This is a genomic window from Amycolatopsis echigonensis (assembly GCF_014174495.1).
Classification (GTDB): Bacteria; Actinomycetota; Actinomycetes; order Mycobacteriales; family Pseudonocardiaceae; genus Amycolatopsis; species Amycolatopsis echigonensis.
On sequence record NZ_JACJHR010000071.1, the window covers coordinates 1 to 48,303 of the forward strand.

General features: G+C 69.6%; 39 protein-coding genes. 21 read left to right on the forward strand and 18 right to left on the reverse strand.

The features are described 5' to 3' along the window. Positions 1-133: 133 nt before the first annotated feature. From H5411_RS35070 to H5411_RS35115, 10 genes are all read right to left on the reverse strand, one after another. Complete coding sequence (locus H5411_RS35070) at positions 134-685, reverse strand: GrpB family protein (RefSeq protein ID WP_101438748.1); 552 nt, start codon at positions 683-685, stop codon at positions 134-136. Between the two features lie 125 nt (positions 686-810). Beyond that, the gene (locus tag H5411_RS35075; RefSeq protein WP_101438749.1) at positions 811-1,905 is read right to left on the reverse strand and encodes an acyl-CoA dehydrogenase family protein; all 1,095 of its coding nucleotides are present in this window, start codon (positions 1,903-1,905) and stop codon (positions 811-813) included. Continuing rightward, complete coding sequence (locus H5411_RS35080) at positions 1,902-3,080, reverse strand: acyl-CoA dehydrogenase family protein (RefSeq protein WP_101438750.1); 1,179 nt, start codon at positions 3,078-3,080, stop codon at positions 1,902-1,904. Before H5411_RS35080 ends, H5411_RS35075 begins: the two co-directional genes overlap by 4 nt. After that, positions 3,077-4,300 (reverse strand): acyl-CoA dehydrogenase family protein, encoded by a 1,224-nt coding sequence (locus H5411_RS35085; protein WP_101438751.1) that lies wholly within the window; start codon positions 4,298-4,300, stop codon positions 3,077-3,079. Before H5411_RS35085 ends, H5411_RS35080 begins: the two co-directional genes overlap by 4 nt. After that, positions 4,300-5,325: a phosphotransferase family protein gene (locus tag H5411_RS35090; protein WP_101438752.1), complete on the reverse strand. Its 1,026-nt coding sequence runs from the start codon at positions 5,323-5,325 to the stop codon at positions 4,300-4,302. The genes H5411_RS35085 and H5411_RS35090 overlap by 1 nt, the downstream gene beginning before the upstream one ends. 34 nt (positions 5,326-5,359) lie before the next feature. Then, on the reverse strand, positions 5,360-5,812 hold the full coding sequence (locus H5411_RS35095; protein WP_101438753.1) for a MaoC family dehydratase: 453 nt from the start codon (positions 5,810-5,812) through the stop codon (positions 5,360-5,362). Between the two features lie 5 nt (positions 5,813-5,817). Next, a complete protein-coding gene (fabG, locus tag H5411_RS35100) occupies positions 5,818-6,588 on the reverse strand; it encodes a 3-oxoacyl-ACP reductase FabG (RefSeq protein WP_101438754.1) in 771 nt (256 codons plus the stop codon). A gap of 155 nt (positions 6,589-6,743) precedes the next feature. Next, on the reverse strand, positions 6,744-7,391 hold the full coding sequence (locus tag H5411_RS35105) for a DUF998 domain-containing protein (RefSeq protein WP_101438755.1): 648 nt from the start codon (positions 7,389-7,391) through the stop codon (positions 6,744-6,746). A 39-nt stretch (positions 7,392-7,430) separates the two neighbouring features. After that, positions 7,431-8,510, reverse strand: coding sequence for a J domain-containing protein (locus tag H5411_RS35110; protein WP_101438756.1), 1,080 nt, complete (start codon positions 8,508-8,510; stop codon positions 7,431-7,433). A 101-nt stretch (positions 8,511-8,611) separates the two neighbouring features. Then, complete coding sequence (locus tag H5411_RS35115; protein ID WP_101438757.1) at positions 8,612-9,151, reverse strand: GNAT family N-acetyltransferase; 540 nt, start codon at positions 9,149-9,151, stop codon at positions 8,612-8,614. A 271-nt stretch (positions 9,152-9,422) separates the two neighbouring features. Between H5411_RS35115 and H5411_RS35120 the strand changes: the two genes are divergently transcribed. From H5411_RS35120 to H5411_RS35135, 4 genes are all read left to right on the forward strand, one after another. Continuing rightward, complete coding sequence (locus tag H5411_RS35120) at positions 9,423-10,859, forward strand: APC family permease (RefSeq protein ID WP_101438758.1); 1,437 nt, start codon at positions 9,423-9,425, stop codon at positions 10,857-10,859. Further along, positions 10,856-13,726 carry a glycoside hydrolase family 2 protein gene (locus H5411_RS35125; protein WP_101438759.1) on the forward strand — a complete coding sequence of 957 codons (2,871 nt, stop codon included), beginning with the start codon at positions 10,856-10,858 and terminating at the stop codon, positions 13,724-13,726. Before H5411_RS35120 ends, H5411_RS35125 begins: the two co-directional genes overlap by 4 nt. Next, a complete protein-coding gene (locus H5411_RS35130; RefSeq protein WP_101438760.1) occupies positions 13,723-14,610 on the forward strand; it encodes an ROK family protein in 888 nt (295 codons plus the stop codon). The genes H5411_RS35125 and H5411_RS35130 overlap by 4 nt, the downstream gene beginning before the upstream one ends. 712 nt (positions 14,611-15,322) lie before the next feature. After that, the gene (locus H5411_RS35135; protein ID WP_167442043.1) at positions 15,323-16,600 is read left to right on the forward strand and encodes a cytochrome P450; all 1,278 of its coding nucleotides are present in this window, start codon (positions 15,323-15,325) and stop codon (positions 16,598-16,600) included. 624 nt (positions 16,601-17,224) lie between these two features. Here H5411_RS35135 and H5411_RS35140 read toward each other — a convergent pair. Next, positions 17,225-17,851 carry an alpha-ketoglutarate-dependent dioxygenase AlkB gene (locus H5411_RS35140; protein WP_101438761.1) on the reverse strand — a complete coding sequence of 209 codons (627 nt, stop codon included), beginning with the start codon at positions 17,849-17,851 and terminating at the stop codon, positions 17,225-17,227. 41 nt (positions 17,852-17,892) lie between these two features. After that, on the reverse strand, positions 17,893-18,471 hold the full coding sequence (locus H5411_RS35145; RefSeq protein WP_101438762.1) for an ArsR/SmtB family transcription factor: 579 nt from the start codon (positions 18,469-18,471) through the stop codon (positions 17,893-17,895). 136 nt (positions 18,472-18,607) lie between these two features. On the opposite strand from H5411_RS35145, the gene H5411_RS35150 reads away from it, so the two are divergent. Continuing rightward, the gene (locus H5411_RS35150) at positions 18,608-19,213 is read left to right on the forward strand and encodes a polysaccharide lyase family 7 protein (RefSeq protein ID WP_167442044.1); all 606 of its coding nucleotides are present in this window, start codon (positions 18,608-18,610) and stop codon (positions 19,211-19,213) included. A 420-nt stretch (positions 19,214-19,633) separates the two neighbouring features. Here H5411_RS35150 and H5411_RS35155 read toward each other — a convergent pair whose 3' ends face one another. After that, positions 19,634-20,563 carry an RluA family pseudouridine synthase gene (locus tag H5411_RS35155; protein WP_101438763.1) on the reverse strand — a complete coding sequence of 310 codons (930 nt, stop codon included), beginning with the start codon at positions 20,561-20,563 and terminating at the stop codon, positions 19,634-19,636. Between the two features lie 12 nt (positions 20,564-20,575). Then, complete coding sequence (locus H5411_RS35160; protein ID WP_037353431.1) at positions 20,576-20,971, reverse strand: DUF5313 domain-containing protein; 396 nt, start codon at positions 20,969-20,971, stop codon at positions 20,576-20,578. A gap of 104 nt (positions 20,972-21,075) precedes the next feature. Here H5411_RS35160 and H5411_RS35165 point away from each other — a divergent pair, with 104 nt between their 5' ends. Together H5411_RS35165 and H5411_RS35170 are read left to right on the forward strand one after the other, a co-directional pair. Further along, complete coding sequence (locus tag H5411_RS35165; protein ID WP_101438764.1) at positions 21,076-21,519, forward strand: MarR family winged helix-turn-helix transcriptional regulator; 444 nt, start codon at positions 21,076-21,078, stop codon at positions 21,517-21,519. A 64-nt stretch (positions 21,520-21,583) separates the two neighbouring features. Continuing rightward, positions 21,584-22,468: a TIGR03854 family LLM class F420-dependent oxidoreductase gene (locus H5411_RS35170; RefSeq protein ID WP_183126298.1), complete on the forward strand. Its 885-nt coding sequence runs from the start codon at positions 21,584-21,586 to the stop codon at positions 22,466-22,468. Here the strand turns inward: H5411_RS35170 and H5411_RS35175 are convergent. Beyond that, positions 22,465-23,991 (reverse strand): MDR family MFS transporter, encoded by a 1,527-nt coding sequence (locus H5411_RS35175; RefSeq protein WP_183126299.1) that lies wholly within the window; start codon positions 23,989-23,991, stop codon positions 22,465-22,467. The two genes, H5411_RS35170 and H5411_RS35175, sit on opposite strands and share 4 nt — an antisense overlap. A gap of 87 nt (positions 23,992-24,078) precedes the next feature. Between H5411_RS35175 and H5411_RS35180 the strand changes: the two genes are divergently transcribed. From H5411_RS35180 to ligD, 3 genes are read left to right on the forward strand one after another with little or no spacing between them, the layout of a single operon-like run. After that, on the forward strand, positions 24,079-25,215 hold the full coding sequence (locus H5411_RS35180) for a DUF1015 family protein (protein ID WP_183126300.1): 1,137 nt from the start codon (positions 24,079-24,081) through the stop codon (positions 25,213-25,215). 41 nt (positions 25,216-25,256) lie between these two features. Beyond that, on the forward strand, positions 25,257-26,333 hold the full coding sequence (locus H5411_RS35185) for an ATP-dependent DNA ligase (protein ID WP_183126301.1): 1,077 nt from the start codon (positions 25,257-25,259) through the stop codon (positions 26,331-26,333). Next, positions 26,330-27,343: a non-homologous end-joining DNA ligase gene (gene ligD / locus H5411_RS35190; RefSeq protein ID WP_183126302.1), complete on the forward strand. Its 1,014-nt coding sequence runs from the start codon at positions 26,330-26,332 to the stop codon at positions 27,341-27,343. The genes H5411_RS35185 and ligD overlap by 4 nt, the downstream gene beginning before the upstream one ends. Before the next feature lie 560 nt (positions 27,344-27,903). Here the strand turns inward: ligD and H5411_RS35195 are convergent. Beyond that, entirely contained in the window at positions 27,904-28,944 is a 1,041-nt protein-coding gene (locus H5411_RS35195; protein WP_101441201.1) for a CobW family GTP-binding protein, read from the reverse strand. A 141-nt stretch (positions 28,945-29,085) separates the two neighbouring features. Here H5411_RS35195 and H5411_RS35200 point away from each other — a divergent pair, with 141 nt between their 5' ends. From H5411_RS35200 to H5411_RS35215, 4 genes are all read left to right on the forward strand, one after another. Continuing rightward, complete coding sequence (locus H5411_RS35200) at positions 29,086-30,063, forward strand: nucleoside-diphosphate kinase (protein ID WP_158242539.1); 978 nt, start codon at positions 29,086-29,088, stop codon at positions 30,061-30,063. A gap of 82 nt (positions 30,064-30,145) precedes the next feature. Further along, positions 30,146-30,385 (forward strand): hypothetical protein, encoded by a 240-nt coding sequence (locus H5411_RS35205; RefSeq protein ID WP_183126303.1) that lies wholly within the window; start codon positions 30,146-30,148, stop codon positions 30,383-30,385. A 488-nt stretch (positions 30,386-30,873) separates the two neighbouring features. After that, on the forward strand, positions 30,874-32,073 hold the full coding sequence (locus H5411_RS35210; RefSeq protein ID WP_101438771.1) for a CynX/NimT family MFS transporter: 1,200 nt from the start codon (positions 30,874-30,876) through the stop codon (positions 32,071-32,073). A gap of 265 nt (positions 32,074-32,338) precedes the next feature. Next, positions 32,339-32,845, forward strand: coding sequence for a flavodoxin domain-containing protein (locus H5411_RS35215; RefSeq protein WP_101438772.1), 507 nt, complete (start codon positions 32,339-32,341; stop codon positions 32,843-32,845). A 78-nt stretch (positions 32,846-32,923) separates the two neighbouring features. On the opposite strand, the gene H5411_RS35220 is transcribed toward H5411_RS35215, so the two are convergent. Beyond that, on the reverse strand, positions 32,924-33,493 hold the full coding sequence (locus H5411_RS35220) for a TetR/AcrR family transcriptional regulator (RefSeq protein ID WP_101438773.1): 570 nt from the start codon (positions 33,491-33,493) through the stop codon (positions 32,924-32,926). 70 nt (positions 33,494-33,563) lie between these two features. Between H5411_RS35220 and H5411_RS35225 the strand changes: the two genes are divergently transcribed. The 3 genes from H5411_RS35225 to H5411_RS47990 all read left to right on the forward strand — a co-directional run bounded on the left by H5411_RS35225 (position 33,564) and on the right by H5411_RS47990 (position 36,716). Further along, on the forward strand, positions 33,564-33,956 hold the full coding sequence (locus H5411_RS35225) for a nuclear transport factor 2 family protein (protein ID WP_101438774.1): 393 nt from the start codon (positions 33,564-33,566) through the stop codon (positions 33,954-33,956). A 182-nt stretch (positions 33,957-34,138) separates the two neighbouring features. Continuing rightward, on the forward strand, positions 34,139-35,344 hold the full coding sequence (locus H5411_RS35230; RefSeq protein ID WP_220817909.1) for an MFS transporter: 1,206 nt from the start codon (positions 34,139-34,141) through the stop codon (positions 35,342-35,344). 97 nt (positions 35,345-35,441) lie between these two features. Then, positions 35,442-36,716 (forward strand): PadR family transcriptional regulator, encoded by a 1,275-nt coding sequence (locus H5411_RS47990; RefSeq protein ID WP_246369641.1) that lies wholly within the window; start codon positions 35,442-35,444, stop codon positions 36,714-36,716. A 379-nt stretch (positions 36,717-37,095) separates the two neighbouring features. On the opposite strand, the gene H5411_RS35240 is transcribed toward H5411_RS47990, so the two are convergent. Continuing rightward, positions 37,096-42,558 carry an ATP-binding protein gene (locus tag H5411_RS35240; protein ID WP_101438776.1) on the reverse strand — a complete coding sequence of 1,821 codons (5,463 nt, stop codon included), beginning with the start codon at positions 42,556-42,558 and terminating at the stop codon, positions 37,096-37,098. A 442-nt stretch (positions 42,559-43,000) separates the two neighbouring features. Between H5411_RS35240 and H5411_RS35245 the strand changes: the two genes are divergently transcribed. From H5411_RS35245 to H5411_RS35260, 4 genes are read left to right on the forward strand one after another with little or no spacing between them, the layout of a single operon-like run. Continuing rightward, complete coding sequence (locus tag H5411_RS35245; protein ID WP_101438777.1) at positions 43,001-44,527, forward strand: sugar ABC transporter ATP-binding protein; 1,527 nt, start codon at positions 43,001-43,003, stop codon at positions 44,525-44,527. Continuing rightward, positions 44,524-45,513 carry an ABC transporter permease gene (locus H5411_RS35250; RefSeq protein ID WP_101438778.1) on the forward strand — a complete coding sequence of 330 codons (990 nt, stop codon included), beginning with the start codon at positions 44,524-44,526 and terminating at the stop codon, positions 45,511-45,513. Before H5411_RS35245 ends, H5411_RS35250 begins: the two co-directional genes overlap by 4 nt. Before the next feature lie 22 nt (positions 45,514-45,535). Further along, positions 45,536-46,546, forward strand: coding sequence for a substrate-binding domain-containing protein (locus H5411_RS35255; protein ID WP_101438779.1), 1,011 nt, complete (start codon positions 45,536-45,538; stop codon positions 46,544-46,546). Positions 46,547-46,549: 3 nt separating this feature from the next. Continuing rightward, complete coding sequence (locus tag H5411_RS35260) at positions 46,550-47,956, forward strand: L-fucose/L-arabinose isomerase family protein (protein ID WP_101438780.1); 1,407 nt, start codon at positions 46,550-46,552, stop codon at positions 47,954-47,956. Positions 47,957-48,303 lie beyond the last annotated feature (347 nt).

Sequence of the window (48,303 nt, forward strand, 5' to 3'; positions counted from 1 at the left end):
AAATCCGTCCTGGCGATGGCGGACAGCCCCTCAACCGACAGCCCCTCAACCGACAGCCCCTCAACGGCCAGCCCCGACCGCCCAGCCCCTCAACGGCCAGCCCCTCAGCCGACAGCCCTGACCGCCCTGCCCCTCAGCCGCCCAGGACCCGCCGTACGAACTCCGTTTTTCCCGCCGTGTACTCCTCCCGATCCGTGACCTCCCCAGCCAGCCGCCGCTTCACCTCGGCGTACTCCTCAGCCAACCCAGGATCCGCCCGCAGTGCGTTCCGGAATTTCAGCTGTGCCCGCCACCTCGGATGTCCCTCCGGCAGCAGATGCAGATGCGCCACCCGCCGCCGACCCGCCGCGTCTGGGAGCACGAAGAACCGTCGCCACGGCGCCGCAACGTCCAGTACCGGCGGCACGAAACACCACCCCTCAGCGGAAAGCACCGGTACCACCGCCGAAACCGTCTCCGCCGACAGATCCCGCATCGGGGCCATCACGTCGAGCACCGGTTTGGCCGCCAACCCGGGGACCGCTGTCGAGCCGACATGCTCGACCCGCCCAGGCGCGAGCCACAGTGCGAGCAGCCGCGAGAGTTTCGCGCACAATGCGGAACCCCGCGACGCCCACGCCGGATCCGGGGGATGGATTTCCGGTGGCTCATAAGCCCAAGCCGGAGCGTCGGGCAGATCAGCCATAGCGCAGCCTCCGAAACAACGGCCGCGCGTGCCGGAAAATCGGTGAAGCCGGGGTCTCGTCCATGCCAACCACGCTAACCCCGGCCACCGACAAAAACCTCAGCCAAAAACCTCAGGCAAAAACCTCAGGCAGGCAGATCCACCAGATCAGCCAGCCGTGCCCGATGCCGCCCCGGCGTGCCGAAGGCGAGCTGATCGCTCTTGGCCCGCTTCAGGTAAAGATGCGCCGGATGTTCCCACGTCATCCCGATCCCGCCGTGCAGCTGAATCGCCTCCTCAGCCGCGTGCACCGCGATCGGCGACACTCGGGCCTGCGCGACCGCCACCGCGATCGGCACGTCGTTCCCGGTCGCCAGCGCATCGGCCGCGTACCGAGCCGTCGCCCGCGCGTTGACCAATTCCGTGTACAGGTTCGCCAACCGGTGCTTCAGAGACTGAAAACCCCCGACCGGACGGCCGAATTGGTACCGCCCCTTCAGGTACGTCACGGTCTCCGTCAGCGCCCACTCGGTGATCCCAGTCTGCTCCGAAGCCAGCAGCCCCGCCGCAGTCGTCAGGGCGCTGTCCAACGCCTCCGCCGCTGCGGTACCCGTGCAAATCACTTGCGCGGCAGCGGAATCCAGGGTCACGTCGGCGATCCGCCGGGTGTGGTCCAGCGACACGGCCTCGGTCACCGTCGCCGCGGAAGCGTCCACGGCGTAAAGGCCAGGCCCGTCCGGACCGACCGCCGGAACGACCAGCAGATCCGCGACCGAAGCATCGACCACTGTGGACACTCGCCCGGTCAAGGTTCCGTCCAGAAACGAAACCGCAGAAGGGAAAGGCGAACCCGGAGCGGTCGACAAAGGCACCGCCAGAGCGCCGATCACCGAACCGGAAGCGAGCTGGGGGAGCAGATCCGAGCCCGCCGCCAGCAGCGCGGCCGTCGCGAGCACCGCGCTGCCGAGATACGGCACCGGCGCGACGCTTCGGCCCAGTTCCTCCATGACGACCGCGACCTCGCGCGTCGAAGCCCCGTGTCCGCCCAGGGATTCCGGCACCATCAGGCCCGCCGTGCCGAGGTCGGCGGCCAGCGTCTTCCACAGGGAGAGGTCGTACGGCGTGTCCGTTTCGACCCGCGCCAGCAGCGCGGCCGGCCCGGCGCGGTCGGCGAGCAGCGCCCGCACCGACGACCGCAGATCCTCTTCCACCTCCGAGTACAGCAGGTCCGGGGTGCTCATCGCGGCAGGTCCTTCCAGGCGACGTCCTTGTCCACCCGCGGCTCGGACGGCAGCCCCAGCACGCGTTCGGAAATGATGTTCCGCAGCACCTCCGAGGTGCCGCCCTCGATCGAATTCCCCTTGGCGCGCAAGTACCGGTACCCGGCGTCGCGGCCGAAGAAGTCGACCTGTTCCGGACGGCGCATCGTCCAGTCCTCGTAGCGGAGGCCCTCTTCGCCGAGCAGCTCCAGCTCCAGGCCGGACAGCTGCTGGTTGAGCTCGGCGAACGCCACCTTCATCGCCGAACCCTCCGGGCCGGGCGCGCCCACGGCGAGCTGCTGCCGCTGCCTTTCTCCGGCCAGCCGCAGCGATTCGGCTTCGACCCAGTGCTGCACGAGCCGGTCGCGCAGTTCCGGCGTGCGCAGCTCCGGACGGTCCCGCCACGTCTTCGCGACGAGCCCGATCATGCCGCCCTCGCGCGGCATCGCGGTGCCGCCGATCGCGACGCGTTCGTTCATCAACGTGGTCTGCGCGACCTTCCAGCCCTCGCCGACCGCGCCGAGCCGCTGGGAATCCGGAATCCGCACGTCGGTCAGGAAGACCTCGTTGAACTCCGCCTCGCCGGTGATCTGCCGCAGCGGCCGGACCTCGACGCCGGGCGCGGTCATGTCGCACAGGAAGTACGTCATGCCCTGGTGCTTCGGCACGTCCGGATCGGTGCGGGTGACGAGGATGGCCCACTGCGCGAGATGCGCGCTGGACGTCCACACCTTCTGCCCGGTCACGACCCAGTCGTCGCCGTCGCGGACCGCGCGCGTCGCCAGCGCGGCGAGGTCGGAGCCGGCGCCCGGTTCGCTGAACAGCTGGCACCACACTTCCTCGCCAGTCCACAGTGGACGGAGGTAGCGCTTCTTCTGCTCCTCGGTGCCGAACGCGAGGATGGTCGGCGCGGCCATGCCGAGCCCGATCAGGATCCGGCGCGGGTTGTTGTCCGGCGCGCCGGCCGCGGCGAAAGCGGCCTCGACCTCGCCCTGCAGCGCGCGCGGAGCACCCTGTCCGCCGAGCCCCTCGGGGAAGTGCACCCAGGCGAGCCCGGCGTCGAAGCGGGCCCGCAGGAAGTCCACAGTGGACATCGTCGCGGGATCGTGCGCCGCCAGGAACTCCGCGACCTGCGCGCGCAGCTCTTCGGCGGTCATTTGCCCGCCTCCGTCCGGTACTTCTTCAGCTCGCGCCGCGCCAGCGAACGCTTGTGCACCTCGTCCGGACCGTCGGCGAGCCGCAGCGTGCGCACCCCGGCCCAGATCTCCGCGAGCGGGAAGTCCTGCGAAACACCGCCCGCGCCGTGCGCCTGGATCGCCTTGTCCAGGATCCATTCGACGGTCAGCGGGGTGGAGATCTTGATCGCCTGGATCTCGGTGTGCGCGCCCTGGTTGCCGACGGTGTCCATCAGCCACGCGGTCTTGAGGACCAGCAGCCGCTGCTGTTCGATCCGCACGCGAGCCTCGGCGATCCAGTCCTGCACCACGCCGGAATCGGCGATCGGACGGCCGAACGTCTCGCGCGACAGCGTCCGGCGGCACATCGCCTCCAGCGCCCGCTCCGCCATGCCGATCGCGCGCATGCAGTGGTGGATGCGGCCCGGCCCGAGGCGGGCCTGCGCGATGGCGAACCCGGAACCCTCGTCGGCGATCAGGTTTTCCGCGGGCACCCGGACGTCCTCGAAAAGCACCTCGGCGTGCCCGCCGTGGTCGCTGTCGGTGTAGCCGAACACCTGCATGCCGCGCACGACGGTCAGCCCCGGCGTGTCGCGCGGGACGAGGATCATGCTCTGCTGCTTGTGCGCGGGCGCGTCCGGATCGGTCTTGCCCATCACGATGAAGATCTTGCAGTTCGGGTTCATCGCGCCGGTGATGTACCACTTGCGCCCGTTGACGACGTACTCGTCGCCCTCGCGGCGGATGCTCGTCGCGATGTTGCGCGCGTCCGAAGAAGCCACGTCGGGTTCGGTCATCGCGAACGCCGAGCGGATCTCCCCGGCCAGCAACGGTTCCAGCCACTGCTTTTTCTGCTGCTCGCTGCCGAACATGGTCAGCACTTCCATGTTCCCGGTGTCCGGCGCGGCGCAGTTCACCGCGGCGGGCGCGAGATGCGGGCTGCGCCCGGTGATCTCGGCCAGCGGCGCGTACTGCAGGTTGGTCAGGCCCGCGCCGTGGTCGCCGGGCAGGAAGAAGTTCCACAGCCCGCGTTTGCGCGCCTCGGCCTTCAGCTCGTCGACGACCGGCGGCGGCGACCACGGGTCGGTGCGCGCGGCCAGCTGCTCGTGGAAAACAGCCTCGGCCGGGTAGACGTGCGAATCCATGAATTCGAGCAGCTGCCCGCGCAGTTCCTCGGTGCGGGCGTCGAACGCGAAGTCCATCAGTTCTCCTTGGTGAGCGTCTTGCTGCCCTGCTCGATCAGGGGGGCGACGGCGGCACCGATCTGGTCGAAGCCCTCGCCGACGGTTTTTCCTTGCTGGAAACGGAAGTAGATGCCCTCGAGGATCACCGCGAGCTTGAAGAACGCGAAGCTCACGTACCAGTCCAGCGCGGACAGATCGCGGCCGGACCGCTGCGCGTAGCGGGCGATCGTCTCGTCGGTGTCCGGATAGCCGGGCGCGCTGCTGGCGTTGGACACCATCGGCAGCGAGAGCTGGTCGCGCTGCGCGTAGGTGACCATCAAGCCGAGATCGGTGAGCGGGTCGCCGAGCGTGGACATCTCCCAGTCCAGCACCGCGGTGATCCGGTCGTCCCCGTCGACGAGCACGTTGTCCAGCCGGTAGTCGCCGTGCACGATGGCGGGCGGGCCGGACGCCGGGATCGCCGCGGCGAGCTGGTCGTGCAGCCGGTCCGCGCCCGGCAGGTCGCGGCTGCGCGAACCGTCGAGCTGCTTCTTCCACCGGCGCAGCTGGCGTTCCAGAAAGCCCTCCGGACGGCCGAAATCGCCCAGCCCGACCGCTTCCGGATCGACCGAGTGCAGGTCGACGAGCGTGTCCACCAGCGAATCGGCGATCGCCCTCGTCCGCTGCGGGCCGAGCCGCTCCAGCTCCTCGGCTGTCCGGTACGGCGTGCCCTCGACGTACTGCATCACGTAGAACTGCGCGCCGAGCACGTCCGCGTCCTCGCACAGCAGCACGGTTTCCGGCACCGGGACCGGGGTTCCGGCGAGGCCGCTCATCACGCGGAACTCGCGGCGCATGTCGTGCGCGGTCGGCAGCACGTGGCCGAGCGGCGGACGGCGCACGACCCAGCGCTGCTCTCCGTCGGAGACGAGATAGGTGAGGTTGGACCGCCCGCCCTGCACCACTTCCGCGGTGAGAGCGCCGGAGACGAGCCCGGGCCGCTCGCGGTCGAGATGGGCGCGCAGCCTCGCCAGATCGAGGCCGGGCGGGTCGGTTTCGGTCATCGGAGGGACTCCAGTTTCGTGCGAGGTCAAGGGTTCAGAGGATGAGCCGGGAAACCATCTCGGCGACGCAGGCGGGTTTGTCCTCGCCGTCGATCTCGACGGTCCAGCGCACCACGGCCTGCTTGCCGCCGGGCACGTCGGTCAGCTCGACCAGCTCAGCGGTCCCGCGCACCCGCGAGCCCACCTTCACCGGCTGCGGGAACCGCACCTTGTTGAGGCCGTAGTTGATGCCCATCTTCAGGCCCTCGACCCGGTAGATCTCCGGGAGGAACGCCGGGATCAGCGACAGCGTCAGGAACCCGTGCGCGATCGTCGTGCCGAACGGGCCGGCCGCGGCCTTTTCGGTGTCGAGGTGGATCCACTGGTGGTCGCCGGTGGCGTCGGCGAACAGCTGCACCTGCTCCTGGGTGACGGTGTGCCATTCGCTCGTGCCCAAGGGCCCGCCCACTGCTTCGGCGAGTTCGGCGACATCGGAGAACACGCGCATCGCGATCAGTCCTTCGGTCCGCCGGCGACGTAGATGACCTGGCCGGACACGAATCCCGCGCCCTCGCTGACCAGGAACGACGCGACGTTCGCGATGTCCTCGGGCGTGCCGACGCGCTGCACCGGGATCTGCGCCGCGGCCGCGGCCTTGAAGTCCTCGAAGCTCATGCCGACGCGCTCGGCGGTCGCCGCGGTCATGTCGGTGGCGATGAAGCCGGGCGCGATCGCGTTGGCGGTGACGCCGAACTTGCCCAGTTCGATCGCCAGCGTCTTGGTGAAGCCCTGCATGCCCGCCTTGGCCGCGGAGTAGTTGACCTGGCCGCGGTTGCCCAGCGCCGACGTGCTGGACAGGTTGACGATCCGGCCCCACTTCTCCTGCGTCTGGTACTTCTGCACGGCCCGGGTCATCAGGAACGAACCGCGCAGGTGCACGTTCAGCACCGAGTCCCAGTCCTGTTCGGTCATCTTGAACAGCAGGTTGTCGCGGGTGATGCCGGCGTTGTTGATCAGCACGGTCGGCGCGCCCAGTTCCTCGGCCACGCGGGTCACCGCGGCCTCGACCTGCTCGGCGTCGCTGACGTCCAGCGCGACGCCGATCGCCCGGCCGCCGTCGGCGACGATCTCCTCGGCGCCTTTGTTCACCCCGGCCTCGTCGAGGTCCAGCAGGCCGACGGCGAACCCGTCGGAGGCGAGGCGGCGGGCTACGGCGGCGCCGATGCCACGGCCGGCGCCGGTCACGATGGCCACACGGGAAGCGGTCACGGGGGATCTCCTCATCGTCGGGGAAAGCCTGCTCGGGCGGCACGTCCGGACGGGCCTGCGCCTGCTCGGACTGCCTTGCGCAGGATGCCACGGCGCGGCACCCGTCGCTGGCGGCTAAGCGTACGCTTATTACGCGTGCACCGCGAGCCCCTCGTCCGATCGGGGCGGGCTCAGCGGCGGGTGCGCAGCGGTGCGGCCAAGGCGGCCAGTGCGACGAGTTCGGTGAGCGCCATCCCGCGTTCGACGAGACCCAAGGGGATGAGCAGCCACCAGTGCTGGTCGGTCAGCGCGGCGACCGCGACCGCGCCGAGGATGACCGCGAACCAGGCGAGCGACGCCACGGCGAGCGTGCGGGCGAGAATCCGGCGGCGCGGCGAATCCGGAAAGGCTGTGCGCGCCGAGATCAGCACAGCGAGCGGAAGACAGACAAAGGCGATGACGCTGGCGATCCGGTGCAGCGTGCCGCCCGCGCCCGTCGCCGCCGCGTTGGTCCAATCGGTCTTCGGGAACGCGACGATCACCAGCAACCCGGCTGTCCAGAACGCTCCGAGCACGGCCGCGACGACCGGCAGCCGTCCCTGCAGCCGCAGCACGGCGAGTGCCACCGCCGAACCGGCCGCGACCAGCACGACTGCCAGGTCGAAGACCCATTTGTGGTCCGACAGCCCGTATTCGCTGATAGTCCGCCGGGTCGCGCTGATCTCGTCGGTGGGCGGCACCACCTGCAACAGCAGCACCAGAACGGCGCCGAGAGCGAGCGCGGCGATCCCGGCCAGTGCGAACAGGGCGGGACGGCGGTCCGCGGAAACCGTTGTCATGCACAAAGCGTGACAGGTGCCGGATATGTCCCCGGTGAGTCAGGCCGCCCGGCCGGTTCCGGTCACCTGCGCGCGCACCGTGCGGAGCGCGTTGTGGTCCACAGTGGACGGTTCGGCGGACAGCCAGCCGCCGATCTCGTGCAGGAACTGCTCCGGCGTCATCGGCGGCCCGGGTTCGCCGTCCGGTTCGGCGGTGGTGACCTCGCCGTCGCGGCTGGGGTACACGATCATCGCGCCGCGCAGCGCGACCCCGGGCAGCAGTTCGCGGTAGCGCTGCAGGCTTTCTCCCAGCTGGCTGCCGCCGCCGCGGAACGGGCGGCCGTTGCGCAGCAGGCGTCCGTCCTCGGCGGTTTCGTAATGCCCGGGCAGCCACAGCTTCGACTCGATCAGGACCAGGCGTTTTCCGCACAGCACCGCGTGGTCGACGTCGGCGAACACCGAACCGGGCCACGCGAGACCGTGGAAGATGCGCGCGCCGGGCAGCCGGGTCAGATACCGCTCCAGCAGCTCGGCGGTGAGCCGTTCGGCCAGCTCGTCGGCCTCGGCGCCGGGGGAGCCGAACACCGCGCTGCCGCCGAATTCCTCCGCGAACTCGTGCCGGGCGCGGCGCGCGGACAGGTAGCCGCGGGCGAGCCGGTGGACCAGCAACGCGGTGCCCGCGGTGAGCGCGAACCAGGCGACCAGCACCGGCGGCGTGAAGTCGATGTCGGCGACCAGCGGCAGCAACACCAGCACCGCACCGGCGAGCGCCGCGACGACCGGCGTGTGCCCCGGCCCGCGCCGCCGCCCGTGCCGCATCCGCGGGTCGGCCGCGGCGAACGACCACCACTCCAGGCTTTCCGGATCGATGTCGGGTGGTTCCGGGCAATAGCCGGGCTGCTCGCCGAACCGCCGCCGCGGCCGCGGCTTGGGCACCGAGGCGGCCGGAACGCCGGCGTCGTAGCGCGCGCGTTCGTTGGGGTCGGCGAGGGTGTCGTAGGCCTCGCGCAACAGCTGGAACGTGCCGACCGTGCCGCCCGCGTCCGGGTGCAACGTCTTGGCCAGCCGACGGTAGGCGGCCTTGATCTCCGTGGGCGACGCGGTTTTCCCCACGCCGAGTACCGCGTAGTAGTCGGGCACAGTCGGGTTCCACCTCCGGAAGGCTGCCCGCGCAACGATATGGGGTCGCCGGGGCGGCGTGCCATCCGCCTCCGCGGCGCGCCGGGGTGAACCTGTTTCCGCTAGCCCCGGGCCAGCCATTCTTCGCGGCCGACGGCGTACTCGACCGCGTGCAGGTCGTCGCCCGGCGCGAAGTACTCGGGGTCGGCGACGAAGTCCCGGACGTGCCGGAGCCCGAGGGACGCCATCGTCGCCTGGGAGCCTTTGTTGGCGGCTGCGGTCCGGGCGAAGATGCGGCCGAGGCCGACGTCTTGGAACCCGTGCCGGAGCAGTTCGCGCGCGCCTTCCTTGGCGAGTCCTTGCCGCCAATGCGCACGGAGCAGCCGATAGCCCAATTCCGCTTGCCCCGGGAATTCCCCTGGCCGCAGGGACCAGAATCCGGCGAAACCGCCGTCGACGAACCCGGTCCAGCAACCGAGGCCGCCAGCGGCGTACTCGAGGGTCGTCCGGAGCTCTTCCGCGGCCTGCTCCCGGGTCAGCACGCCGCCGAGATAACGCATCACTTCTGGATCGGCGGAGAGCCCGGCCAGGTGCTCGAGATGTCCGGCGGACAACGGGACGAGGCGGATCCGTTCGGTGGGCAAGATCGGTTGGGACTGCACGCGAACGCTCCCCGGCTTGGGCGGATGTGGGGAAGCAGTCTGGCAGCGGCAGGGCCGCTCGTCAGCCGGTTTTCCGCTCGTCCTGCCGGCCCGTTGCCCCGGGGATCCCCGGCCCAGGCCAGCGGTGCTTCCGTCCGGTCCCGCCGCCCGTGCCCCACCGGCCCCTTCTCCCACTCCCGCACCGGTTTCGGCAACTTTCCGGACGCAGCCCTTCCGCACCCCGTTCCTTCTATGTTAAGAAGCTTTACTAACTATTGGATGGAGGCACGACGTGAGCTCACCCACCCGCCCGGGGGACTCCGCGACCCTTCCGGGGAACGGTCTCGAACGCCGGATCGGGCCGCTGCAGGCGACCGCGATCAACATGACGCAGATGTGCGGGATCGGCCCGTTCGTCACCATCCCCGCGATGGTCGCGACCATGGGCGGCCCGCAGGCGATGTTCGGCTGGATCATCGGCGCGATCATCGCGCTCGCCGACGGGCTGGTGTGGGCCGAACTGGGCGCGGCGCTGCCCGGGGCCGGCGGCACCTACATCTACCTGCGCGAAGCGTTCCAGTACCGCACCGGCCGGCTGATGCCGTTCCTGTTCGCCTGGAGCGCGGTGCTGTTCATCCCGCTCATCATGTCCACCGGCATCATCGGGCTGGTCCAGTACCTGGGCTACCTGGTGCCGGGCGTGACCGACGCGGACGGCGTCACCCCGCTGGGCAAGGCCATCGGCGTCGGCCTCGTCGTGCTGATCGTGCTCGCGCTGTTCCGCCGGATCGGCCAGATCGGCAAGCTCACCACCGCACTCTTCCTGGTCATGCTGTTCGCCGTCTTCGCGGTGATCATCGCGGCGTTCACGCACTTCGACGCGCACCAGGCGTTCGCCTTCACCCCGGGAGCCTTCGGCTCGAGCGGCGCGTTCTGGTCCGGTCTCGGCGCGGGCCTGGTCATCGCCGTCTACGACTACCTCGGCTACAACACGAGCGCCTACCTCGGCGGCGAGGTCCGCGACCCGGGCCGGACGCTCCCGCGCTCGATCATCTTCTCCATCCTCGGCATCATGACGCTCTACTTCCTGCTGCAGGTCGGCGTTCTCGGCTCGCAGCCGCTGGAATCGATCAAGAGCGCGACGTCGGTGGCGTCGTCGGTGCTGGAGCAGGCGTGGGGTTCGGTGGCCGCCAAGATCGTCACCGTCTTCATCGTGATCGCCGCGATCGGTTCGGTGTTCGCGGGCCTGCTCGGCGGGTCGCGGGTGCCGTTCGAAGCCGCGCGCGACAAGGTGTTCCTGCCGGTGTTCGGCAAACTGCACCCGAAGCTGCACCTCCCGACCGCGGGCGTGCTCGCGATGGGGCTGATCACCGCGATCGGCTCGCTGTTCACTCTGACTGACGTGATCAACGCGGCGGTCACGGTGCTGGTGATCATCCAGTCGCTCGCGCAGGTCGCCGCGATCGTCGTGCTGCGCCGCCGGCAGCCGCATCTCAAGCGGCCTTACCGGCAGGTGCTGTATCCGGTGCCGACGATCATCGCGCTCCTCGGGTGGGTTTACGTGTATGTATCCGCCAGCTGGCTGTCGATCTGGCTCTCGATCGCCTGGATCGTCCTCGGGGTCGTCGCCTTCCTGATCTATGCCTCGAAGGAAAAGGTGTGGCCGTTCGGTCCCAAGGAAATCCGCGAGGCGTTCGCGGCCCAGCCGGTCTCGGGGGTGGAGTCATGAGGAAACCGCTGATCGCCGGGATCGTCGCGCTGGTTCTGGTTCCTGGAGTCGTTTCGGCCACTGCTTCCGCACAGCAACCGGAAACGGCGGCGACATCCGGTCCGCAAGGCCCGTCGACGATCGGCCTCGGCGGCTGGCAGGTGCTGACGACCGCGCAGGTCAAGGACGACGGCACGGCGGTGTCGAAGCTCGGCTACCCGACGCAAGGCTGGCTGAAGGTGAAGCCGGACGACGCGGGCGCGCCGGGCACCGAGATCAACGCGCTGGTGCAGAACGGCAAGTGCCCGAATGTCTTTTACTCCGACAACATGCGCAAATGCTTCGGCTACCAGACGAAGCGCGGGCCGGTCACCACGAAGCAGTTCATGGACCCGTGGTGGTTCCGCACCGATTTCGACCCCGGTTTCCGGCCGGGCAAGAACGCGAAGCTGACCATCCCGGGCGTCGTCGGCGAGGGCGACGTGTGGCTCAACGGCACGCTCGTCGCGGGCAAGGACGTGATGAGCGGCGCGTACGCGGGCCACACCTTCGACGTCACGAAACTCCTGCGGCCGGGCAAGAACACGCTCGCGGTCAAGATGTACCCGAACGACCCGAATTCGATGTACACGCTCGACCAGGCCGACTGGGCGCAGATCGTGCCGGACAACAACACCGGTCTCCAATTCCCGCCGAGGCTGCAGCTGTCGGACGCGCTGAGCGGCGACAACGCGCACGTCGTGCAGGACAACGCGGCGGACCTGTCGACGTCCTCGCTGACCGCGAAGGTCGACGTCACCAATGACGCGGACACGCCGCAGACCGGCGAGGTCACCGCGACGGTCACGCCGCCAGGCCGCGGCGCGCCGATCGTCGTGAAGCAGAACGTCACGATTCCCGCGCACGCCAAGCAGACCGTGACGTTCACGCCGGCGAAGTTCCCGCAGTTGAAGATCGTCAAGCCTCAGGTGTGGTGGCCGTACTCGATGGGTGCACAGCCGTTGTACACCTTGGGTACGACAGTTTCGCAGGGCGGCGTGGTGTCGACAACGTCGTCGCAGACCTTCGGGATCCGGACGGTGACGTCGAAGCTGATCGGCAAGTCGCCGGCGCTGCCGGACGGTGCACGGAAGTTCGCGGTCAACGGCCGCGACTTCGTGTTCCGCGGCGGTGGTTTCGCGCCGGACCTGTTCCTGCGCTACGACAAGGCCGACATCGCGCACCAGCTCGCGCTGATCAAGAACATGGGGCTGTCCGGCGTCCGCCTCGAAGGCCACGACATGCCCGCGGACTTCTACGAGCAGGCCGATCGCGCCGGACTGCTGGTGCTCGGCGGATTCCTCTGCTGCGACGCCTGGCAGCCGGAACATCCGGAGAAGCTGACCGACCGCGACTACCGGATCATGCACGATTCCGCGTATTCGATCGCGCAGGCCGAACGCGGCCATCCCAGCGTGATCACCTACGGCTGGAGCGACAACGAGCCGATCCCGCGGCAGGAAAGCGAAACGCTGAGCGCGTTCAAGGCAGCCGACTGGGACGTGCCGGTGATCGCGTCGGCGGAGTACAAGAGCACCAAGACGCTCGGCCCGTCGGGGGAGAAGGAAGGCCCCTACGACTGGGTCCCGCCGTCTTATTGGTACGACTCCTCGACCTTCGACAAGACCGACCCGAGCCGCACGAACGCGGGCGGCGCCTGGGGTTTCGCGAGCGAGCAGAGCGCCGGACACACCGTGCCGACGCTGGATTCGCTCCGGCGGTTCCTGTCGCCGGCAGAGCAGACGAAGCTGTGGCAGGACCCGGCGTACAACCAGTACCACGCGAACTACGAACCCGGGCACGGCGGCTACAAGTTCGGCACGCTGTACACCTTGGACGAGTCGATCGCCCGCCGGTACGGAAAATGGGATTCGCTGGAGTCCTATGTGGAGTCCGCGCAGATCGCGAACTACGAGAACACCCGGTCCCAGTTCGAAGCGTTCCTCGCGCACGCCAACGACAAGCAGAACCCGTCGACCGGCGTGGTCTACTGGCAGCTGAACAAGGGCTGGCCGACGCTGTTGTGGGCGCTGTACAACAACGACGGCGACCAGCCGGGCGCGTATTTCGGTGCGCAGAAGGCGAATAAGCCGCTGCACGCGCTGTACACCTATGACACCGGCACGGTCGCGTTGTCCAACCTGGGCGCGGTGCGGCAGAACGGGATTTCCGTGCAGGCCAAGGTGTACGACACCGCGGGCAAGGTCCTCGACGACCAAACCGCTCCGGCGGTTTCGCTGGACAGCCAGGGCGTCGCGACCGGGTTGCTGAAGCCGAAGGCTCCGGCCGAGACGAAGGCGCCGGCGAAGGCGCAGGTGTACTTCGTGGAGCTGCAGGTGCGGCAGGGCGGGAAGGTCGTGGATCGCAACGTCTACTGGATGTCCACGCAGAAGGACGTCGTGGACTGGGCGAAGACGCTGCAGAACCCGCAGGCGACGATGAGCCAGTACGGCGACCTCACCGCCTTGCGGGACCTGCCGAAATCGCAGGTCAACGTGACTGCTGCGACGCGTCCGTCGCGTGGCCCGGACGGCACGGACACCGAGACGACGGTTACGGTCGCCAACACGTCGAAGACGTCCGGGGTCAGCTTCTTCCTGCGCGCGGACTTGCGCCGCTCCACTGACGGGTCCCAGCTGCCAGCTGCGACCTGGGACGACAACGACATCACGTTGTGGCCGGGCCAGTCGCAGACGCTGACCGTCCGCTACCGGGCCGCCGACCTTCACGGCGCGGCCCCGACCGTCAGCGTCGACGGGTTCAACACCGGCCGGGTCGTGGTGCCGGCCGGTCCGCAGCGGGACAGCCAGGGGGCTGTCCCGCCGGTCATCGAGGGGACCCGCGAGTGACATCGGACGACCTGATCCTGGGCATCGACTTCGGCGGCACGAAAGTGGCGCTGGGTCTGTCCGACCGGACCGGCGCCCTGCTGGCGACCCGTCGCCTGGACACCGACGCCGAAGCGGGCGCCGAACAGGTGGTCGCCCGGGCGCTGTCCGCCGCCGCCCAGCTGGTTTCCGGTTCCCGGCTAGCCGCGATCGGCGTGGTCAGCCCGGGAATCGTGCTGCCGGACCGGATCCTGCTGGCCCCGAACGTGCCCGGCTGGGAAAAACTCCACCTGGCCGAGCTGGTGTCCGCGGCTTTCCCAGCGGTCCCGGTCGCGGTGGGCACCGACGCGAAAGCCGCCGCCTTGGCGGAATGGACCTGGGGCACCCTGGCCGGCGCCGACCCGGCGGTCTTCCTGTCTCTGGGCACCGGCATCGCCGCCGCGGTCCTGGTCGGAGGCCGCCTGCTGACCGGCGCGAACGGGGCGGCCGGGGAGATCGGGTACAACCTGCGCACCCCCCAAGACGCCGACGGATTCGCCAGCGGAGCGGCGCCGCTGGAAGAAGCCGTCGGAGGCCGGTGGCTGGGCACGCGGGCGACCGCGCTGCTCGGCCGCCCGGTCACGGCGGGGGAGTTGTTCGCACTGGCGCGGGAAAATACGGAAGCCAAGGAGCTCGTCGCTTCGGCGTTGGACGAGCTTTCCATGCACGTAGCCAACCTGGCGATCGCCTTCGACCCCTCGCGAATCGCGGTCGGCGGCGGACTGGTCCGATCGGCCGATGTGCTGCTGCCCGCCCTGCGAGAACGTTTGGCGGCGGCGGTGCCGTTCCCGCCGGAGTTGGTGCCTGCGCGGTTTGACCAGGACGCTTCGCTGCTGGGCGCGGTGGCGTTGGCGTTGCGGGAATGAGACTCCGTGACCGGCGGGGTTGTCTCGACGCTTCGCCGGTCACGGGTACCACGTCGAGCAGCGCGGGTCGCGTTTGGCGGCGGGTTGGTTCGGTCGGCTGAGGTGCTGGTGCCCGCTTTGCGGTGCCGTTCCCGCCGGAGTCGGTGCCCGCGCGGTCCGACCACGACGCTTCAGTGGTGGGCGCGGTAGCCCTGGCGTTGGAAGAGCTGGCGACGGCCCATTTGTGCAATCTGGCTTCCCGGTGCCTCCCGTAGCCGGGTGCGGCCTCAAACTCCCAGCACGTGCCGCCGAGGACGAGCGCGCCTGGCTCGCGCGCGTCGTCGGCCAGTGCGCTGACCAGCGTGGTTTTGCCGATCCAGGTCTCGCCGGCGGTCAGGGCAAGGCCGCCGTGGCTGGCTGTGGCGCGCGAGAGCTGCGCACGCAAGGTCGCGGCGGCCAGCCCGATCAGCGCCGCAGTCATGTCCGCTTCCTCCCTTTCTCCGCGAGCCACTCACGGGACTCGCACTGTCGTCGCGTACTTTCACCGGCTGCGACCGGCTGGTCACGCAGCTCGATTCCGATGCGGGCCATTCTGTCCGGAGGGTCTGACAATTCCCGGAGGCCGTCACCTGGCCGGGTGACGAAAGTCCACAGTGGATCGGCGCTGGTCGCGGGGTGACGGGCGTCTCCGCCCGGGGCCGGAGGAGGGGATGGTTGCGGTACTGTCGCGGCCATGGGGAGTCTCCGTTCGCGCATCCTCGCTTGGGCCGGCCGCCGGTACATCGCCCGCCAGCAGAAGCGCGGTTTCGATCTCGAGAAGATGGCGCTGCTGCCGGATTCGGCGCTGGAGCCGTTGCGCCGCCAGGGGCTCGACCCGGTTCCGGACCTCGGCCGGCTGCGCGCCGAGGCCCCGATCAGCAAGCTGGACCTGCCGTTCGGGATGAACGCCTGGCTGGTGACCGGGTACGAGGAGGCCAAGGCTGTCCTCGGGAAGGGCACGGAGTTCAGCAACGACTTCACGAACCTCGTCGGCAACGCGGGCGTCACCGAGGACCAGAACCCCGGCGGCCTCGGATTCGCCGACCCGCCGGTCCACACGCGGTTGCGGAAGCTGCTGACTCCCGAGTTCACGATGCGCCGGCTTTCCCGGCTGACGCCGCGGATCGACGAGATCGTCGCGGGCCAGCTGGACGCGATGGCCGCCGCGGACGGGCCGGTGGACCTGTGGGAGCAGTTCGCGCTGCCCATTCCCTCGCTCACGATCTGCGAGCTGCTCGGCGTGTCCTATGAGGACCGGGCGGACTTCCAGCGGCTGAGCACCGCGCGGTTCGACCTGTTCAGCGGTGCCGGCGCGTCGCTGGGGGCGATCTCGGAGTCGCTGGGGTACCTGCTGGAGATCGTGCGCAAGCAGCGCCAGCAGCCCGGCGACGGCCTGCTCGGCATGCTGATCAAGGAGCACGGCGACGAGATCGACGACCGCGAACTCGCCGGTCTCGCGGACGGCCTCCTGACCGGCGGTCTCGAGACCACGGCGAGCATGCTGGCGCTGGGCGCGCTGGTGGTGCTGCGCGACCCGGCCGCGTTCGAAGCGGTCCGAGGCGACGACGATTCGGTGCACCGGTTCGTCGAGGAACTGCTGCGGTACCTGACGGTCGTGCAGATGGCGTTCCCGCGGTTCGCGAAGCAGGACATGGACATCGCGGGCGTGCACATCAGCGAGGGCGACATCGTGCTGGTGTCGCTGTCGGTCGCGGACCGCGACCCGGTGCTCGGCAAGGGCGACATGGACCGCTTCGACCCGACCCGCGAGCCCTCCTCGCACCTGGCGTTCGGGTACGGGATCCACCGCTGCATCGGCGCGGAACTGGGCCGGATGGAGCTGCGAGCGGCCTACCCGGCGCTGGTCCGGCGCTTCCCCAACCTGCGGCTCGCGGTACAGCCGGAGGAGCTGGCGTTCCGGAAGGTGTCGATCGTGTACGGGCTCGACTCGCTGCCGGTGCTGGTGGACTGACGCCGGACCTCCTCTAGGCCGGGGTGGTTGCGGTGATTGCTCCGGATCGGGGCCGGTGAAAGGTCGGTTGGTGCGCGGGTGTGCGCGCATGGCTGTGGCTGGGACGGAATTGACCACGGGACGCGGCGGACACGCCCGGTGGGACGGCTTAGGGCAGCGGCCGCACGGCTGGCGAGGTCACCTCGACAGCACGCTCGTCGGCACAGCCGGACCGACAGCGCGCTCGTGGCGCGCGAGGCGGTCTAGCCGCGCTCGCAGCTTGGTGGCGGTGGGCTAGGCGGTCTAACCGCGCTGGCAGCGTGGTGGCGGTGCGCGAGGCGGTCTAGCTGAGCCGACGGAGCGCTGGTGGTGGGGCGGCCTTGCCGAGTCGATGGCGTGGTGGTGCGCGAGGTGATCTAGCCGTACCGGCAGCGCGCGCTCGATGGGCTCGAGGAGGTCTAGCCGAATCGAGGGTGCGCTGGTGATGGGCGAGTCGGCCTAGCCGCCCCGGCAGCGTGCTGGCGGCGCGATCGAATCCTTGTACGCGAAGCGGGCTCGAACCCGGGCAGGTGATCGGACCCCCTCCACAGCCCCGCCCGGCCCCGTCCTCACCGGCATCTTCCTCACCGCACTTCCCGGTTCACCTCATCGCACTCCTCGAGGCCGGAACTGGATGCTGATCCGCGGCCCCACCGCCCGGGCCGTTTTCGGGATGGCGTGTTCCCATGTCCTCTGGCACGACCCGCCCATCACGATCAAGTCTCCGTGGCCCAATGGGTACCGCACCGATTCCCCGCCGCCTCTCGGGCGCAGCGCCAGATGGCGGGCCGCGCCGACGGACAGGATCGCCACCATGGTGTCCTCGGTCCGGCCGCGGCCGAGGTCGTCGCCGTGCCAGGCGACGCTGTCCTGGCCGTCGCGGTAATAGCAGAGCCCGGCGGTGCGGAACGGTTCGCCCAGTTCAGCCGCGTAGTGCGCGGACAGCGCCTCCCGGGCCTCGGTGAGGACTGGATGCGGCAGCGGCGCGTGCTCGCGGTAGAAGCACAGCAGCCGCGGCACGGCGACCACCCGGTCGTACATCTGCCTGCGTTCCGCGTACCACGGGACCTCCGCCGCCAGGTGCTCGTACAACTCATCCGAGCCGTCGAGCCATCCGGGCAGCACGTCGATCCACGCGCCTTGCCCCAATTCGGTGCGCTGCGCTCCGGACAACGGGCCCAGCGTGGCCGGCCCGCTGGCACCGAACAGCGAGCCCTGAAATGCCTGACTCATGCCTCCAAGCTACACGACAATCGAACACCTGTTCGGATGAACTACTCGGCGGGTTTGGGATGCGCGGTGACGATGAGCCGGTGCAGACGTGCGTCGGGGGCGGATTCGTTGTGGTAGCGGGACACGAGGTCGGTCACGAGGGCGGTCAGTTCGTCGGTGAAGGCGGACCGGTCGCGCGCCGAGGCGAAGGCGATTTCCGTGTCCAAGGTCAGCGTCGAGAGCGGTTTGCCCGCGCGGGCGGCGCGGCGGGCCAGTCCGGCGACCTCGCGCAGCGTCCGGCCGGCGACCGCCAGCAGGTAGCTCACCGATAGGCGGTCCGGCTTCACCCGTGCGGAACCGGCGGCCCCGAGGGCGGCGGGGGAGACCAGATAAGCGCCGGCGGTGGCGGCGAAAAGCCGTTCGGTGAGGCCTCCCCACTGCCGGGTTCCGGCGGGTTCGACCAAGCCGTGCGATTCGAGCGCGCGGAGATGGTAGTTGACCTTTTGCCTGGTCAGACCCACTCGGGAGGCCAGCGCCGCGGCGGACGCCGGTTCGGTCAGCGCGGCCAGCAGGCGGGCGCGCACCGGGTCCAGCGCGGCCGCCGCGACGGCGGGGTCCTCGATCACTTCGACGTCCTGCATTCCCTGAGCCAAGCAGTGACAAACAAAGTCGTCAAGGATGCCGCCCTTGTCCGCGACCGGCCGGGGACTTACAGTGATCGGCAGTGGTCTGGACCTGTACCGCTACCGCCGCCCTGAGTTCCACGGAGGTTGGCACGTGCGCACGAGAACCCGGATCGGCGGAGCACTGGCGGCGGCGGTGTGCGGGATCGCGATTCTCGCCCCGGTCGCGGACGCCCAGGTCGGCGGCGGCACCTGGAAACCCTGGTCGCCGGGGTACAAGGAACAGCAGAAGGGCTGCGGCCAGGTCAGCGGGCTCACCTTCAAGCTGACCTGCTCGGACGGCAGCGGCGAGCAACGGGCCGAGCGCCGCTACGAGACCTACACCGGCGGCACGCACCAGTTCGAGGGGTCGTTCAAGATCACCAGCATGGGCGGTTCGCGGATCAGCCTGAAACAGACGTTCCGCGACGGTTCGAACGCCGGGCCGTATTTCCTGCTGGCGGTGGAGAAAGGCGGGCGGCTCTACACCGTGGAGAACGGCCAGACGGTGGCCACCGGCGCGACGGTGGGGACTTCGGTGCGGGTCAATACGATCAATGAGGTCGGCAGTACCCACAAGGTGTACATCAACGGCTCGCTGAAGCAGACGGACGACAGCCCGTCGGGTAGTTATTACGATAAATTCGGCTCGTATCGTACGGCGAGCGGGGCGGGACCGATTACCGTGGAGTGGAGCGGGATCAAGTTCTGGACCAGGTGATCGCTTGCCGCCGGACGGGTGCCTGCCGCCGCCTGGCATCCTTCCGCGCTGAAAGCACTCGGCTCGTCCGATCACCCGCACGGAAGCCTGGAAGCGCCCGGGCGAAGAGCCCTCGACGTCTGCGGGGCAACGGGATGCACGCCCGATGGCTGGCAGCGGACGGACATTCGGCCTACGTAGTCGAGCCAACGGCTTCGGAGGTCAACGAGGCAGCCGAGATCGAAGGTCGCACGGCCGAAATGGTGACCCCCGAGCCGTGACCTGGCCGGATAATAAGTGCGGATGTCGTGCTGTTAATGGGTCCGCTCCACCGCCAGACCGCACGCATGCGCTTGCTGAAGTGTGCTTCGCCCTGATGTCGTTTTGCTCGCCACCGCGATCAGCAGTTATCACTCGCTCTTGGAGATCGGAACCACGCTGTCAGCTAGCCCATTCTTCCAGCGAATCCCAAGCCGCGAGTGTCCGGCCGCTGGTGAACCGGCGGTGCTCGCCGGTCAGCGGATCCTCGAATTCCAGCACTTTCGCCAGCAGCTGCAACGGTTTCGTGAAGTCGTCGAGCGGTTTCTCGTGCAGCTCCGGATAGAAATCGTCGCCCAGGATCGGGATTCCCAGGGAACACATGTGGACCCGCAGCTGATGCGTGCGTCCAGTGGCGGGCGTGAGGCGATAGCGGCCCAGCCCGTCCCGGTGTTCCAGAAGCTCCACTGTGGACTCGGCATTCGGCGGTCCGGGTACCTCCTGCGCGGCCAGCACGCCGCGTTCCTTCACGATCCTGCTGCGCACCACCCGGGGCAGTTCCACAAGCGGGTCATAGGGCGCGATCGCCTCGTATTCCTTGTGTACCAACCGATCGCGGAACATCGTCTGGTACGCGCCGCGCGCGGACGGCGTGATCACGAACATCACCAGCCCCGCCGTGACGCGGTCGAGGCGGTGGGCGGGGGACAGGGCGGGCAGGTCCAGCGAGCGGCGAAGGCGCACCAAGGCGGTTTCCAGGACGTGCCGCCCACGCGGGATGGTCGCCAGGAAGTGGGGTTTGTCGACTACGAGCAGGTGTTCGTCGCGGTGCAGGACGGTGACGTCGAACGGCACCGGGACCTCGTCCGGCAGATCGCGGTGGAACCAGATGAACGAACCCGGAACGTACGCCGCGTCAATCCCCAGCGGGCCGTTCTCGCCGTGGATCCGCTGCTCGTGCAGCATTTCCTCGATCCGCGCGGGGGCGACGCGGGGCAGGCGTTCGACCAGGTGCTCCAGCAGGGTCGTCCACGGACCCTCTTCCGGCAGCCGCAGCCGTGCGGGGTCCAGGCCGTGCCGGGGCGGGATCGGGGCCGGGCGCTTGCGTCTCATCGGCTCCCGAGTCTAGTCGGCCGGGTCCTGCCGATAGGCCGCGATGTAGCGGGCGGTCGCCTCGGCGTTGGCCTCGGCGGCTTTCTCCCGCCGGATCCGCTTGCCCGTTCCGGGCGGGAAACCGTTGCGGGACAACCGGTGGTCGATGCTTTCCTCCATGTACGCGCACGAGTAGAAGTACGACACCAGCGCGGCCATCAGCACGATCGCCAGCCGCAGCCCGAGCGGGGCCGGCAGCAGGAGCCAGACCAGGCACAGCGGCGCGATGCCCACCGTCGCGCGCAGGACGTGCCGGGCCTTCCAGTGCTTGGACGTCGCGTCGTGCAGCAGCCAGTCGCGGTAGCGCTCCGGGAGCCGTCCGCTCACGGCGTACCAGAACCAGCGGAGAACGCCGGGCCGGTCGGTCATCGTTCCTCCTCGGGGTCTGCGGCCACAGTACCCTAATGATTAGTACACTAACTATTAGTGTGGTGCAGCCCGCGCTAGAGTGGGCGCGAGCACGAGGAGGACGAGTGGCCGAGATCGACCTTGGCGAGGACCCGCTGAAGCTCGACCGGCAGGTGTGCTTCGCGCTGTCGGTCGCCTCGCGCAGCGTGATCGCGATTTACCGGCCGCTGCTGGAGCCGCACGGGCTGACCCATCCGCAGTACCTGGTGATGCTGGCGCTGTGGGAGCAGTCGCCGCGCTCGGTCAAGGATCTCAGCACGGCGTTGCGGCACGAGCCCGCGACGCTGTCGCCGCTGCTCAAACGGCTGGAAGCGGTCGGGTACGTGACCCGTGGCCGCAGCCGGGCCGACGAGCGCCAGCTGACCGTCGAGCTCACCGAGAAGGGCCGGGAGCTGCGTGCCGAGGCGGAGAAGATCCCGTATCGCGTCGTGGAGCGGCTCGGCATGGAGGTCTCCGAGCTGGAGGCGCTGCACGCCGCGCTGGGCCGGGTGATCGAAGCGACCGCTTAGCGGGAAGAACTCGCGCCCGGATCAGGTTCTGCCGAGGAGTACGTGCCGACAGAGCGGAGCGAGCGTGGACAAGATCCGGGTGGGGGTGGCTCCGGGACTCGGGACCGGGCCGGCGGAATTCACCGGTTTGGCCGAGCTGACCGAGGCGGCGGGCGTCGACTCGCTGTGGCTGTCCGAAGTGGTCTATTCGCCGGATGTCGATCCGGTGATCGGCATGACGCACGCGCTGGCCCGCACCGAACGGCTCAAACTGGGCACCGGCGTGGCGATTCTGCCCGGACGCAATCCGGTGCTGGTCGCGAAACAGCTGGTCACGCTGGCGGGGCTGGCTCCGAAACGCGTCCTCCCGGTGTTCGGCTTATTGCCCGCGCAGGCCGCGGAACGCGCGCTGTTCCAGGTGCCGGACGGGCGGCGCGCGGCGGTGTTCGACGAGTCGCTCGCGTTGCTGCGTTTGCTGCTCGAACAGGACAACGTGTCCTTCGACGGCGAGTTTTTCCAGGTCGACAACGTGACGATCGGGCCGCGTCCGGCGAAGCGGCTCGACGTCTGGGTCGGCGGGTCCGCTCCGGCGGCGTTGCGTCGCGCGGGCCGGTTGTCCGATGGATGGCTCGGCAGCTTCCACACGCCGGGTCAGTCCCGTGCGGCGCGGCTGGCGATCCAGGAAGCCGCTGCCGAAGCCGACCGGGAGATCGAATCGGACCACTTCGGGTTGAGCATGGTCCTCGCGCTGCACGGGATCCCGGAAAGGCTGCGGGCGGTGGCGCAGCAGCGCAATCCGGGCCGTCCGGCCGCTGACCTCGTGCCGACCAGTTGGGCCGAGGCGCGCCGGATGATCGAGCAGCACATCGAGGCCGGACTCACGAAATTCGTGGTTCGGCCGGGGTACTCCGGCGACTACCGGCAGTTCCTCGACGATTTCGTGCGCGAACTCGTACCGCTGCAGAACTAGAACGTCAGCTGCTCGGTCTTGCGGGGCATGAGCAGCAGCCCGACGACACTGACCACCGACACGGCGACGATCGCGAGGAACACGTTGTGCGTGGCTCCGGCCAGCGATTCGCGCACGTACGCCGTCGCCGGCGAGTTGTCGTGCGCGCCGCCGAGGATGCGGCTGGTGGCGTCGACGCTCGCCGGAAGATGCCCGGCGACCTCCGCGGGCGGGTTCGCGAACCGTCCCGCGAGGGTGGCGTTGGCGATCGCGCCGAAGATGGCGGTGCCGACCGCGCTGCCCAGCGAACGGCTGAACATGTTGGTCGCGGTCACCACGCCGCGGCGCTCCCAGCCGACGGTGGACTGCACGGCCACCACGGTCGGGCTCGACGAAAGCCCGAGCCCGATCCCCACCACGAACACGGCCGCCGCGGCCATCCAGACGACCGAGTCCAGACCGAGGAACGTCGCCAGGACGGCCCCGACGAGGAGGAATCCGGTGCCGATCAGCGCGGTGTCGCGGAATCCGATCCGCAGGTAGATCTTTCCGGACAACGAGGCCGCGATCGGCCAGCCGATCGTCAGCGCGGCCAGCGCGAAGCCAGCGGTGAGCGCGTCCGTTCCGAGGACGCCTTCCGCGTACGTGGGCAGGAACGAGCTGAAGCCCAGCAGCACCGCGCCCGTGACCAGCGCGACCAGGTTTCCGCCGATCAGCGTGCGGCGCGTGAACACCCACAGCGGCAGCACGGGTTCGTCCGCGCGGCGCTCGACCAGCACGAACGTGACCAGCATCAGGACGCCGACGGCGAAGATCGCCAGACTCGGCGCGGACGTCCAGCTCCACGCGACCCCGCCTTCCAGCAGGGCGAGGATCAGCAGCGCGCAGCCGACCGTCAACAGGGTCGCGCCGGTGTAGTCGACCTTGTGCCGCGTGCGTTTCACCTGCTCGGTGAACTTGCGGTAGAGCATCCACGCGGCGAGCGCGCCGAGCGGCAGGTTGACGAAGAAGATCCACCTCCAGCTGAGGTATTCGGCGAACACGCCGCCGAGCGTCGGCCCGATCACCGAGGCGACCGCCCACACGCCGGCGAGGTAGCCCTGCACCCGGGCGCGTTCCTCGACCGTGTACAGATCGCCGACCATCGTCATGCTGATCGGCTGGACCGCGCCCGCGCCGATGCCCTGCACCGCGCGCGCCGCGATCAGCACCGGCATGCTCCACGCGACCCCGCACAGCACCGAGCCGAGCAGGAACGCGGCGATGCCGAAGAACATCACCGGGCGGCGGCCGAGGACGTCGGCGAACTTGCCGTACAGCGGCACGGTGACCGCCTGGGTGAGCAGGTAGATCGAGAACAGCCACGGGAACTGGGAAAACCCGCCGAGGTCGCGGACCACCGAGGGGACCGCGGTGGCGATGATGGTGCTGTCGAGGGCCACGAGGCCGGTGCTCAGCATGACGGCGGCGAGGACCGGACCCCGCTCGGAACGAAGGCCCACGGCGGCGCGTTTCGCCGCGGGCGGACTGCTCGTGCTACCCATGTTCGAAATGAACTCGTTCGCCTCGGCAAGCATTCCCCAGCCGATCGCTCGGTGCCCGAGTGTTCGCCCGACCGTCATCATGGGGGGATGGACAGGTGGGTGCGGCCGATCGGCCGGGGCTGGGTCGTTCAGGGCGCGGTGCCCGGACCGGACGTCGACGAGTTCGCCGAACCGGAGGCAGTGAAGAGGGCGCTCGCCGCGGCGGAGGGCGACACGCTGCTGGCGGCGCAGCATCCGGCGCGGACGCCGGTGGCGCTGGCGGCCGGACTGGACGTCGAGGCCGCGCTGCCGGAGGCCCGGGCGACGCTCGAACGGCTGCTGGCCGGGCATTACCGGCCGGAGACCGAGTTCGTCGCGGCTTACCGGATCGGCGAAGCGATCGCGGGCGTGCTGTGCCTGGTCGACGTCCGGGAACTGACCTCGGCCAGTTCGCACGTCAAGCACACCGAGGAGGTTTATCCGGAGGTGGTTGCGGAGCGCGCGGCCGTGCTGGACGGCCTGGGCTGCGCGACGAGCGCCGCGCTGCTCGTGCCGGTTGGCGACGGTGCGGAGCTGACGGCGGTGGTCAAGGAGGCGACGAGTTCGGCCGACCCCGATGTGTCCACTGTGGACCGTGCGGGGCTGGCGCACGAGCTGTGGGTGGTGCGGCCGGGGGAGATGCGGGAACGGCTGCTGGAGGCCGCGTCGGCGAGCGATCTGCTGGTGGCGGACGGGAACCACCGGGTCGCGGCCGCGGCCGGAAGCGGGCAGCTGCTGGCGTTGATCACCGCGGGGTCGCAGCTGGAGATCCGGGCGATCAACCGCGTGCTCCTCGGGACCGGGCGCTCTGCCGAAAGCCTGTTCGCGGCCTGGCAGGAGGCGGGACTCGAGGTGGCCTGGTCGGATGACGCGACCCCGCCGTCCTGCCCCGGCACGGCGGTAGTGCTGGCCGGCTCGCGCGTCCTGCGGGTGCGGCTTCCCGGAACGGATCCGCTGGTCATCGACCACGAGGTGGTGGAACAGACGCTCCTCGGCTCGGCGCTCGGTCTCGACCCGGATGGCCCGCACATCCGCCCGCTGCTGCCGGGCAGTCCCGTCCCGCCGGACGCGGACGCGGTGGTGCAGCTGGCCCCGGTGCCGTTCGAGACAGTGCGGGCCGTGCACGCGGCGGGACGGCGGATGCCCCGCAAGGCCACGTACTTCACGCCTAAGCCGCGAGGCGGGCTTGTGCTGGCGCGCTGGTAAAAAGGTGCAGGTCAGCGTCTGTTCCGCTTAGGATCGCGCAGGTGGAGCTACCCCTGATGCCGCCGGTGCGGCCGATGCTCGCCAAAGCCGTGCACGAGGTGCCGCGCGACGGCGGGTTCTGGTACGAGCCGAAGTGGGACGGCTTCCGCTGCGTCGTGTTCCGCGACGGCGACGAGGTCGAACTCGGTTCGCGCAACGACCGGCCGCTCACTCGGTACTTCCCGGAGCTGGCCGAGCTGCTGCGGGAGGCGTTGCCGGACAAATGCGTCGTCGACGGCGAGATCGTGCTGGTCACGCCGCGCGGGCTGGACTTCGGGGCGTTGCAGCTGCGGCTGCACCCGGCGGCCAGCCGCGTCCGGAAGCTGGCGGAAGAGACGCCGGCCAGTTTCGTCGCGTTCGACCTGCTCGCGCTGGGGGAGCGGGACCTGACCGAGGAACCGTTCGCCGAGCGGCGGCGGGCGCTGGAGGGCATTTTCGCGCCCGCGATCGGCTTGCAGCGGGTGCACCTGACCCCGCTCACGACGGATCCGGACATCGCGCAGGACTGGTTCACCCGGTTCGAGGGCGCGGGCTTCGACGGGGTCATGGCGAAGCCTGCCGACCTGCCGTACGAGCAGGACAAACGCGTGATGCTGAAGGTGAAGCACGAGCGCACCGCGGACTGCGTCGTCGCCGGATTCAGGTGGCACAAGGACGGCAAGGGCGTCGGATCGCTGCTGCTCGGGCTGTACGACGAGGACGGGGCGCTGCATCACGTCGGCGTCGCGAGCAGCTTCACGGCGGCGCGGCGGCGGGAGCTGGTCGAGGAGCTGGCCCCGTGGCGGGAGAACGCGCTCGACGGGCATCCGTGGCGTACTTGGGCGGAATGGCAGGCCGACGAGGTGCGTCGACCGGGTGCCAACAGCCGGTGGGCGCCGGACAAGGACCTGTCGTGGGAACCGCTGCGCCCGGAACAGGTCGCCGAAGTGCGCTACGAACACCTGCAAGGCGGCCGCTTCCGCCACGGCGGGCGATTGGTGCGCTTCCGTCCGGACCGGACTCCGGAATCATGCACTTACGCGCAGCTGGAAGAGGCCCCGCCGGCCGAACTGGCGGATCTGTTCGGGGAGGCCCGATGAGCGGCGTGACGCTGGAACTCGACGGCGTGGAACTGACGATTTCCAGCCCGGACAAGGTGTATTTTCCGGAACGGGGCGAGACGAAACTCGATCTGGTCCGCTATTACCAGGCTGTCGCCGGTCCGCTATTGGCTCGGTTGGGCGGACGGCCGTTGCTGCTGGAACGCTATCCAGACGGCGCGGGCGGAAAATCGTGGTTCCAGAAACGCACGCCCAAGAACGCGCCTGCCTGGTTGACCACCGCCGTCGTTTCCACACCGAACGGCACCACCAGCGACGCCTTGGTGGCCGCGAACCTGGCGCACATCCTGTGGGCGGTCAACCAAGGCTGCCTGGGCTTCCACGTATGGCCAAACCGCGCGGCAGCGCTGGATATCGCGGACGAACTGCGCATCGACCTGGACCCGTCGCCCGGGATCGGCTTCCCGCAACTGCGCGAGGCAGCGATACTGGTGCGGGAATTCCTTGCCGAGCTGGGAATCGAGGTCTACGTGAAGACCTCGGGCTCGCGGGGCCTGCACCTGTATTCGATCCTGGAACCACGCTGGGATGGCTACGAAGTGCGGGCTGCCGCGGTAGCCCTGGCACGAGCTTTGGAACGGCGCCACCCGGACCTGATCACCGCGCAATGGTGGAAAGAAGAACGCGGCTCACGAGTCTTTGTGGACTTCAATCAGAACGCGCCGCATAAAACGGTCTTCGGAGCTTGGTGCGTGCGGCCAAGAATCGGCGGACAGGTTTCGACCCCGATCGCCTGGGACGAGCTCGCGACAGTGGAGCCGGACGCCTTGACGCTGTCAACGGTCCCGGCGCTGGTCGCGCAGCGAGGAGACCCGTGGGCGGGAGCAAACGATCGCCCGCAGTCGATCGAACCACTGCTGGAGATGTCCCAGGAAGACCTGGCGCGCGGCCTGATGGACGCACCCTGGCCGCCGGTCTACCCGAAAATGCCGAACGAACCGCCCAGAGTCGCCCCGAGCCGCGCAAAGAAAGTAACCGCCGAAGACTAACTCGAACAAACCGCAGCCGCCGCACCCTCACCTCCAGGCGGCCAGCCCCCACCCCGCACCCCGATACGAAGCCTCCTCTGCGGTTCGGGGGTGCTTGTCAAGGCATCTTTCCCGCCTTGACAAGCACCCCCGAACCGTCAGCACAATCAGCTTCGGGGTGCCCCACCGCACCACCCACCTGCAATGTCGCCGCCAGGCGACGAGCAACCCGCGACCTCACCCCAACGGCAGATCAAACGCCAACTGCTCCTCCGCGCCAACCCCCACCGGCACCCCAGCCAAAGTAGCCGCGCACCCAGGACAAGGCGTCACATGCCCAGTCCCCGGCGCGGTCAAATCGATCGGCGTCCAAGTCCGCGAATCCCGCTCCCCGCAAGCGGACCGCCGATACCGCAGATCGTCCGCGCGAGTCATCAGATGCGCGACAGGATCGTCCTCCGGCAGCGCACCCACGAGGTACCACCGGGCAGTCATCGTCTTCGCCATGGAACTCGTCCTCCAAAGAGGCTGGTTCGAGCTACCACGACATAGTGCGACCGAAAGCCCGCCAATCCGCGCGTTTACGCTTCTTCGGCGTGGCGCGCCGAGTCCTCGTCAGGCTCATTCAGATACCGGAGAAACCGCAAAAGCCCCCGCTCGTCAGGCACCTCGTCCTCGGCCACACAAGCACTGAGCTGCCGTTCGATCTCAGCGGCATCAATCCCGGCGCCAATCAGCACGAGCTCGGTCCGGCGCGGCCCGGACGGCCAAGCCGACCGCTCCACCTGCACAAACGCCCCGACCGTATGCAATCCGAACCGAGACCGAGACTCCGGCGAAGCGAGGTCGACGTGCCCCTTCACCCGGTACAACCCGGCCGGTCGGCTCTCCAGAAACGCAAGGAATCGCCGGGGCGAAAGCGGCCGATCGGACGTGAACGTCACGCTCTCGTACTGTGCGTGCAAATGCTCGGAATGATCATGCTCTCGCAGATCGTCAAATGACAACTGCCCGTAACTCTCCCGAGGCCGAGGATCGAAAAACAACCCCGGATCAACCCGCCCCCGCTCGGTCGTCAGCACCGGGACCCCAGGCGCGTGCTCCTCGACGACCGCACGAACTTTCGCCAGGTCATCCGCCTCCACCCGGTCGACCTTGTTCAGCACCACCAGGTCGGCGACCCGCAGGTGCTCGGTCAACTCCGGATGCCGAACCCGCGCGGCCTCGAACTCCACGGCATCGACGACCTCGACCAGCCCGCCGTACCGGATGTCCGGGTTCTCACTGGCGATCATCAGCCGCAGCAGATCGCGGGGCTCGGCGATTCCACTGGCCTCCACCACGATCACGTCGATCCCGGCCTCAGGCCGCGACAGTTTGCCCAGCATTGCGTCGAGCCCGCTGGCGTCGACCGCGCAGCACAGGCAGCCGTTGCCCAGCGACACCATCGTGTCGACCTGCCCGGCAACCGCGAGCGCGTCGATGTTCACCTGGCCGAAGTCGTTGACCACCACCCCGACCCGGACGCCCTGACGGTTGGCGAGCAGATGGTTGAGCATCGTGGTCTTCCCCGCACCGAGAAAACCCGCGACGAGCACTACCGGAACCCGCTGCCTGGCCACGCCTCACCCCTCCTGTCGTCCGGGTCGCCGACGATACCTCCAGCGGGCACCCGGACAGCGGCAGCCCGGCTCGGTTCGCCGGGGCATTGCCGCCCCGGCGAAAGCGGTTGGCAGAGTGTGCCGTTGTGGCAGCATGAACGGATGATCTGGACGCCAGGCAGCCCGGACCGGGTCGACGGCATGCCGACGGCCGCGGAATGGCGGCAGTTGTCGGTTGTGCCGGAGAAACGGGAGGTGTTCGGCTACGACCTGTATTTCCGCGAGGGCTGGGCGGATTTGCTCGCGGTGTTCGGCGACGACGCGGCCGACGTGCTCGGCGGGCTGGCGATGCTGGTGGTCAAGCCGGACGCGGTGGTCGGCCGCAGGCTCGGCCCGATCCTGGAATACCTGGGGGACAACGGTTTCGTCCCGGTCGCCACCACGCGGTTCGGCTACACCCGGCATTCGATGCGCGAGGTGTGGCGCTACGACTGGCACATCTACACCGTCGACCGGCTGCAATTGTGCACTTTCTGGTATCTCACCAACGATGTGCTGCTGTTTCTGGCGCGCGACGCCCGCCCGGTCGCGGGATTGCCCGCGACGGTCCGGCTGTGCGAACTCAAGGGCGTCGGTGATCCGGTGCAGCGCCGGCCGCACCATTTGCGCACGAAGCTGAACCCGCCCAACCGGATCCTGAACTTCGTGCACGTCGGCGACGAACCGTCGGACATCGTGCGCGAGCTGGCGATTTTCCTGGACCGCCCGGAACGGCTGCGGTTCCTCAAGGAGCTGCGGGAACATTTCGCCGAGGACCGCACGGCCCAGGCGCGGGCCGAGATCGCCGCCATCGAAGCGGATTGCCCGGCGCACGACCTGGACATCGATGCGACGTTGGCGCGGCTGGTTCCGGTGGCGGGGGAGGAGGCGGTCGGGCGGTTGCGGGAGGTGGTCGCGGGCGCGGACCGGATCACCTGGGACGACCTGGCCCAGCTGGTCCCGTTCGACAAGGTCGACCGGTGGGATGTGATCGTCACAGCGTCTTTCGTGGTACACAACGAGCGTCCGGTGCCGCATGCGTTGCTGCCAGCCGTTTCACCGGAAGCGTGGACCGCGCAGGCAGTAGGCCACCCGTTGTAGATGCTCGGCCTGGCGTTGGTCCCATGGGTGAAGCACCGATGAGCAGTCGGCCAAGAAACGCCAGCCGAGCCGTATGGGACGGGTGAGCGGTCCGTCTATTGTGGACACCAAACCGGCCCTCGCCGAACGCGCGCGGTGGGTCCTGCTGGGCGCGAAGATCGAAACCCTGACCGCGGACGATCTCTTCTCCGGAGACGGCGTTTTCGTCGCGTCGTCGGGTCGCGAACTGACCCGGGTGCACGCTCTAGGCGGCAATGAACTGCCCGACTCGACCGAATCGCACCGCGAAGTGAGTGCGGCTTACGAATCGGCTTACCGGTGAGGATCTTGCCGACCGAGCCCGGGAGCGGGCAATATCGGAAGCGGTTCCGCCGCCGGACGTCGGTGCGTTCCGGTGCCGGACGGGCGATGCGGGCAGGGAATATTCGAGGGGATCCGATGATCGACGACCCGGTTCTGCAGGCCGCTTCCGGTGCGCGGGGAAGGCGATGACGGCGCGGCTCGGCTGTCCTGGTCGCGGTCGGGCGGGTGGCGTTGCGGGGTCGATTGCTGACGTTGGCCGGTGGGTCGGTCTTGTCGGTGGTTTCTTGCGTGGGGCTTGGTTCCGGGCTGGCCCTGCGGTCCCGGGGTTCGCTGAACGGGAGGTTGTGGTGCACCATCAGCCGATCGTGGGCGTCGGTCCTGTTTCGCGGACCGTATCCGGCTTGTGGGCGGCATCGTGAGCAGCCGCCTGGTCGTTGCGGCATCCGAGGTCGCGAGTCTGTGGTGTCTCGGTCGGGTCCGGGAGCCTGTCGGTGCGGAGGCCGCCGTATGACCGCTCGCCCCGCTCCCGCCGCTCCTGAGCGCGCGACCCCGTTGCGTCCCGCGCTCGTTCTCATCGGCGTCTTGCTGATCGCCACGAACCTGCGCGCCGCGATCACCACCCTCGGCCCGATCCTGAGCCTCGTCCAGGCCGACCAGGGGCTTTCCTCCGTAGCCGCCTCGGTCCTGGTCAGCGTGCCGCTCATCGCCTTCGCCGTGTGCTCGCCGATCGCGCCGAAGGTCGCCGCGAAGCTCGGGCTCGAGCGGGCGCTCGGCGCGGCCGTGGCGCTGCTCGCGATCGGGATCCTGCTCCGCTCGACCCCGCCGCAGTTGTTGCTGTGGACCGGAACCGTGCTGCTCGGGGCCGCCATCGCGATCCTGAACGTCCTGCTCCCCGCGTTCGTCAAACGCGATTTCCCCACTCGCATCGGGCCGATCACCGGCACGTACACCGCGGTCCAGTCCGGCGTCGCCGCGGTCGCCGCCGGGGTCGCGGTACCGCTGGCCGGACAGCAGGCCGGCGGATGGCGGCTCTCACTGGGCGTCTGGGCCGGGCTCGCGCTCATTGCCCTCGGGGTTTTCCTGCCGCAGCTGCGCCGTTCCGCCGCCGCACCGGCACTCGCGCCGACGACCGGTGCCGCGCGCCCGTGGACAAACGCGCTGGCCTGGCAGGTCACCCTCTTCATGGGCCTGCAATCGCTCGCCTTCTACGTGCTCGTGACGTGGCTGTCCTCGATCGAGCACGCCGCGGGCATCAGCTCGGTGACCGCCGGGTTCCACCAGTTGCTGTTCAACCTTTCCGGCCTGGCCGGCAGCCTGTTCTGCTCCGCGCTCATCCACCGGCTGCCCGACCAGCGCGCGGTCGCCATCACCGGGTCGCTGCTGCTGACGACCGCGCTGACCGGACTCCTGGTCGCTCCGGGGATCGCCGTGCTGTGGGCCGTCTTCGCCGGGCTCGCGGGCGGGAGCACGCTGGCGCTGGCGTTGTCTTTGTTCGGCTTGCGCACCAAGAATTATTCCGACGCTGGGGCGCTGTCCGGGATGGCGCAGTCCGCGGGGTACACGCTCGCCGCGCTCGGCCCGATCGCCATCGGTGCGATCCACGACGCCACTTCGTCGTGGACGCCTGCGCTCTGCGTGCTGATTGGGCTCGCGCTGGTTCAGGCGGTGTTCGGGGGGTTGGCTTCGCGGCCGAAGACGATTGCTTGATCGTCGACGGGTGGGGCACCCCGAAGCTGATTGTGCTGACGGTTCGGGGGTGCTTGTCAAGGCGGGAAAGATGCCTTGACAAGCACCCCCGAACCGCAGAGGAGGCTTCGTATCGGGGTGCAGGGGCGGGGGCTGGCTGCCTGGGTGAGTTGGGTGCGGCGGCTGCTGGTTTGGCGGAAGGTCCGTGAGGAAATCAGAGTTCCTCGAGGTTCCCCTCACGGAGTTTGGCCGGGCGAGGTCCGGCGACGGGGTGGACAATAAGGACATGATCAAGGTCCTCGTCGCGTACGCGGGCAAGCACGGCGGCACCCGCGAAATCGCCGAAGTCGTCGGCGAGGAGTTGCGCGCCGCCGGGTTCGCTGTCGACGTGCGCGACGCGGGCGAGGTCGACAGCGTCACGGAGTACGCCGCGGTGGTGGTCGGCAGCGCGCTTTACTACGCGCGGTGGCGGCCCGAAGCGGTGCGGCTGCTGGAACGCAACACCGAAGCGTTGCGGGCACGTCCGGTCTGGCTATTCCACAGTGGACCTTGCGGCCCGGGAGCGAACCTGACGCGGGTCAGCTTGCCCGCGCGGGTGACGCTGCTGGCTGCCGCGATCGACGCGGGCCGCACTGAGACGTTCGGCGGGCGGCTCGATCCGGCGCTCGCGGGCGGCGTGCTGGAAAAGCTGATGGCACGCGGCAGCCGGGTCGGCGATTTCCGCGACTGGGACCGGATCCGGGCGTGGGCGCGCGACATCGGCCGCCGGGTGCACTCCCGCGTCCCGATCTGAGCCGGGGGCGCCAAGCCTGAGCCGCGTCAGGAGTGTCGGCAAATCTGAGCCGGACCGGGAAGGGTCGCGCTCCGGGCGTCAGGACGCGCCGAGCACCCGCAGCACCGTGGCGGACAGCTCTTTTTCGGCTTCGTCCGGGGAAAGCCGCCCCGCCTCGGCCTCGCCCGCGGCGGCGTGGCCGAGTTGGATGATCACCGTGACCAGCCAATCCACGGGTGGCTGCCGGTCGAACTCCCCGGCGAGCTGCCCGCGTTCGACAATCCGGCGCAACCTTTCGGCGACCGGCTCGTGCTGCTCGCGCCCGTCGTCGGCGGAGGACGCCGTCGAGCCGAACCGGTGCAGCAACTTCGGATAGCGCGAGGACGCCCGGCGCGCGGCGTCGAGCACGCGCAGGATCGCGTCCGCCGCGGGCCCGGTGTCCGGACCCGCGGCGTCCATCGCGTCGACGGCTTCCTCGGTGAGCCGGTCGAGCACCGCGGCCAGAAGCCGTTCGCGGGAAGGGAAATGGGCGTACACGGTCTGCCGGGTCACGCCCGCCGCCGTGGCGATGCCTTCGACGCTCGCGTCCGGATCGGCTTCCAGCACGCTGAGCGCCGCGTCGAGGATCGCGGCGCGGCTGCGCTGGGCGTCGGCGCGGAGTTTCGCCATCTCTTACACCTTGTCAAGATTAGCCGGAACGGGTATCTTACAGTGTGTCAGAGTTCAGCTGGGAGGGTTCATGAACACGCTCGAACGCGCCGATCCGAAGGAGTTCATCGCGCGCTTCTTCACGTCGTTCACCGACGATCTGGTGCGCACCGACGAGGACGCGGCGACGGTGGTCGACCGCTATCACACGCCGGACGTCGTGCAGATCGCCGACGGGCTGCGGATCGACCGCGATCGGCTGGTCGCGCACTGTCGTCCGATACGGAAAAACCGACCGGAGAGCCGGATCGAAGTCCACGAGGCGATGGCCGACGGCGACCGCATTGCCGCGCGGTACACCCTGCATGTTCGCCAGCGCGGGAAGGAACTCGAGATCGAGGTGTCCTTCTTCGGACAGTTCGCTTCGGACGGCCGGATGCGGCAGGCGCACCTGCTGACCCGCTCGGCGAAACCGTCCGAGTAGACCGATTCATCCAGTTTCGCTGGTATGTCGGGGATCGGCGGAGTCCACATGCGACTGTTGCCTCGCCGCCGCACCGGGTGTAGACCAAGCCGGTGACCGAAAGCGCAGCCGGGGGCAAGGAAAAACGCAAGCTCAACGCCGACCAGCGGAACTCGTTCCTCGCCGCGTGGCTCGGCTGGAGCATGGACGCGTTCGATTACTTCCTCGTCGTGTTCGTCATCGCGGACATCGCCAAGGACCATTCGTTCGGAGCCACCGCCACGCAGCTGGCGTTCATCACCACCGCGACGCTCGTCATGCGCCCGGTCGGCGCGCTGCTGTTCGGCCTGTGGGCGGACCGGTCCGGACGGCGCATCCCGCTGATGGTCGACGTCCTGCTGTACTCGGCGGCGGGCGTGCTGTGCGCGATCGCGCCCAACTTCACCGTGCTGCTGATCCTGCGGTTCATCTACGGCATCGGCATGGGCGGTGAATGGGGCCTGGGCGCGGCGCTCGCGATGGAGAAGATCCCGGTGGAGCGGCGAGGGTTCTTCTCCGGGCTGCTGCAGGCCGGCTACTCCGCCGGATACCTGATGGCCGCGCTCGCGTACCTGCTGTTCCACAGCGCGCTCGGCCTGGAGTGGCGGTGGATCTTCGTGCTGAGCATCTTCCCGGCGCTGATCAGCCTGCTGATCCGGTCGCGGGTCAAGGAATCCGAGGTGTGGGAGGCGGCGCAGGAGAAGATGCGCGTCACCCGCACGTCGGTCAAGGACGTCCTGTTCAACCCGAAGGTGCTGCGCCGGTTCGGGTACCTCGTGCTGCTGATGACCGCGTTCAACTGGATGTCCCACGGCACCCAGGACGTGTACCCGACGTTCCTCAAGGCGACCGACCACGGCGGTGCCGGTCTGAGCGCGGCGACCAGCACGTGGATCGCCGTGCTGTACAACGTCGGCGCGATCATCGGCGGCCTGCTCTTCGGCTCGCTCTCGGAACGCTTCGGCCGCCGGATGACGATCGTCGGCGCCGCGGTGCTGGGCTTGCCGATCATCCCGATCTTCGCCGTCGACCACGGAGCCGGGATGCTCGCGCTCGGCTCGTTCCTGATGCAGGTCATGGTGCAGGGCGCGTGGGGCGTCATCCCCGCGCACCTGACCGAAATGTCCCCGGACGCGATCCGCGGTTTCTTCCCCGGCGTCACGTATCAGCTCGGCAACCTGCTGGCCGCGCTGAACCTGCCGATCCAGCAGAGCATCGCGCAGTCGCAGGGCTACACGGCCGCCCTGCTGTGGACGGTGATCCCGGTGCTGATCGCGGTCGCCGTGCTGACCTCCCTGGGCAAGGAAGCGAAGTCCATCCGCTTCGGCGGCGAAGGCGCGACCACCGCGCCCGCTGGTACGTCCGGCTGACCGCTTCCCTCCCGCCTGCTCGGGCGACCTTGCCGTCGAACACTCGCCGATATATCGTGACCATATCGGCGATCGTTCGACGATGGAGGAGGACCACATGACCAGCACGGCAGGCGAAGAACATCTGTTCCGGGGCTTCGGCGGCCCGGAACGCTTCGGCGGAGTGCCGTTCGGCTTCGGCCGCCCCGGCCCAGTTCACCCAGGCGATGGGGGCCGAGGAATGCCGTTCGGCAGGCCGGACGCACGCGGCGACGGGCCGGGCGAGGGGAGAGGGCGACATCCGGGCGGACCGGGGGAAGGACACGGCTGGCCTGGGGGCGGAGGGCTGGGCGAGCAACTCGGCTGGCCGGGTGCGCCGGGGGAGCACCATGCGCATCCTGGCCATTCGGGTGGGCACGCGGACGAGTTTGACCATCACGGCTGGGAGCACCACGCGCACCTCGGCCATGCGAGCGGGCATGCGGGAGAGCCCGGTGACCATCACGGCTGGCGGTGGGGGCTGGGGGAGCATCACGCGCACCCCGGCCATCCGGGCGGCCATCTCGGCCACCTGGGCGGCCATCACGGCTGGCGGTGGGAGCTGGGGGAGCATCACGCGCACCCTGGCCATCCGGGCGGCCATCTCGGTCACCTGGGCGGCCATCCGGGCGAGCGCCCCGGCCACCCCGGCCACCCCGGCCAGCACGGCCAGCACGGCCACCCCGGCGGCGAGGAAGGCTGGGGCGACATCGTCTTCGAAGCCCGTGGCGGCTTTCCTCCGGGGCCTCCCGGTCCGCCTGGACCGCCCGGGCCGCCGCATCGGCCCGGACCTGGATTTCCCGGTTTCCCGGGCTTCCCCGGGTTTCCCGGTGGTCCAGGAGGCCCCGGCGGGCCCGGCGGGTTCTTCGGCGGACCGCCCCGCGGCGGACGGGGTCCGGCGCGGCCGGTGCGTCCGGCGGTCCTCGCCCTGCTGGCCGAGGAACCCCGCCACGGCTACCAGTTGATGCAGGAGATCCGCCGCCGCACGAATGACGAGTGGCGGCCCAGCCCGGGCTCCATTTACCCGATTCTGCAGCAGCTCGAGGACGAAGGTCTCGTCCGCACGGCGGAGGAGGGCGGCCGCCGCGTCGCGCATCTCACTGAGGCTGGACGGGAGCACGTCGCTGGGCGCGAGGAGGAGTTCGCCGCGCTTTGGGAGTCTCCGGCTCGCGACCAGGAGCCCGCAGCGGACCGGTTCGCCGCGCTGTATCAGCAGATCGGCGAGCTGGCCGGGGCCGCGGCGCAGGTCGCGCACACCGGCAGCGAGGCGCAGTGCGCGGAGGCGCGCAAGATCCTCCGCGAAGCCCGCCGCCGGCTGTACGCGTTGCTCGCGGACGACGACTCCGAAGAATAAAACCGCCGGTTGGCGAGTCCGCAATGGACTCGCCAACCGGCGGCCATCATGGGGCACAACCGGAGGTGGTCCGAGCGCGCGTGTCGGTTGTGGGACGACGGCGCGATGCGACGGGTCCAATGCGGCCATGCCATCGTTCGTCCACCTGCACGTTGCTGCACACACGGGCGGAGAAGGCGACGCTGCCGGTGGTGCTGGAACTCAAGCAGATTTTGCGGGCGCACCAGGGAAACACGCCGGTGCACCTGCACGTGGGGAGCAGCGCTACGCCCCGGACGGCTACTCGGTCGAGGTGACCCCGCCGCTTCTGGACGGGATCACCGCGGCCTCGTGAGTGCAGATCACGGTTCTAACCGGGACGAACACTCACGAGGACCCCTCAGCGCTTCAGCCCGTGCTCGATCGCCTCGATGATCCGCGGCCGAAGCTGCGCCGTGCTGACGATCGCGTCCACCGACCCGACCTCGACCGCTCGCTGGATGCTGTGCACCCGGTCGAATTCCGACGCCACTTCGCCGAGCTTCTCCGCCCGCACCGACGACGTCACCTCGGCCAGTTCCGCCGCGCACGCCGCCCGCTCGGCTCCGCTCAGCTCGCCGAGCCGCTTCTGCAGCTCAGCCACCCGCGGGTCGTTCGCCGTCCGGGTCTTGACCTCGCCCGCGAACACCACCGCGGCCGCCGGGGCGCCGCCCAGCACGGAGGCGAACGAGCCCTCCAGCGCCAGCACCGTCATGTTCGGGTTCAGCGCCTTCGAGAACACCACGAACGCCCCGCCGTGGTAGCGCGAGATCACCGTGAACACGATCGGGCCCTCGAAGTTCACGATCGCGCGGCCGATCTCGGCCCCGTACTCCAGCTGGAGTTTCTTCATCGACTCCGGCGAGCCGTCGAAACCGGACAGGTTCGCGAGCACCACCAGCGGACGGTTGCCGCTCGCCGCGTTGATCGCGCGGGCCGCCTTCTTCGACGACTTCGGGAACAGCGTGCCCGCGGTGAACGTGTCCGGGCCGTCGGTGGGCGGGAAGCCGCGGCGGGGCACCGACCGCGATTCGATCCCCAGCAGGCACACCGGGTGGCCGCCGATGTGCACGTCCTGCACCGCGGCGGTGTCCGCGTCCGCCATGCCCGCCCAGCGTTCCAGCACCGGGTGGTCCTGGTCGGACAGGGCGCGCATCACCGTGCGGATGTCGAACGGCTTCTTGCGGTCCGGGTTGTGCTCGGCGGAGAAGATCTGGCCCACCGTGGTGAAGTCGCTGCCGACGACGGCGTGCGGGTAGTCCGACACGTCCCGAGCCACCGGGTCCGTGGTGACCGCCTGGCGCGGGCCCGCTTCGCCCGGCACGACGTAGGTGTGCGCGTAGTGCGCCATCAGCACGTCGCGCGCCCCGGCGAGGTTCGGCGCCCAGTACTGCGCCTGCCCGTTCGGGCCCATCACGCGGTCGTAGCCGCCGATGCCGAAGTTGTCCTCGGCCGACACGCCGCCGGAGAAGTCGAGCGACTGCTTGCCGGTGAGCACCATCGCCGAATCCGGCGTCATCACCAGGATGCCCTTGGTGTGCATGAGCATCGTGGCCTCGGCGTTCCAGTACGGCTGCGCGCCCACGGTGATCCCGGCGACCACGATGTTGATCTCGCCGCCGTCCTGGGTGAACTCCACGATCCGCTTCAGCGCGGCCGCGACCCAGTCCATGTTCTCGGTGCCGGACTCCATCGAGATCCGCGCGCCGGACGACAGCGCGAACCATTCGACCGGAACCTTCAGCTCCTGCGCCAGGTTCAGCGCCGCGATCACCCGCGTGCACTCCGGTTCGGCCAGCGCGCCGAGCGACTTCGTCGGGTCGCCCAGCAGCACCACGCGCTTGACGCCCTCGGGCACCAGGTCGGTCGGCGTGCTGACCACGCCCGCCACGAGCCCGGCCTTGTTCTGTCCGCGCGGCCGGTCGACCGGGACCAGCGCGCCGGTGTCGTCGAGGTCGTGCTCCACAAAGGACCCGCCGCCGGCCAGCAGCTCGGTGAGCTCGTACGGGTACACCGTGTCGCGGCGCGCCGCGCGCAGCACCTTCTGCCGGTAGTCGTCCAGCGGCTGCACCGGTTCGGTGCTCGGGGCCCCGACCGTCAGCCGCACGCCCGCGCCGACCTCGTTGCGGATCGTCACCGCGATGTCGGTCAGCTCACCGGTTTCCGCGTTCCGCTGCCGGGCGAGGAACTGGATCTCCTCCAGGCCCGCACCGGCGGTGGTCGGCAGGACGCGGCGCGCGAGCAGGTTCAGCTCGTCCATCGTCAGGTCGCTCGGCGGCCACACGTAGATGACGATCCGGTTGGTGTCGAACCGGTTCTTCGCCGGGCGCTTCGCCTGCGCGTTGCGGACCGCGTCGAGGCACGCGGCGAGCGTGTCCTCGGCCGAGGGCAGCGACACGAGCCTGCCGTCCGCCTCGCGCAACGGCGTGAGGTCACGGACCTGCGCCATCGCGATCAGCCGCTCGTCCGCCGGGTTGGTCCGGGCGGTGCCGGTGAACAGGTATACCTCTTCGTCCGCCGACGGCAGCCGCGTCAGGTCGAATTCCTGCAGCCGTTCCAGCTGCAGCCGCTCGGCGACGCGCGGGTGCAGCCCGCGGATCACGCGGTCCTCGGCGAACCCGGATTCGGTCCGGCGGAAGGTGAAGTGGTGGTGCATCACCGCGCCACCGCCGCCCGCGACGGTCGTGACGACCCGGTCGACGTCGTCCGGAAGCGGTTGCGCCGCAACGATTTCGCCGAGCTTCTCGGCCATCGCGTCGCTGTCGGGCTGGTCGGTCCACTTCAGATAGACGTCCGCGGCGACCGGAACGCCGGCGCCGGCGGACAGCTCGGCCACCGCGCGCATCGCGTCCGGCAGCTGCGGGAAGTCGACCGCGGTGGTGACCACGCGCGCCGGTTCGGGATGCTCCGCGGTGACGAACGAGCAGCCCGCGACCTCGCGCACGCGCACGTCGGTGAGCGCCTTGTTGCCGTAGTAGCGCCGGGTCAGCACCTCGAGCATCGCGGCCGGGTCCGCGCCCGGGCGTCCGATCCGCTGGCCGAGCAGCCGCACCAGCGGCTCGTTGCTCGACACCATGCTGGAGATCCGCTCGGCGCGGTCGGCCGCGTCCGGGTTGCGGTCGAGATAGCGCAGGTGGCCGCGGATCTCGGCGTACACCTCGGCGCGGGCCCGGCGCAGCAGAGGCTGCGCGAACCAGCGGAACACCACGCCGCGGGCGAGGTCGCTGACCACGGGGAAGCGCAGCTGGGTGGCGGCGATCAGGTGCTCCAGCGCCAGCCCGGCCGCCTCCCGCAGCTCGGCCGACGGCGGGGCCTCGGTGAGCCATTGCCGCAGCAGCGCGGAAACGATCGCGCTGTCGCTCGAGGATCGTTGCTGGGCAAGGAAAATCCGGAAGACCGCTTCTTCCAGCTCCGGGGTGCGCTCCAGGTCGCCGACGCCGTAGTGGCCGAGCACGCGGCGCAGCCTGCCCTGGAATTTCTCCGGTAGCCCGGCCCGTTCGACGTCGAGGCTCTGCAGGTAGGTGTGGAAGTACTCGCGGGCGCTGTGCACCGGGCTCGACGCGCTGAGGTCGTCCGCGGCCGGCTTGTTCCGGCTCAGCTCGGACAGGTCGGCGAACACGTCCAGCAGCTCGAGCTCGCCCTCCAGCGGACGCGCCGGCAGCTCCGCGCGCGCCGCGAGATAGCCGCTGAGCACGCGGCCCTGGTCGTGCGGGTCGACGTCGAATCCGAGCAGCAGGCTGCGCAGGTCCTGCCTGCCGCGCTCGACCCGGTCGGCCGCGCTCGTGCCGTCCTGCTCGGCGGGCAGGTCGATCTCGGCGGTCTCGATCCGCGCGGCGGCCTCGTCCTCGGCGCCGTCGGCCAGCGGTTCGAGGCGCAGCAGCGGCGCCCCGGTCTCCACCTGGCTGCCGATCGACACCGGGAGTTCCTTGACGCGGGCCCGGAACGGCGCGCGCAGCACCGTCTCCATCTTCATGCTTTCCAGCACGAGCACCGGCGCGCCGGACTCGACCTCGTCGTCCACCGCGACCGGCGTGGCGACCACGAGCGCGGGCGCGGGGGAGCGGACGACGCCGCCCTCGTCGCGGCTGATCCGGTGCGTGACGGCGTCCACCTCGACCAGGTGGATCGGCCCGTGCGTGCCGGTGACGAGCCGGAACCGCGTGCCGTTGACGGTGATCTGCCCGCTGTGCTCGTCGAACCGCTCGAGTTCGACGTCGGCCGGGTGCACGTCGCCGCCGCCGCTGACGCCGATCCGGAACCGTTTCGGCCCGGTGCGCGCGACGGTGACGCGGTAGGACGCGCCGCGCAGCTTCAGGTCCAGCGGACGGGTTTCGTGGCGCACCTGCGGACGGCCGCCGAACGCGGTGGACAGCAGGCGCTGCCGGCCGACCTCCTCGTCGTCCTCGTAGGCCTCGATCGCCGCCGCGGCGAGCGCGACCGCGGAATGCCGCGTGGTGACGAGACGGCCTTCGGCGCGGACGCGGTCGATCCAGCCGGTGTCCGCGCTGGCGTCGATCACCTCGGGCTGGTCGAGCAGGTCGAGCACGAAGCTCTTGTTCGTGGCGCCGCCCTCGATGAGCACGGAGGTCTCGGACATCGCCCGGCGCAGCCGCGCGAGCGCCTGGTCGCGGTCGCGGCCGTAGGCGATGATCTTGGCGATCATCGAGTCGAAGTCGGCGGGGATCGTGTCGCCCTCGCTGACGCCGGTGTCGACCCGGATGCCGGGGCCGGCGGGCAGCAGCAGCCGCGCGATGCGGCCCGGCGACGGCGCGAAGTCGCGGTCCGGGTCCTCGGCGTTGAGCCGGGCTTCGACGGCGTGCCCGGACTCCTCCGGCTGAGTGCCTTCGAGCTTGCCGCCGGACGCGACGTGCAGCTGCAGCCGCACCAGGTCGGTGCCGGTGGTGATCTCGGTGATCGGGTGTTCCACCTGGAGCCGGGTGTTGACCTCGAGGAAGGCGAACATCCGGTCGCCGGGGTGGTAGAGGAACTCGACGGTGCACGCGCCGCGGTAGCCGACCGCGACCGCGAGCCGTTCGGCCGACGCCTTCAGCTCGGCGGTCTGGTCCGCCGCGAGCACCGGCGACGCGGACTCCTCGATGATCTTCTGGTTGCGCCGCTGCACCGAGCAGTCGCGGACGCCGAGCGCCCACGCGGTTTCGCCGTCGGAGATCACCTGGACCTCGACGTGCCGTGCGCCGGTGACCAGGCGCTCCAGGAACACGACGCCGCTGCCGAACGCGCGCAGCGCTTCCTGGCTGGTGCGCTCGTACGCCTCGGTGAGGTCGCCCGCCGACTCCACCTTGCGGATGCCGCGCCCGCCGCCGCCCGCGGTGGCCTTGAGCATCAGCGGATAGCCGATCTTGTCGCCCGCGGCAAGGGCTTCCTCGAGCGTCGCGACCTCGCCGCCGCTCCACGGAGCGACCGGAACGCCGACCTCTTCCGCGATCAGCTTCGCGCCGATCTTGTCGCCGAGCTTGCGCATCGCGTCCGCGCTCGGGCCGACGAAGGCGACGCCGATCTTCTCGCACAATTCGGCGAACGCCGGGTCCTCGGCGACGAAGCCCCAGCCGACCCACGCCGCGTCGGCCTTGGTCTCGACCAGCGCCTTCTCCAGTTTGGCGAGGTCGAGGTAGGGCCGCGCGGAGGCGGGGCCGAGGGAAAAGGCGACGTCGGCTTCGCGGACGAAAGTCGCGGTGGCGTCCGCGTCCGTGTAGAGCGCGACCGTCTCGATCCGTCGCCCGGTCTCGGCGGACAGGTCCCGGACGGCGTGGATGAGCCGCATCGCGGCCTCTCCCCGATTGACGATGGCGACGCGATTGAACACGGACAAAGCCTCCCAGTGAACCTGACTGCACCCACGCACAGCAGGCGACGCCGGACCTGCCGAACGTCGCCTGTCTTCGTCGTACACACTGCTCCCTTACCGCCGGGTACACCAATGTCGCGGATGACGCATGCCGCGCCTGCCGGTTTGTAGGAACCCGCCAAAAACGGCTCGTGTCACGTCGTCCGGGCCTCGTTTATCGCGAGGTATGCCACAAATCACGCCCGGCTGGCCAGGGACGGCGGCAACTGGACGGCCAGGCGTTTCCAGGGGGTCGGACAGGGGTCACCGGAAGTTCAGGCGGGCTCGGGCCGCGGCGGGCCGCAGCGCGGCGGAGGCCTTCTGGGCACTGGGAAAATGTGACCCTTGACACTCCCTATGGGTGCCCCTACCGTCTCGGGTAATCGATTTCTCGACGTGGGGCGGGCCGAGAGGGCGGGGCATGGGCGACGGCGTCGCGCTGGCCGAGCTGGCCGGCGTCAGCAAGACCTACGGCGGGGTGCGTGCCCTGGGCGCGGTGGATTTCACCGCGGCGAAGGGGGAGGTGCACGCCCTGCTGGGCGAGAACGGGGCAGGCAAGTCCACGCTGCTGAAGATCTTGTCCGGAGAGGTCGCCGCCGGGGAGGGGGCGATCCGGATCGCGGGGGAGGCGGTCCGGTTCGCCCGACCGGCCGACGCGCGCCGCGCCGGGGTCGCGATGATCCACCAGGAACTGGATCTCGTGCCCGCGCTTTCCGTGGCGGAGAACGTCTTCCTCGGCCGCGAACCGCATACGCGCGGCGGAACGATCGACCGGCGGCGGATGGTCGCCGCCACGCGCGAGGTGCTGGAGCGCTCCGGCGTCGACCTCGACCCGCGCACGCCGGTCGAGCGGCTGCGCACCGGCGAGCAGCAGCTCGTCACCATCGCGAAAGCGCTGTCGCTGGACGCGCGGATCCTGCTGATGGACGAACCGACGTCGGCGCTGTCGCCGCGCGAGGTGGAGCGGCTGTTCACGGTCATCGACCAGCTGCGTGCTGACGGCGCGGCGATTGTTTACGTGTCGCATCGGATGGACGAGATCGGCCGGGTCGCGGACCGCGCGACGGTGCTGCGCAACGGCGAGGTCGTCGCGGAATTCAGCGCCGCGGAGCTGACGGCCGAGCGCGCCGCGGAGGCGATGGTGGGCCGTCCGGTGCACCTGATGTTCCGCGCGGACAGCGTGTCCGAGCCGGATCAGGAGGACGTCCTGCGCGTAGAGGATCTCGTGGTCCGGTCGCGCGCCGGGCGGCGGGAACCGGACGGGATCAGCCTGACGGTGCGGGCCGGCGAGATCGTCGGCGTCGCCGGGTTGCTCGGCGCGGGACGGACGGAGTTGCTGGAGACGCTGTACGGCGCGTCCGGCGGCAAGGTGGTCGGCGGGCGGATTTTCCTGCGCGGCAAGGAGTTCCGGCCGCGGTCTCCGCGCAGGTCGCTTCGGTCGGGCATGGCGTTCGTGCCCGAGGACCGGCGGATCGCGGGGCTGGCGCTGGAGCATTCCGTCGTGGCGAACACCGTGTTGTCCATTGTGGAGCGGCTGGCCCGGTTCGGGGTCGTTCCCGGCCGGCGCGAACGTGCGGTGGCCGGAGAGGAAGCGCGGCGGCTCGGGGTGAAACTGGGGTCGCTCGCCGATCCGGTGGGCTCGCTGTCCGGCGGGAATCAGCAGAAAGTGGTGCTGGGCCGGGCTTTGCTGACCGAACCGGTGTTGCTGCTGCTGGACGAGCCGACGCGCGGTGTGGACGTCGGGGCGAAGGCGGAGATCTACCGGCTGCTCGGCGAGGCCGCCCGAAGCGGCGTCGGGGTGCTGCTGGCGTCGTCGGAACCGGCCGAACTGGTCGGCGTGTGCGATCGCGTGGTGGTGCTGCGCGGCGGGCGCAGCGTGCATGAACTGGACACGGCGAGCGCGGGCGAGGCGGAGCTGCTCGCCGCGTCGATGGGAGACGTCCGGTGAAGGGGCGCGCGGTGCTGGCCGCGGTGTTCCGGTTCCAGAGCGTCTTCGGGCTGGTGCTGGTGTTCGCCGCCGCGATCGTCTTCTCCCCGCACCGCGGCGGGGAGCTGGTGTTTCTCGGCAGCGGCAACCTGTTCAACGTCGTCCGCGCGATCTCCGAGATCGGCATCATCGCGGTCGGCATGACGCTGGTGATCCTGGTCGGCGGCATCGACCTGTCGGTGGGCTCAGTGATGGGGCTGGCCAGTGTCGGCGTTGCGCTGCTGCTGACCAGCGGCGGCTGGGGGCTCGTGCCGGGCGTGCTGATGGTTCTCGCGCTGGGGTTCGGTTTCGGGCTGCTGCAAGGGATCGCGAGCGCGCGGTTCCGGATCCAGTCGTTCATCGTGACGCTCGCCGGGATGCAGATCGCCCGCGGGATCGCGCGGATGTGGTCTGGCGGCGAGGGCGTTTCGATCACCTACGGCGACGGCCCCGGCCAGGCTCCGGTGCCGTTCTCGCTGCTGGGCGAGCGGACGTTCGGCGGCGTGGTGCCGATCCCGGCGCTGTTCTTCGTGGTCGTCGCCGCGCTGGCGGTTCTCGTGCTGCGGGCGAGCGCGTTCTCCCGGCACGTGTACGCGATCGGCGGCAACGAGAAGGCCGCGGTGCTGTCCGGAGTGCCGGTGATCCGGGTGAAAGTGCTGGTCTTCGGCCTGTGCGGGCTGCTCGCCGCGCTGGCCGGGATCGTCCACGCGGGACAGTACAACTTCGGCGGCCCCAACGACGGCACCGGCTACGAGCTGAACGCCATCGCGGCCGTCGTGATCGGCGGGACCAGCCTGTCCGGCGGGCGCGGGTCGGTGTCCGGCACCGTCGCGGGCGCCCTGCTGGTCGGCGTGCTCGACAACATTCTCCAGCTCAACGACATCGATTCGAACGTCCAGCTGATCGTGGTCGGCGTGGTGATCGTGCTCGCCGCCGGCCTGCAGCGGCTGCGCCCGGCCACGGTCTAGGCGTTCGGGAAAAGAGGAGCAGATGTCCGGCATCCTCCGCGGCGGAGCGGTACTGGCGGGGCTCGCCCTCGTCTCGGCTGTCACCGCTTGCGGCACTACCCACGAGAACGCGCCGGGCGCGGCGTCCGGCGCCGCGCCCGCCGCGAAACAATGCCACGGTCCCAGTGGCAAATACAAAATCGGGATGAGCCAGGCGAATCTCGCCGAACCGTATCGCGTCCGGATGGACGACGACATCCGCAAAGCCGCGGCAGGCGTGCCGCAATTCAGCGTCAGTTACGCGGATGCCGCGCAGGACAACGCGAAACAGGTCGAGCAGGTCAATACTTTTCTTACCCAGGGAATCGACCTGCTGATCATCAGCCCGAACGAGGCGACGCCGCTGACCGGTGTCGTGAAGAAGGCGTACGACCAGGGAATTCCGGTGCTCGTGCTGGACCGGAAGGTCGACGGCGACGGGTACACGTCCTTCATCGGTGCGGACAATGTGGACATCGGCCGTCAGGCGGGCAAGTTCTTCGCCGAGAAATTGCTGCCGCACGGCGGGAAAGTCGTCGAACTGAAGGGGCTCGCCGGATCGACGCCCGCCAAGGAACGCAGCGACGGATTCAACGAGGGCATCACGGACCGCAACATCACAGTGGTGGGCAGCGCGGACGCGGACTGGTTGCGGGACAAGGGACAACAGCAGGCGGACGCGTTGCTGAAAGCCCATCCGGACGCGCAGGCGATGTTCTCCGAAAACGACCCGATGGCCGAGGGCGCGCGCATCGCCGCGCAGAACGCGGGGCGCGCGGACCTGCCGATCGTCGGCATCGACGGCCTGCCAGTGCCGGAAGGCGGCATCAAGGCGGTGGAGGCCGGCCGGCTGTCGGCGACGTTCATCTATCCGACCGGCGGCAAGGAAGCGGTCGCGGCAGCGAAGAAACTGCTCATCGACTGTCAGACCGTGCCCAAGACGCAGACCCTGCCCACCCGCCTGGTGACGCGCGAGAACGCGGCCCAGGTCTACGCCGAGCTGAACCGGAGCTGACCTATGGCACGAATCGGTGTCCTCGCCGTCTCCGACGGGCGCGACCACGTGCACCGGCGGAACACCGGCTTCATCCGGTCCAAAGTGGACGATTTCACCGCCGCGCTGACCGCGGCGGGCCACGACGTCGTCACCGGCGGGCTGGTCGCCACGAACACCACCGCGACCGCCGCGGCGCGCTCGGTCGCCGCGAGTTCGGTGGACGTGACGGTGCTGTACTACGCGGTGTGGGCGTTCCCGCACTTCACGATGCTGGCCGCGGACGCGACCACCGGCCCGCTGCTGCTGGTCGCGAGCACCGACCCGACCGAGCCCGGCCTGGTCGGGATGCTCGCCGCCGGGGGCGCGCTCGACCAGATCGGCCGCGCGCACACCCGGTTGTGGGGCGGGCCTTCCGACCCGGAGCTGATCGCCGAAGTCGGCGCGCACGCGAGCGCCGCGGCTGCCGTCGGTTCGCTGCGCGGTTCGACCTTCGGCCGCTTCGGCGGGCGGCCGATGGGCATGAACACCGCGGTGGCCAATACTGATCAGTGGATGCGCGAATTCGGTGTGGACGTCGAGGAAATCGACCAATACGAACTCGTCCGCCGCGCTGATTCCGGTGCCTCGGGCGAAGCCGTCAGCGGTCGGAAATGGCTGGAACAACACGCTTCCGTGCACTACGATGGTGATCGGCTCACACCGGAATTGTTGGAACGCCAACTGCGTCTTTACCTTGCCGTGCGCGATGTCGCGGCCGAACGGCACCTGGATTTCTCCGGCATCAAAGCACAACCGGAACTGACCGAACATTTCGCGACCGCCGACGTCGCCGAGGCGCTCCTCAACGATCCTTACGACTGGAACGGCCCGAAGGCGGTGCACGTCACCGCGACCGAGGCGGACATGGACGGCGCGCTGACGATGCAGCTGATGCACCGGATCACCGGGACGCCGGTGCTGTTCGCCGACGTCCGGCACTACCACCCGGACCGGGACGTCTGGGACCTGTGCAACTCCGGCCAGCACGCGACGTGGTTCGCCGCGCGGAGCGAAGACCCGGCGGAGAACCTGGCCCAGGTGCACCTGTACCCGGAAGTGTTCTTCTTCCCCGCAGGCGGGGCTTCGGTGCAGCACATCGCCGCCCCCGGTCGGATGACCTTGGCGAGGTTGAGCCGGTTGGACGGGGAGTACCGGTTGCAGCTGGTGCTGGGGGACTTCGAGGCCTACGACGAGCGGACGACGGAGGAACTGGTCTCGCGGTCGACGCGGGAGTGGCCGCACGCGTTCGCGCGCCTGGACGTGGCCCCGGAGACCTTCCTGTCGCGCTTCGGGGCGAACCACGTGCACGCGGTGCCGGGGGACCGCCGAAGGGAACTCCGCGCGGCGGCCGGGCTGATGGGGGTGCGGGTGGAGGAGTGGAGCCGGTGACCGGGTGACCTGATGGTGGGGTGCCGTTGGGTTTTCCGGCGCCTCCCTGTGGCTGTCCCTGGTTGGCCTCGTTGCGTCGTGCCTGGTGGATTGGGGGTGGTGTTCGTGGAGCCTCGTGACGGGTGCGCTTAAGCGACGTGGCCGTGCCGGAGCGGTGCCCGGTGTGCTGGCGGGTGCGCGGCGGGTTTGGGTGCAGTCGTATTGAGGCGGTGCCAGCGGGGCTCGATGCGGGCGGGTATGAGCGAGGTGGCTGTGTCGGAGTGCCGTCCGGTGTGCCGGTGTAGCGCGCGGCGGGTTGGGGTGCGGTCGAATTGAGGCGGTGCTCGCAGGGCTCGAGGCGGGTGTGC

Coding starts and splice junctions, on each gene's coding strand:
- H5411_RS35245 (WP_101438777.1), top strand. CDS start 43,001: ATGGGCGACGGCGTCGCGCTGGCCGAGCTGGCCGGCGTCAGCAAGACC.
- H5411_RS35255 (WP_101438779.1), top strand. CDS start 45,536: ATGTCCGGCATCCTCCGCGGCGGAGCGGTACTGGCGGGGCTCGCCCTC.
- fabG (WP_101438754.1), bottom strand. CDS start 6,588: ATGAGGAGATCCCCCGTGACCGCTTCCCGTGTGGCCATCGTGACCGGC.
- H5411_RS35135 (WP_167442043.1), top strand. CDS start 15,323: ATGGGGAGTCTCCGTTCGCGCATCCTCGCTTGGGCCGGCCGCCGGTAC.
- H5411_RS35090 (WP_101438752.1), bottom strand. CDS start 5,325: ATGACCGAAACCGACCCGCCCGGCCTCGATCTGGCGAGGCTGCGCGCC.
- H5411_RS35230 (WP_220817909.1), top strand. CDS start 34,139: ATGGACGCGTTCGATTACTTCCTCGTCGTGTTCGTCATCGCGGACATC.
- ligD (WP_183126302.1), top strand. CDS start 26,330: ATGAGCGGCGTGACGCTGGAACTCGACGGCGTGGAACTGACGATTTCC.
- H5411_RS35200 (WP_158242539.1), top strand. CDS start 29,086: ATGATCTGGACGCCAGGCAGCCCGGACCGGGTCGACGGCATGCCGACG.
- H5411_RS35125 (WP_101438759.1), top strand. CDS start 10,856: ATGAGGAAACCGCTGATCGCCGGGATCGTCGCGCTGGTTCTGGTTCCT.
- H5411_RS35175 (WP_183126299.1), bottom strand. CDS start 23,991: ATGGGTAGCACGAGCAGTCCGCCCGCGGCGAAACGCGCCGCCGTGGGC.
- H5411_RS35180 (WP_183126300.1), top strand. CDS start 24,079: ATGGACAGGTGGGTGCGGCCGATCGGCCGGGGCTGGGTCGTTCAGGGC.
- H5411_RS35070 (WP_101438748.1), bottom strand. CDS start 685: ATGGCTGATCTGCCCGACGCTCCGGCTTGGGCTTATGAGCCACCGGAA.
- H5411_RS35160 (WP_037353431.1), bottom strand. CDS start 20,971: ATGACCGACCGGCCCGGCGTTCTCCGCTGGTTCTGGTACGCCGTGAGC.
- H5411_RS47990 (WP_246369641.1), top strand. CDS start 35,442: ATGACCAGCACGGCAGGCGAAGAACATCTGTTCCGGGGCTTCGGCGGC.
- H5411_RS35080 (WP_101438750.1), bottom strand. CDS start 3,080: ATGACCGCCGAAGAGCTGCGCGCGCAGGTCGCGGAGTTCCTGGCGGCG.
- H5411_RS35210 (WP_101438771.1), top strand. CDS start 30,874: ATGACCGCTCGCCCCGCTCCCGCCGCTCCTGAGCGCGCGACCCCGTTG.
- H5411_RS35105 (WP_101438755.1), bottom strand. CDS start 7,391: ATGACAACGGTTTCCGCGGACCGCCGTCCCGCCCTGTTCGCACTGGCC.
- H5411_RS35075 (WP_101438749.1), bottom strand. CDS start 1,905: ATGAGCACCCCGGACCTGCTGTACTCGGAGGTGGAAGAGGATCTGCGG.
- H5411_RS35260 (WP_101438780.1), top strand. CDS start 46,550: ATGGCACGAATCGGTGTCCTCGCCGTCTCCGACGGGCGCGACCACGTG.
- H5411_RS35155 (WP_101438763.1), bottom strand. CDS start 20,563: ATGAGACGCAAGCGCCCGGCCCCGATCCCGCCCCGGCACGGCCTGGAC.
- H5411_RS35085 (WP_101438751.1), bottom strand. CDS start 4,300: ATGGACTTCGCGTTCGACGCCCGCACCGAGGAACTGCGCGGGCAGCTG.
- H5411_RS35215 (WP_101438772.1), top strand. CDS start 32,339: ATGATCAAGGTCCTCGTCGCGTACGCGGGCAAGCACGGCGGCACCCGC.
- H5411_RS35145 (WP_101438762.1), bottom strand. CDS start 18,471: ATGCAGGACGTCGAAGTGATCGAGGACCCCGCCGTCGCGGCGGCCGCG.
- H5411_RS35095 (WP_101438753.1), bottom strand. CDS start 5,812: ATGCGCGTGTTCTCCGATGTCGCCGAACTCGCCGAAGCAGTGGGCGGG.
- H5411_RS35140 (WP_101438761.1), bottom strand. CDS start 17,851: ATGAGTCAGGCATTTCAGGGCTCGCTGTTCGGTGCCAGCGGGCCGGCC.
- H5411_RS35220 (WP_101438773.1), bottom strand. CDS start 33,493: ATGGCGAAACTCCGCGCCGACGCCCAGCGCAGCCGCGCCGCGATCCTC.
- H5411_RS35225 (WP_101438774.1), top strand. CDS start 33,564: ATGAACACGCTCGAACGCGCCGATCCGAAGGAGTTCATCGCGCGCTTC.